Genomic DNA, 57,551 nt, shown 5'->3' with positions numbered 1-57,551 from the left:
TTGCCGGCGGGTCTCCCGTCACCGGCCGTGCGTCGTTGCCACTCGTAGAACCCGTCGGCGGGAATCAGGCAGCGCCGGCGGGCGAGCGCCGACCGGTAGGCGGGTTTGGTCTCGATTCCCTCGGCACGGGCGTTGATCATCCGGTTGCCGGCGGAAGGGTTCTTCGCCCACGACGGAACCAGCCCCCACTTGAATGTTCCGAGCGCGCGGTGCTCCCGACGGATCGCGACCGCGTAAACCGGCAGGGTCGGAGCGACGTTGTACCGGGCGGGCAGTGGGTCGGTCCTGATCTCCTCGACCTGGAAGATCTTGGCCAGGTCTTCCATCGTCGTGCTCGACGTGTAGCGACCGCACACGACTATCTCCTCGCGAACAGCGCGATGCAGTCGCGGCTGCTCGCGGTCAGGTAGTGCGACGTCGAGGGAACCATGTTCGTGAGTAGTTTCTTCACGGTCAGGTCCGACGGCGGGAGGCCGGCGGGCGGCGGCGAGTAGGTGAAGAAGTCGACCCACGCGCTGTTGATGTCGAGCTCCATCGCGCGCACCGCGCCCGCCCGGGCGAGAAGATCGGCGAGCATGTGCGTGCTCAGATCCGGACCGGCCGCGTAGACAAGGGCACCGTTGGCGGTTTCGCCGACCCCCGATCGCCACACCATGACTTTGTTGCCGACGGTCCATCCCCACTGCGCGGAGCTGCCGACATCGAGTCCCTGGACCGGCGACCCGCCGTCGACGATCAGTTCGAGGTTCTGCCTCACGTAAACCACGTCGGGAGTCAGCGTCGCATCGCGCCCCCACGCCCCGACGTGAGGCACCCCTTCAGCCGTGATCCAAAGCGCTGCAGCACCCGTGCGCAGCGGCCGGGCGTAGCGGCCGGAGTCGTAGTACCCGCCGCGCGCGTCCTGCATCCGGAAGCCGGAGTTGAATGCGGCGAGAAGGCTGGGCCGCACCGAGTCGGGGATGGGCAGTTGATGAGCCCAACCCGCCCCGCCCGGTTCGACCGCGCCGGCGTACCCAACCGCGCTCACCAGCTTGGGATCTATCCACGCCACCGCCGAAACCAGGCTGGTGTAGACCGAGTCGGGGCGCATGTAGGTGGCGTACATCGCGGGGACCCCGTCCACCGGCAGCCCTATCGGTTGCCAGGTGCCCTCGCCAGGCAGGGGGCTGGCCACGAACGGGCGCAAAACCGCCGGCGCCGGAAGGGCGACTACCCGCGGAACGGTCACCGGCGGCACGACGGACGGTGTTGAAGCGCTGCTCCCGTTGACCTGCGCTCGCAGCTGGCGGCTCGGTAGCCCGCCTTTCTTCGGCCGGTGGTGGGAGTACCAGAAGTTCTCCACGTCGTTGACAAGCCACCGAAAATGGTGGGTCCGGAGCCACTCGACCGACCGGACGCTGAGGGCGTCGGTCCCGGGCCCGGTCAGCGCGCAGGCGTAGGAGTAACCGACGGGCGCCAGCAGTCCCAGCACGACAACGAGCACGGCCACCTTGATGATCCGGCGCCGCCGGAGGTTGGGGGTGGCAGCCGCTTCGCCGGTCGGTTGCCCGATCGGTTGCTCGGTCGGTTGTTCCGTCTCTCGGCCGGTACTCGGGTCGGTGATCATCGGGAAGGTTTACGGAAGGAGTGGACGCTACCGCGTTCGGGCATAAATCCGGTTTCGTGCCGTCGAAAGCGGTTGGCGGGGGTGAAGGACGGGTAACGGTCCGGCAAACCTCCGGTGGCAGTAAACTCTGGGCGGCTCCGAGCCCTCACCATGGCCGTCATTTACCCCGCTCCGAGCGCCGGCCAACGCGGTCGCGCCTGGTGGCAGGAGCATGCGGTGGCGTTAGCCCCTGCCGCCGTCGCGCTCCTGCTAGCCACAGCCGTCTGGCTGTTGGGCTGGCGCGGGGTCGATCAGGCGGCCCAGCTGTACAGGGTGACCCTGTTCAAGACACACGGGCTCCTGTTGTGGGACAGCGGCTGGTACGGCGGGAACTTCCCGCTCAGCTACAGCCTCCTCTTCCCCGCTTTCGCCAGCCGGATCGGGATCCAGGCGACGGCTCTCGTCTCGGCGGCGGTGGCGACCTGGGCGTTCGACCGGGTGATCCGGGGCTACTTCGGGTCGCGGCCCATCGGAACCTGGTACTTCGCCTTCTCGACGGTCCTGCCGGTGATGATCGGGCAGCTCCCCTTCCTCGCCGGCGAGGCAGCCGGCCTATCTGCGCTGGTCGCACTGCAAAAAGGTCGTCGCCGGACGGCACTCGCGCTCGGGGTCCTGGCGGCGCTCTTCTCCCCCCTGGCCGCTGCGTTCCTCGCCATGGCGTGTGCCGCGTGGGCGCTGAAGGCCAGCGGCCGGCGAGGCTGGACGATCGCCACCGGGGCAGCGGGGCTGGTCGTGATCGTCGTGACCGGGCTGATCTTCCCAGGCGACGGTCCTTTCCCGTTCCCCTGGCAGGGACTGGTCGTGACCGAGTTGCTGTGCCTGACCGCGCTGACCCCCCTCGTGCGGACCACCCCCGCAGTGAGGGTGGGGGCGTTTCTGTACGCGGCGGCTTCCCTTTTTTCCTTCATATTTCCTAACCCCTTGGGCGGCAATGCGCCGCGACTCGCCGGAGCGATCGGAGTCCCGCTCCTCGCCTGCTTCCTCACCGCCAACGGTCCCGCGGTCGAGCGGCTGAGCGGGTCGGTCATCGTCGAGCGGTTCATGTCGGGCCGGCGGATCGAGATCCCCAACAGGTTGCGGATACTCGGGCTGGCCCTCATCGTTCCGTTCGTCGTGTGGCAGTGGGCCCCGAGCCAGAAGATCGTGACGTCTCAGTCGACGGCGCCCGCGACCACGTCGGCGTTCTACCAACCGCTGCTCCACCAGCTGTCGCTGTTCGCGGACGACCCGATCCGGGTCGAGATACCGCCCACCCTCGAGCACTGGGAGTCGGCGTACGTCGCTCCCTACGTCTCGCTCGCCCGCGGCTGGGAACGGCAGCTCGACGTCGGCGACAACCCCCTCTTCTACGCCGCCGGAGCGTTGACTGCGGCGACCTACACCGACTGGCTCGACGACGAAGGGGTCCAGTACGTGGCGCTGCCGGCCGCCCCGCTCGACTACGCCGCAAAAGCGGAAGGAAAGCTCCTCGCCTCCGGGCAGGTGAGCGTCCTCCACCTCGTTTGGGAGAACCCTCAGTGGAAGCTCTGGCGGGTGGACGGAAGCCCCGGCCTGGCCACCGGCAGCGGGGAGCTCACCTCCTTGACGCCTGACCATTTCAGCGTCGACGCGACCGCACCCGGCCTGATCACGGTGCGGGTTCGCTACACCGCCTTCTGGTCGATCGCCTCGGGAACCGGATGCGTGGGGCCAGCGCCGGATGGGTGGACCTCCGTGGAGGCCTACCAGCCCGGATTGATCCAGCTGTCTGCGGTGTTCAGGTCCGCTTCCCGGACCACGTGCGCGCCCGTGGTATCCGGCGGCTAGCTCCTGACCATCGGAGGGCGGTCCGGTTCCGAGTCCGAGGGCTGACCCTGAGCTGGGGAGGCCGCCGGAGTCGCCGGCGCCACGGGACCCGCGTACAGCGGCATCCACATCGTGAACACGGCTCCCCCGCCGTCCGCATCAGATATGTCGATCGTCCCGCCGAAGGCCCGGCAAAGGTCGGCGACGATCGCCAGGCCCAGGCCGAAACCGCCGTGCACCCGGTCTCGCGCCTCGTCCAGGCGCACGAATCGTTCGAAGATCCGGCCGCGGTCGGTGACGGGAACGCCGGGCCCGTCGTCCGACACCCTGAGAACAGCGGAACCGCCGTGGCTCGTGACCCTCACTTCGACAAGCGAGGCGGCGTAGCGGCAGGCGTTGTCGACGAGGTTCCCTATGATCCGCTCGAGGTAGACCGCAGGAACCTCGACCGGGGTCGGGTGGGTGACCGCGACTACCGACACGCCGTCGCAGCGGCCGCCGACCTCGGCGACCACCTGATCGGCCACGGCTGCGAGATCGGTGGGCACGGTACTCGGGTCGACAGACGCAAGGTGGCCCTCGTCGGAACGGGCGAGCATCAGCAGAGACTCGACGAGATGTCCCATCCGCTCGTCCTGAGCCAAAACCTCACCGGCGACCCGTGGCCACTCGGTCCGGTCCGGATGGTGCAGTGCGACCTCGATCTCCGTGCGGATGTTGGCGATCGGCGAGCGCAGCTCGTGCGACGCGTCGGATAGGAACCTTCGCTCCCGGAGGGTTGACGCCTCCAGGCGATCGAGCATCGAGTTGAGGGTCCGGGCAAGCCGGCCAACCTCGTCGTCGGTCGGTGGCTCCGCCACCCGATGGGCACCGGAGACAGCGGCCACGTCGGCCACCTCCCTCCGGAGCGCCTCGATGGGACGCAGCGCCCTTCCGACGATCATCCAGCAGATGACCGCCAGAACCAGCAACAGGGCAGGCAGGCCGAACTCGAGGAGGCGCTGGACGTAGAGCAGGCTGTTGTCGTACTGGTCGAGCGAGGTGACCACCACTACGTTGTCGTGGGTCGACCCGAAACTGACGGGCACCTCGACCACGTGGACGTCCCTGGCCTGGCCGGCGAGGATGTAGTCGTTGGTTTGTACCTGAGGGTCGCCTGGAATCCATAGCGGCGGCTCCCGCCGCAATTCCCGGCTTGCGGCGACGACCTTGCCCGAGTGGAGAACCTGCACCAATCCGGACTCCAGAGACTGGGAGGGCGGCAGCTGTATCGGCGGGACCAATTCGGGATTCATCGCGGTGACCACCCGGGCCTGCTCATTCGCGGTTGTGACCAGGATGTGCTGGCGTTCGTGCGCGAAAGTCGCCTCGACGATCGCAGCCGAGACACCGAGCGCGCAGCCGACGGCCAGAACCGCGCTCAGGGTCACCCGTACGCGAAGCCCGTCGAACGCGTGCCGAACCGCGGAGAAAACCGCTCGCGTTCGCCGGATCATGCCGCCCCTTGAGCGGCCCCGCACAGGCGGTACCCGTAGCTCCGGACCGTCTCGATGTGCGATTGCTCGCCGGGCCGGTCGAGCTTGCGGCGCAGGTAACCCACGTACACCTCGACGACGTTCGGGTCGCGCTCTGCCGAAGGATCCCAGACGTGGTCGAGAAGCTCGTTCTTGGAAACCGTCTCCCCGGGGCGGTGCATCAGGTACGTGAGCAGAGCGAACTCGCGGGGTGTGAGGGTCACCTCCTCGTCCGCACGCCAGCACCGGTGGTCCCGGGAGTCGAGCCTCAGGTCGCCGTGGACGAGAACCGCTCCTTGCGGTGCCCCTCCCCGCCTGATCAGGGCCCGCAACCGGGCGAGCAGCACCGGATAGGAAAAAGGCTTCGAAAGGAAGTCGTCCGCCCCGGTATCCAAGGCTTCGGTCTGATCGAACTCTCCCTGTTTGGCGGTGAGCATCAGGACCGGCACTCGCTCTCCGGCGTCGCGCAGCGCCTTTGTCACCGCATAGCCGTTGAGCTTCGGCAGCATCAGGTCCAGGACGACCGCGTCGTAGGGATGCTGACGGGCGCGCGCCAGGCCGTCCTCGCCGTCCAAAGCGACGTCGACGGCGTAGCCCTCGGCTTCTAGACCCCGCGCGAGCGAGTTGGCCATGGACAACTCGTCCTCCACTATCAGGATCCTCACAGGAAATAGTCTGCCCCTCCAGGGCGGGGAGGATGCGTCAGGATGGGTGCATGGCGAAGAACGTCCTCGGCGGTGAGCTCGAACCGTGCAACTACGACCCGTTGACCGGCTTCTACCGTGACGGGTGCTGCAACACCGGCGCCGACGATCTTGGCGTTCACGTGGTCTGCGCGAAGGTCACGCCTGAGTTCCTCGAGTACAGCAAGACCGTCGGCAACGACCTGAGCAGTCCCCAACCCGGCTTCGCCGGCCTCCAAGCCGGAGACCAGTGGTGCCTGTGCGCAGCCCGCTGGAAGGAGGCCTTCGACGCCGGCGTGGCGCCCGACGTCGTCCTCGAATCGACCCACATCCGGGCGCTGGAATGGGTGGACCTGGAGGACCTCCGGCGCCACGCGACTACATAACCCGGCCGGGGCTCGAGACCTCCTACCTCCCCCGCCAGAGCCGCCACGGCTAGCCTTTGGGGGTCCCTCCCGAGTTCACCGGCTTGAAGGCGGCGCCCCAGGCGTGACCACGATTCAAGAAGTCCTGGTAGTCAGGCCATCCGAGCGCGCCTCCAGCAGGCTCCGTGCGGTCGAGACCGACCGCGTCCTGGTCGGCGCCCTCGTGGTCTTCGCTCTCGCATTGCGGGTGCCGTTCATCGGCCGGTCGTACTGGATCGACGAGGGCATCAGCATCGGGATCTCGTCTCACCACGTCACCCAGATCCCCGCCCTGCTGACACGTGACGGCTCGCCTCCGCTCTTCTACGTCCTGCTGCACTTTTGGATGATCGGGTTCGGCCGGTCGGAGATCGCCACCCATCTGCTGCCGCTCACGTTCTCGCTTCTTTCGATCCCACTGGCGTACTGGTCCGGCAAGGAGCTGTTTGGCCGGCGCGGGGGGAGGTGGGCGGCCGTCCTGATGGCGACCAACCCGTTTCTGGAGTGGTACTCGACCGAGACCAGGATGTATCCGATCGTCATCGTCTTGTCGATCGTCGGGATCACCTTCGCGGTGCGTGCGGTACGCGACCGAGACGCTCGCGACGCTGTCGCGGCGGTAGCTGCCTACGCGCTCCTTCTCTACACACACAACTGGGGCATCTACCTCACCCTGGTCACCGTCGGCGTCCTCGCCGGGCTGGCGTGGTACCAGGGGAACCGCCGGCTGGCCGCCCAGGTGTGCGCGGCGGGTGCAGCCGCGTTCGCACTGTGGCTTCCATGGCTGCCGTTCTTCCTCGACCAGGCGAGCAGCACGGCGGCCCCGTGGGCGGTCCGTCCGAACATCGGGAACTTCTTCGCGGATCAGGGATCGGCGCTGGGCGGAACGCTGAACTTCGCGGTCGCTCCGTTCCTCGCGTACGGAGCTTGGCGCACCCACAAGCTCCGACCGGCTGCGGAGTCGCAACTCGCCGGGCTTCTGTGCGGGATCGGGCTGGTTACCGGGGTGGTGGGTTTTCTGGGGGCGCAGATCGAGCCGTCCTGGACGGTTCGGTACCTGGCAGTGATAGTCGCGCCGATCCTGCTGGCCGCTGCCGGCGCGCTCAGCTCGAGCCAAACCGGGCGCGTCGTTCTCGGATCGACTTGTGCCGTGCTGGCCGGGTGGAGCGCGATCGGAGCGCTCCTGCCAAACCCGAGCTTCCCGTTCGCCAAGAGCAACGTCGGCTCGGTAGCCGGCGCATCCAGACCGGAGCTCGCACCCGGCGACCTGGTGGTCGTGACCCAAACGGAGCAACTCGCAGTGCTTGCGTACTACCTCCCGAAAGGTCTGATATATGCGACCCCCACTGGTTTGGTGACCGACCCTACGGTCGTCGACTGGCGCAACATCGTGCCGCGCCTGGAGCGCGCCGACCCGTGCATGACCGTCGGGCCCTTGATCGCCGCACTTCCGGTCGGCGCCCACGTCCTGGAGGTGAACCCGGTACGCAAGCTCGGCGCGAGAGGATCGGCTTGGCAGAAGGCGGTCACGTCGCAGGTGGCGTCGGTTGACCGTCTTCTCGCCACGGATCCGACTCTCGTGGCGATCGGGTCATACGCCGAGCATGAATCCCCCCGGCCGTACAGCCCCGTCGTCGGCGAAGTGTTCCGCAAGACGGCAGGGGTCGGGCCGTGCGCCGGCGCCTGACCTGAGTCGGAGGCACTTCTGCGGCCGCTCCCGGAGCGGGCCGGCAAGGCCCGCCTGAACGCCCTCTGTACGCCGATTGAACAAACGGAAACGCCGACCAATCGAAAACGCCGCCCCGCTCGTATCATTGGTTGTGCCGCGAATCGGGCTGCCAGCGGATCGCATGAGCGACGAGGCCCTCCTCGCCGGGTTGGCCGGCGGGGGCCCCGAAGTCGGCCTGGCGTTCGTCAGGCGCTTCCAAAGGCACATCTTCGGTGTTGCCTTGGCCGTGCTCGGTGAAGCATCCCTGGCCGAAGACGTCGCCCAACAGACGTTCGTGCGTGCGTGGCGGGCAGCCCCGGGATTCGACTCGACCCGAGGGTCGGTCCGGACCTGGCTCACAACGATCGCCCACAACCTCGCCGTGGACGCCGCCCGGGGGCGCAAGTCGACTCCTCTCGACCCGTCGGACCTCGTCCGGCTCATGGGTCCCGGATTCGACGAGCCCGAGCAGCTATCGATGCGCAAAGAGTCGGCTGCCGAGCTTCGACAAGCGATCGGGTCGCTACCCGCAGAGCAGGCCCGGGCGGTGGTGATGGCCGGCGTCTACGGCTTCACCGCGCAGCAGGTCGCCGACGCCGAGGACATTCCGCTGGGGACCGCGAAAACCCGCATCCGCTCCGCGATGCACAAGCTTCGCTCAGCGCTCGATCCAGGGGTACTGCACCATGGCTGAGCCACACACACCCAGCAACGAGGGTCACGTGATTGACCTCGCTCCGGAGCTCGCCCTCGGGATACTCCCCGAAGCCGAGGCGGAATCCGCACGGATGCACCTGCGGTCCTGCCCGCAGTGCGCGGCCGAAGTCGCATCCCTGACCCCCGTCGCCGACCGCCTGCTCGAGCTCGTGCCGGGCACCGAACCGCCTCTTGGTTTCGACCGGCGGGTTCTCGCGAGCGCGTCCCACTCGGGCATCCGGCGTTTGCTCTTCCCGATCAACTCGCGCCGGTTTGCGGTTCTCTCCGCCGCCGCGGCTGTCGCACTGGTCTTCGGAGCCATCGGGTGGATGGCTGGTCAGACCACGACTCACCATCACGTCCAAACCCAAGCGGACCTGATCTCAGCCGGCCACGCGGTCGGAGAGGTCGAAACCTACGGTCATCCGTCATGGCTTACCGTCAGTGTGAACGGCGTCAACACGACCGGCCGGGTCACCTGCGAGGTCATCCACGCCGATGGCACCGTGACGACGATGGGCTCGTTCGACCTGGTGAAGGGAAGCGGGACGTGGAGCACGCCGGATCCCTCGGGATTGACGGGGGTCACCGAGGCCCGGCTGGTCGATTCCAGCGGCCACGTTCTCGCCGTAGCCCGGCTGTAGTCGCCGCATTCACGCCGGCATCCTGAAAAAAACTCGGCAGACGCGTTCGCGGTTACAGCGCGAACCGGCATCCGCCGTGGCGAGTCGCCAGCCCGCTACTGTCGGCGCCGAACCGCCGTAGCGCCAGACATCTCCCGAAGGGAGTTTCCGAGATGACAGCAGCGGCAGTCCCCTATGAAAGCGGCGGGTATCCGCTAGGTCTCGACGTAAGCAGCCCCGAAACCGTTGAGAGGTGGCGTCCTCTCGTCAACTGGCTGCTGGTAGTACCGCACCAGATCTGGTTGTACCTGCTGATGATCGGCGCAGAGATCGTCGCCTTCCTCGGGTGGTTCGCCATCCTGTTCACCGGCCGAATGCCCGACAGCTGGACTGACTACATCGCGGGAGTGCTCCGCTACCAGTGGCGGATCACTTGCTACCTGTACGCGTGGACCGTGGAGTATCCGAGCTTCAGCCCGGTTCCCGGTCACGTTGATCCGGGCGATTACCCGGCTGCTTTGTGGTCGGCGCGCGCAGTTGAACGGAACCGCCTGACGACGTTCTTCCGGGGACTCTTGGTCATCCCGCATTTCATCGTCCTCTCCCTTTTCGGGATCATCGCCTTCCTCGCTCTTGCCGTCGCGTGGTTCGCGGTCCTGTTCACCGGGCGCTGGCCGGAGGGGTTGCGAAGCTTCGCCATTGGTTACTTCCGTTGGGCGTTCCGGGTGAATGGGTACTTCTACCTTTTGACCGACGCCTACCCGCCCTTCGACACCGCGCCCTGAGCCGTATTGACCGACACACCACCTCCTCCTCCGCCCCCGAAACCTGGGCCGTCTACGGGCCCGTCTTGGGACGACCCATGGGACCGGCCCGGCAACGAGGAGCACAACACCGGCTTACCGGCGTCGACCCCCTACCCCCCCGACGAGTGGGGCGAAAGCTCGCCGGCCGGGCAATCCGCACCACCTCCACAACCGGATGGTTGGAACGCGCCGCGCGGTCAGCAGTGGGGGCAGACCAGTCAGCAATGGGGCACTCAACAATGGGGCAGTCAACAGGGCGCCGGTCAGCAATGGGCCCGCCCCGGGTTCGCTCCACCCGATCCGGCGGCGGTCAGCGGACCCCCGTGGCCGAGGCTGGTCGCGGTCGGGCATTACGTGCCGCCGCGAATGATCCGATGGCCGGTAGTCGTCGGCTTTCTGGGGTTCGCTGCCTGGATCGGCATCCTTGTCGCATTCTCGGGTTCGACGACTATTTCCCAGCGCGCCTGGCTCGCCGATCACTCCGCGACGATCAACACGATCAAGCAGGATCAGCTCGCCCTGAACGCGGACAATCCCGCCCAGGGCGGGTCGGCCAGCAAGTGGCTTGCCGACTGGCAGACCCTGCACAGCGACGTGGCCGCCGCGTCTTCCCTTCCGAACCCCGGGGGATCCGCCACCGCCCCGTGGCGCGAAATGATCAACGACTTCTACAACGGCTCGACAGAGATCCTGCAGGCGGTCCAGTCGAAAAACCAGACGCTGCTGACCCAAGCCGAGCGCGACGTCGCAGCGGGCTATCAGGCTGCCGGCGAGTTTGACCGCTCGATGGGGCTCAGATCTTCGTGAGCCAACAGTTCGGTTAAGGGTTTCAACCGGCCTTCAGCGCCTCGCCGAACAGGTCGTCGAGTGATCGCGCGATCGCGGACATCGCCAGTTCATCGGCTTCGAGCGGGTGGGCGTCAGCAGACTCGGACAAGCTGCCGAGCATCGTCACCGACACGAGATCGCGCTCTACCGCGCCACCGTCGGTGCCCTCAGGCAACGACACCGCGTCCCCCCACTTCATCACCACCCGGAAGCTACCGGGGTGCCCCACCTTCGGCTCGAGGTGAGCTTCTGCAATCACCCGCGGAGGAATCCGTCCGATGGTCGCTCGCTGCCACCCACGCATCTTTTCGACATCAAGGTTGGGAACGTTGACGTTCACAACGACCGGCGCCGGCGGCAGATCAACGACGAGAGCCCCGACTACTGCCGAAGCGACTGCGGCCGCTCCCTCCCAGCATTGATCGCGCAGCATTTCGTCCCATCCCTGACCTTCGATCCCGAACCCGTGAACCGCCTGGCTGATCGCCACACCCGTCATGCCGCCGGACCTCGCCGTGAGGGCCGCGCCGACGGTCCCCGAGTGATATACCGAACGGCCCACGTTGACTCCTGGGTTGATGCCCGAGACGACCAGGTCGAACGGGGGCCCGAACGCACCGAGACGAGCGAACATCACGCAGAGCGCCGGCGGGCCGCTGACCGCCCAAACCTGGTCGAGCCCCTCCAGGGTCATCTGATGCACCTCCGGGTGCATGTTGTGCAGCGCGCCGAGCGCGGCGCTGGCGCCGGAGTACTCGTCGTCGGGCGCCACGACGGTCACGTCGCCGAACCTGCGCATCGCGATCGCGAGCGTTCTGAGACCGTCGGAATGAATGCCGTCGTCGTTGGTGACCAGGATTCGCACCCCCCAGGTGTTACCACGCGCAGCGCCCTAGGCTCGGCAACCGTGCTGTACACGTGGGGATTCGAGCGAGTTGGCGTGGTGGCGAGCGACCTCTACTTCCAGGATCCTGACCCTGCGCCCGGCCAAGAAGGCGCCGAGCGAGGTGTCCGGCTGGAGGTGAGATTCCTCGAGCGGCCGCCGCTAACCGGGTCGATATACGCAGCCCAGCCGATCGTCATCGACCGCCCGATCTGGCGTGCCGACCTGTTGGAGACCGTCGACGGGACACCCGGAAGCCACGACCGCACCCATCACCATCCGAGCTTTCGCGGATGGGAGCCCGGGCAGCGTCAGTTCGAACCCGAGTTGAGCGCCGATCCGGTCGGCTGGCTGACCGAAAGACTGCGCGACCTTCCGTCGCTTCTCGCCGGCGCAGACATAAGCGCCGAGGAGGTGGGACCAACCGACGCGGTCGACCTCGCCCGAGCGGCGGCGGAGATAGCCGCGACGGTCGCGTCGCTGCTGTCGCGCGTGCACAACGGAGAGTTGGCCGAGCCGCCGGGGGCGCCGGCCGATGACCAGGGCGGCGCCGGCGCTCGGGTCGGGTGGCTCTAGCCGTTCAGGCGGTCGCCGGGGGGGCCGCCGATCGCTTTGGGTCGGATGGGCTCGCTTTTGGGAGTGACTTCGCGCTTCGGGAGTGGAACTGCGCGACTTCATGTCAAATTCCACGCCCGGACGCGAAGTTCCACGCCCGATCAGGCGCCCTGGTCTGCTCTCCGAGCTAGGAGCGAAAGCCCTCGTCGACCGGCTGATCCGCCGGCGAGTGACCATCGATAATCGAACCGGGCGCGTTCGTCGACCCGTGCACGGTGATCGGCACGATCGCGGCCTGCTCCGCACGGATCACGTGCATCACCGCGTTGATCAGAGCCAGATGGGTGAACGCCTGAGGGAAGTTCCCCAGGTGCCGCCCGGTGTGCGGATCGAGTTCCTCGGAGTACAGCTCGAGCGGGCTCGAGTATGAAAGCAGCCGCTCGCACAACCGCACCGCCCGTTCGACCTCACCGATCTCCACAAGCGCAGACACAAGCCAGAACGAACAGATCGTGAACGTGCCCTCGGCACCTTCGAGACCGTCGTCCGTCTCCTCGGTCTTGTAGCGCAACACCAGACCCTCGTATGTCAACTCATCGGCGATGGCCAGAACCGTCTTCTTGATCCGTTCGTCCTCGGGTGGAAGAAAACGCAGCAGCGGCATCAACAGCACGGACGCGTCGAGCGACTTCGACCCGTACGCCTGTACGAAGACGCCTCTCTCGTCTAGTCCCTTGTCGCAGATGTCCTCGTGTATCTGGTCTGCCAGGGCCTGCCATTTCTCCGCGTACACACCCTCGTCGAACATGCGGGCGAGGCGGGCGCCTCGGTCGAGAGCGACCCAGCACATGAATTTGCTCGATACGAAATGCTGAGGTTCACCGCGCACCTCCCAGATTCCCCGGTCGGGTTCCTCCCAGTGTGTCGCAGCTTCCTCAACCTGCCGTTTGAAGAGAGGCCACATCGATTCCTGCAGCTGGGCACGGGAACGGGCGTGGAGCAGCACCGAGTCGAGCATGGCTCCCCAGACGTCGTGCTGCTTCTGCTTGTACGCCGCGTTGCCGATCCGCACCGGCCACGCGCCCTCGTAACCGGACAAATGCGGAAGCGTCTGCTCCTCCAATTCCTTCTCTTCACCCACGCCGTACATCACCTGCAGAGATTGGGCGTCGACCAGGGAGTCGGCAATGAAGTAGAAGAAGTCGTCTGCCTCTCGGTCGAAGCCGAGGGTGTAGAGGCCCCACAGCGCGAATGTCGAGTCACGCACCCACGCGTACCGGTAGTCCCAGTTGCGCTCGCCGTGAGGGGTCTCCGGCAGGCTTGTCGTCGGCGCGGCCAGCAGGGCGCCGCTCGGCGCGTAGGTCAGCCCCTTCAACGTGAGCGCGCTCCGCTGCAGGTAACTGCGCCACCTGTGGTCGGGGAAATCGCCCTGAGTGATCCACTGACGCCAATGTTCGGCCGTTCTGGCCATCCGTTCCGCGGCCTCGTCGAAGGTCATTGGCGGCGGGAGCGGCGACCACGAGAGCGCCACGAAATGGGTCTCGCCTTCGACCATACGGGTCCGTGCGTTGAGGCCGCGACGCTCGATTCCGGGCCGAAGATCGGTGGTGAGCCGCAAGGTCACCCCGACGCCCGCGCCGGTGGCGACGAGATGACCGTAGTCGTCGCCCTCGTAACTCCATTCCGGCTCGACCCGCCCGTAGTCGAAGATCGGATCGCATGTCATCGACAGGTCTACCGAGCCGCTCACGCATTTCACTGATCGAAGGAGGCAGTGCTCGGCGTCGTAGTCGGTCGGTGAACGTCGGTGGGTCTTGGAGCGCTCAGTCAGGTTGTGCCAAGGCCCCATGCACAGAGCGTCCCGCACGATCACCCAACCGGTTCGCGTCTGCCAGGTGGTCTCCAGCATCAAGCTTCCCGGCAGGTACCGCCGCGCTGCCGGCACCATCTCGTCGTAAGGACCGAGCCGGAACGATCCTGCGCTGCGATCGAGGATCGCGGAGAAAATGGACGGAGAGTCTGGCCTGGGCACGCACATCCACTCGACGGCACCGCTGGGGGCGATCAGGCAGTTGCTCTCGCAGTCAGACAGGAACGCGTAATCCGCGATCGGCGGGAAGGGACTCGCTCCGGTAGGCCACGACCGCTCAGTGGCAAACGAACCCGTACTTGCATCGGGGAGTGATCGGTCTACGCCGTTCATGTCGTCACATGCTAAACCGGGCTGCCCAGCCAGCGACCGGGCTTCCGGTTTATCTACGATTCAGACGAATAGAAAGATCTGGTCAGGCGCGGGCTGGAGCCAGGCGGTGCAGCGCAAGGCCGCCCTCGAACGGCCGTCCACCGAACGCAGGCGGAGCCATGTAGCCGGTGTCTCCCAACGGCTTGTGCGTCTCGGAGACGAGCGGGCCGATCTTCTGAGCGATGGGGGTCAACGCGTCCAGATCGAACCCGTACACCCGGGCCGCGTTGCCGGCGAGCAGCTTCCGGCATCTCTCGACCGGCTGATCGTGAAGCGCCCACCGGATCAGCTCACGCGAGTGCGGTGCGGTGCCCTCCTCATGCGGATAGTCGCTGCCCCACATGAAGTGATCCTCGCCGAGCATCTCGACCATGCTGACTTCGTAGGGTGCCATCGCGCTAGCACCGAAGTAGCAGTTCCGCCTCACGTAGTCGGTCGGACTGAGGGTCAGCTCGTCGACCGACGAACCGCCGAAGATTCCATAGGTGCGGTTACCCGCGGATGACTTCATGCTCGGAACCATCGCGTCGAGCGTGGCGAGCTGCATGCGCAAGAACATCGTTCCCTGCTCGGTCGGAACGTAGCGAAGTCGCGGGTAGCGCTCGAACACGCCGGCGAGGATCAGGTGAGGAAGTGTCCGCTGGGTCCAGCTCGCCATCTCTGTGATCAGTACAGGGTTAGAGGCTGGCTGGTCCATCGGCATCTCGGGACTTCCCGTCCCTCCGTGCTGCACGACGCTGATATCGAGATCCTGGCAGCCCGCCCACAGCGGCTCATAACGGGTGTGGAACAGCGGCTGCACCAGAGGATCACCGGGCGAAACCGCGGGGATGAGCACCCCGCCGAAGCAGCCTTGCTCCACGCCCCAGCGGATCTCCTCTAGGGCCAAGTCGATGTCGTGGGGGAACATCTGGATCAGGCCGCGCCGGCGCCCCGGGGTCAAAGAGCAGAAGTCGACCTGCCACCGGTTGTGGGCCTTGACGCCCTCCCAGCGGAGCTCGAACTCCTCCCGGCTGCGCGGCAGCTTGATGGTGATGTTCGGCACGGTGGGAAAAAACGGCGGAACCGTGTTCGGAAAGAGGATCTCGGCGGAGACGCCATCGGCGTCGACCTCGGCCAGGCGGAACTCGCTGTCCCAGTTGCGCTTCGCGGTCGCGATCGCCAGGTCGTCGAACGGGCTTACGTAGGTCTCCGCCCACCGGTCGAACTCGTCGTGAAGCCGGGACGGCAGGTACGGCTTGTAGTCGTGCAGCTCTGCGCCGGCGTGGGTGTCGGCGGAGATCACCACATAGCGGTCGATTGTGTCCCAGGTCGCGCCCATCGAGGCTCCCTCCCTACTCTTCAAGGCCAAACCTACGTCTTTGTTTGACTGAAGTCAAATACTTGCTGTCACATGGATTAGGCACATGCATCGGGCGCGTGCATCGTGCACCTGGTCAGGCGGTCACCCGGGCCGAGGCGCCGGCGCTCACGTCGAGGACCGCACCGGTGATGTGAGCCGCTCCAGGGCCGGCGAGGAACATCACGGCCGCCGAGATCTCTGCCGGGTCGAGGAGGGCCTGTGGCTGGACGTGGAGCATCCCGAGGAACTTCTCAGCGTCCTCCATGGTGGGGCTGTCGAGGTCCGGCCGGACCTTGCGAATCAACGCCTCGTTGCGGACCATCGGCGTGTCAACCGTGCCCGGCGCGACGGCGTTGACGGTGATCCCGAATTGGGCGAGATCCTGCGCTGCCGACTTCACCAGGCCGATCACACCCCACTTCGAGGCCGTGTATGCACCCATGCCACCTGTCGTCCCGCGGCCCATCATCGAGGAGATGGCGATGATCCGCCCGTACCTATTCCTGATCATCACCGGCGCGGCGGCGCGCAGCGAATTGAACACACCGGTCAGGTTGACCGCTATCACGTCCTTCCACTGCTCCGCGCCGGCGACCTGAATCGGGGCGCCGCCGGTCACTCCTGCATTGGCGATCAGCACGTCCAGCCGCCCGAGCTCGTCCACGGTCCGCGCGACTGCCGCCTCCGTCTCCGAGAGACTGCTGACGTCGGCGGTGATGGCCAGACAACGACCCCCCTCCTTTTCCACCAGGCGAGCTGTCTCATCCATGTCGGAGGGCGACGAGAGCCGGTAGTCGATGGTGGCCAGATCCCGGCAGAGGTCGAGAATGGCTACGTCCGCCCCCTCCCTGGCAAAGCTGAACGCATGGCTGCGACCCTGGCCGCGCGCTCCTCCGGTAATGAGGACGACCTGACCATCAAACTGACGTCCGGCAAACTGACGTCCGGCGGCAAACTGTCCCATCCTCGGGAATCTACGGCCCGAAGGAGTCCGCGAACGCGGGCGCATGCCACCAGCCGGAACCCAACAGCCGGGGCTTTAGCGGTGCGAGGTTGTCGTCAACTCTCTCCAATCGCCCTCGCCGAGTTCGATGTCGAACTTCTTCGCCGCCGCCACGATCCGGTTCCAGGCTCGGTCGCGCTGCGCGTCGGTGACCCCTTCGACCTGGTTGAAGCGGGCGACAGCGTTGCGTACGTGGGCGGCGTCGGTCAGGGGTTCCTTCCGTTCGTCGGGAAACGCGAAGTCGGTGTCATCAAGGCGATTCTCGTCGTGGGTGCTCATACCGGGTGCCATCTTGGGGATCTTCTTGCCCTCGGCCCTGGCGCTCTGAACTTTTCGGGCCTTCTCAAGGTTCCGTCGAGCCGCTTGCTTCTGCCGTTCCGTAGCCATGCCGCGCGGTTACCCGCTGCGCGCCCCACCGAAACGGCGCGCTACGGCATCGGCTCCGGCTCCGGTACCGGTTCGGGGTCTGGCCACGGTTCTGGCGGCGGCTTGGTCGGTGGCATCGGGTCCGGCTCAGGGAACGGGTTCACCGGCGGGTCGTCGGGCCGTGGAATAGGCGGAACAACGTCCATGCGTTCCATGGCCGAGCAGCTACCCAGGTAACGGCCGGGCAACCCAGGGGAGAGCCTCAGGCGTCTTCGGCGAACCTGGAGGGGTCCACGTTGAGCAGGCCTCCGTTCACGACGGCGACACTCACCGGCCGGCCCAGCTCACGCAGGCGGTTGCATCCGTCCTCGCCGATCGCGGCGTATGCGGCGGTGCTCAGAAGGTCGGTATGGTCCTCGACCCTTTGCCGTAGTTCAGCTCCGGCCTCGGTGAACCCAATTTCGGAATCGCCCGGCTCGATGAGCCCGCGGGACCTGAGCCGGTCAATACCCGCGGCCCACGCCTCGTCGGTCCAGGCGCGGCTGGGGCGAAGGAACCTGACGTCCACCTCGCCGGCCGCCGCGTGGGTGATCAACGCCTCGACCGGGTCAAGCTCCGCCTCCAGAAGCGAAGCGATGTGCCCGTCACCCCGGTACTCGCGCAGCAGAGTTTGCGCGTGCCACAAGACGAGATGCGGTTCGTCCGGCCACGCAAGGGATGCGTGGGCAGCGAACAGGGGCCTGCCCTGCGGCATCGTCGACGCCGCCTCTGCAGCCGTGCGGGCCAGATCCGCAGCCTCGCGAAGCCCTTTTGACTCGAGCAGTTCGGCGCCCAGTCCTCGGCGCAGAGCGGCATCAGCCGCCTCGAGCCGCGATTCCAGGATCTCCGAGGTTCGGGCAAGTTCCCACGCCGCCGGTATCGCGCGCCGCACCAGGTCCGGAGAGAAGTTGAAGAAGGTGGCGATGACTACTTCGGCCGGGACCGGTCCCATCGCCGCGGCCCGAGACGCGAAGTACCCCATCCGGTTGCCCTTCAGGCCGATCTTCTCGTAGCGCTCCCCCGCTTCGGGAACGAAGTAGATCATGCCGTGGACCGGTTCCAACGTGCGCCACGTCTTCCTCGCGAGGGTCGGGTTCATTCGCAGGACGTTAACCGCAAGGATGCCCCGCTCGCGGCGCCGCGACTACAGGACGCGCCAGCGGCCCGTAAAGTCTGCGTCTTGCTCCGACGGGTGTTCCTGCTTGGGTTCCTGACCACGATCGTCGTAATCGTCGCCCTGGCCGTCGGGGCGGACATCGCGGCGCGCGTAATCGCCGAGCATCAGATCGCAAGCCGGGCAAAGTCGTCCACCGGTGCGCAGAACACCTCGTCCAGCATCAACTCATTTCCGTTCCTCTACGACCTCCTCGTAGACGGGGACGCACGAAGTGTCGCAGTCGATCTGCGTGGTGTCCCGATCGGTCCCTTGACCGTCGATCGAGTAGACGTCCATGTCCGCGATGTTCACATCGACAAGTCGAAGCTTCTGTACCACCACAAGGTTCGGGTCACCTCCATCTCGTCCGCCACCGCCAGCTTGATCATCACCGCCTCGGACATCACTTCGGCTACCGGAATCCCGGTCACCATCGCGGGGAACACGGTGACAGCGAGCGTTGCCGGAGTTCCCATCCCGGTGTCGGTGACGGTGACCGGAAGCGACTCGCTCAGCTTCAACGTCGTGGGGCACCGGGTGTTGTCCTTCAACCTCGCCAGGAGCCCGGTCGTGCCGATTTGCCCGATGCAGCTGACGACCCGGCAGTCGGCGCTTCAGCTGTCCTGCACGGTTTCGCCCGTGCCTGCCTCTCTGATCGCGGCGCTTTCGTCGCGGTCGTGACCCCGCCATCCTGAAATATCCCGGCCGGGCGGTAGCGTTCACGAGCGTATGGGTTCCGAGGAGCTGCTTGACCTTCCCCCCGACGAGTTGCTGAGGACGGCCATGGCCGTACGCGACGCGGCGCACGGGAGCCGGGTCACCTATTCGCCAAAAGTGTTCATCCCGCTGACCATGCTGTGCCGGGACCGATGCGGATACTGCACGTTCGCCAAGGCACCAGCTCGGATCGAGTCGCCCTACCTCACGTCTGAGCAGGTCTTGGATATCGCCAGGCGAGGTGCGGAAGCCGGCTGCCACGAGGCCCTCTTCACCCTCGGCGAGCGCCCCGAGGATAGGCACCCGGTGGCGCGCGGCTGGCTGGACGAAAACGGTTACCGCTCGACCATCGACTACCTCGAAGCGATGTGCCGCCTGGTGATCGAAGAGACCGGGCTGCTGCCCCACGCCAACGCCGGCGCCCTTTTTCCGGAGGAGCTCGCCCAGCTTCGAGCGGTCACGGCCAGCCAGGGAATGATGGTCGAGTCGCTGCGACCCGACCTGGACGCCCACAAGGGCTCACCCGACAAGGAGCCCGACCGCCGGCTGGCCACCCTCGATGCCGCGGGCAAGCTGCGCATTCCGTTCACGACGGGGATCCTCGTCGGCATCGGCGAGGACCGGGCCGACCGCGTCGCCGCACTCGAAGCGATCGCCGCCAGCCATGCCCGCCACGGGCACGTGCAGGAGGTCATCGTCCAGAACTTCCTCCCGAAGCGCGGGACCGCTATGCACCGAGCCCCAGCGTGCTCACAAGAGGATTTCGTCGACGCCATCGCGCTCGCCCGCCTCATACTTCCTCCCGACATACACCTCCAGGCGCCGCCGAACCTGTCCGACGATTTCGCCGTTCTACTCGACGCGGGAATCGACGACTGGGGTGGCGTGTCCCCCATCACCGCCGATCACGTCAACCCTGAAAGGCCGTGGCCGGCGCTGGACCTGCTCCGCGACGCAACCGAGTCACGAGGCCTCGCACTCGTGCCGCGGTTGACCATCTATCCCGAGTACGCGTCGAAGCCCGAGGCGTGGCTGGACGATCAGATGCGGTTCCCGGTTCTGGACCGCAGCGACGCGGAAGGACTCGCGCGAGACGATCCCGGCTCGGCGTTCCCGCAGAAGGTGGGCGAGTACAAGAACGTGGGGGACGGAGCAGAGGTAGTTCTAGTCGGCCGGCGATCCACGCAGTGGTACTCCGGCGCGGACGTCGATCCGCCTGTTTTGCTTCCGGGTAGGCCTCGCGCGTCCGGAGCGGTTTCGGATGTGCTGGCCGGCGTTCGGGCCGGAGAGGAGCCGGATGTCGAGGAACTGGTTGCCTTGTTCAGCGCGCGAGGTCCGGAGGTATCGGCTGTCGCAGAGCTTGCAGATGATCTCCGCCGCGACTCGGTCGGAGACGTCGTCACGTGGGTCCGCAACCGCAACATCAACTACACCAACGTTTGCACGTTCAAGTGCCGTTTCTGCGGATTCTCCAAGGGTCCTTTGTCGCTCAATCTGAGGGGAACCCCCTACCTGCTCACCCTCGACGACATCGCACAGAGAGCGGCCGAAGCGTGGGAGTTGGGCGCGACCGAGGTTTGTCTGCAGGGCGGGATCCATCCCGACTTCGACGGGGACTATTACATCGACGTCACCAAGGCGGTGAAGGCGGCCGCTCCTTCGATTCACGTGCACGGGTTTACGGCGCTCGAAGTGACCGAGGGTGCTCGGCGGTTGCGTGAGCCGCTCGCGGAATACTTGACGCGTTTGATGGACGCGGGGCTTCGAACGCTGCCGGGTACCGCGGCCGAGATCCTCGACGACGAAGTACGGGCGGTTCTCTGTCCCGACAAGATCACCACGGACGAGTGGCTGGAGGCGCACCGCACCGCACACTCGGTCGGTTTGCGGTCGAACATCACGATCATGTTCGGTTCGATCGAGAGTCCGGTCCACTGGGCTCGTCACATCGTCAGGACGAGGGAGCTCCAAAAGGAAACGGGCGGGTTCACCGAGTTCGTCGGGCTCCCGTTCGTCCACATGGCCGCGCCGATATACCTGCAGCGTAAGGCCAGACGAGGCCCGACCTGGCGCGAAGTGGTTCTCATGCACGCTGTCGCGCGCATCGCGTACCACGGATTGATCGACAACATCCAGGCTTCCTGGGTCAAACTCGGCCCCGACGGAGCCCGCCAGTTGCTCATGGCCGGCGTCAACGACCTCGGCGGGACCCTCATGAACGAGAACATCTCGCGCGCTGCGGGCGCGAGCCATGGGCAGGGCATGGACGAACAAGGCTTTCGCGAGATCGTCGAACCGCTCGGCAGAACCCTCGAGGAGAGGACGACGGTCTACGGTCGGGTCGCTCCGGCCTAGACGGACGGGGGGTTCGGGGGCGGACGTACCCGGCCGAAGATCATCTCCTGGTTGAAGACGGCAAGAAGACGTCCGGCCGTGTCATGCGCGGTCCCGGCATACAGGCCGCGCGCTCCGCCGGCCTTGAGCGGCCACATCCAAAGCAGGATCCACTCGTCGACGCGAGCGGGATGATGGAACCACATCGCATGGTCGATGCTCGGCCCGCCGCGGGGAAACTGCTCCAACTCGCCGTCCGCGAATCCTGAACCGATGTCGGACAGGTATGCGAGCGCGCAAGCATGGAGCACCGGATCGTCCGGGAGTCGCACCGTCGATTTTGCCCAGACCCTCGCAGGGAGCGGATAGTCCTCCGGGCCGTACGGCCGCACCGGCGGGTAAGGACGAAACTCGAACGCCGACGCGAACATCGACACAAGTGCGCGCTCGGCCGGAAGATCGTCCGGATCGGCGGCGGGGGGAAGGGGCTGCGAGAAGTCAGGGCTTTCTTCGTGAATGTGGAACGAGGCGAGCGCGCTGAAGATGACCTTGCCCTCCTGCACGGCGCTCACATGCCTGGCGGAAAAAGACCTCCCGTCGCGGTCGCGATCCACCTTGAGGATCACCGGATGCTGCCACTGACCGGGGCGGAGGAAGTATCCGTGGAACGAGTTGGGCATCCTCCCTTCGGGCACCGTGAGCGAAGCCGCTCGCAAGGCCTGCCCGGCGACCTGCCCGCCGAAGAGCGCCGGGCGGGCGGGAGCGGTCTTCTCGTTCAAACCGCGGAAGAGATCGGCGTCGATCCGTTCGAGATCGAACAGCTCGTTGAGATCGCCCGCGACGGGAGCGCCAGGCTGGTCAGAACTCATTGACCCGACGGGAAACGAGGCGACCTCCGCTCCTGCAGCGCTGCCAAGCCCTCGGCCACGTCCGGCCCCATGAACGTGAGCATTTCGTAGGCGGCCGACTGTTCGAAGATCGGTCCCGCCTGCTTGACCCAGTTGTTGAGCGCCTTCTTGGTGAACCGCAACGCCAGCTGCGATCCTTCTGCGAGCGTCGACGCCACGGCCATCGCCTTGGGCAAGACCTGGTCGCTCGGCACGCACATACTCACCATTCCGATGCGTTCGGCCTCGGCGCCGGTAAGCATCTCCCCCGTCAGAAGGTAGTAACGCGCCTTGGCCATGCCGGCCAGAAGCGGCCAGATGATGGCCGCGTGATCTCCGGCGGCGACACCGAGCTTTACGTGGCCGTCCCCGAGAACCGCGTCCTCGGCGCAGATCGAGATGTCCGCGGTCAGCGCGACCACCAGGCCGGCGCCGACCGCGGCGCCGTTGATCGCAGACACGATCGGCTTCGAGCAGTTCAGGACGTTGTAGACCATGTCGGCCATCTCGGTAAGCATCTCGGTGACCCTCTCGTAATTACCGACCATGCGGCCGATCATCCCGTAGTCCCCTCCAGCCGAGAACGCCTTCCCTGCACCGGTGATCACCGCGACCCGCGTGTCGGAGTCGGCGTCGACATCCAGCCATACCTTCGCCAGCTCGGTGTGAAGCGTTTCGTCGGTTGCGTTGTACTTTTCCGGGCGGTTGATGGTGATCTGGAGGATCCCGCGGTCGTGCCGCTCGAACGCGAGCTGCTGGAAGCTAGAGAAGTCCATCCGGCAACTCTAGGATCACCCATGTGAGCCACACCGTTGACAAACCAGCGGGTGACGCCCGGGAGAGCACCGTCGACACGGGGCTCCTCGGAGACGCGGGGCGGATCCTGAATCAGGCCGTGGCCCTCCGGCGGCGCATCCACTCGCATCCCGAGACGGGGCTGGAGCTCCCGCGCACCCAGGAACTGATTCTCGAGGAGCTCGACTCGATGGGGGTCGGCGCTACCACGGGACATACCCTTTCGTCGGTGGTCAGCGTGATCGAGGGTGACCAGCCGGGCCCGACGACGCTGCTACGAGCGGACATGGACGCTCTCGAAATGCCCGAGGACACCGACCTACCGTTCGCTTCGGAAGTTGACGGGAAGATGCACGCGTGCGGCCACGACGCGCACGTAGCGATGCTCCTCGGGGCGACAAGGGTTCTGCACGACCACCGCAAAGACCTTCGCGGCAAGGTCATCCTGATGTTTCAGCCAGGCGAGGAGGGCCACGGCGGCGCCAAGGTCATGCTCGACGAGGGACTGCTCACCGCCAACGGAAAGGTTGACCGAGCTTTCGCGATCCACATCTCGTCGATCGTCCCGAGCGGGTTCGTCACCTGCCGGCCCGGCACGATCCTGGCCTCGTCGGACGAGTTCCGGATCACGGTCACCGGCGCGGGCGGCCACGCCTCGATGCCGCATGACGCGTGCGACCCGGTCCCGGTCGCGTGCGAGATCGTGACCGCGCTCCAAGCGATGGTCACCCGGCGCGTGCCTGCCTTCGACCCTGCGGTCGTGACGGTGACCAAGGTCCAGGCCGGTACCGCTTTCAACGTCATCCCCGAGATCGTGGAATGCGAAGGGACGGTTCGAGCGGTGTCCGAGGGGACGAGAACTCTCGCAATCGGCTTGATCAAACAGGTTGCGGAGAACGTCGCCGCCGCGCACGGTTGCCGAGCGACCGTCGAGATGGTCGAGCTCAACTACCCGGTCACGGTCAACGACCGCGAAGCCGCCGAACGAACCCTTTCTGTGGCCCGGGGACTAATCGGCGACAGGGCGGTGCCGATGCCCAGTCCGGCGATGGGAGCGGAGGACTTCTCGTATCTCCTACAGGCCGTGCCGGGAGCGATGGCGATCCTCGGCGCCTGGCCGCCGGGGGTCGAGCGGCCCGCGCCGAACCACTCCAACCGGATGGTCATCGATGAGCCGGCGATGGCGACCGGTATTGCGCTGTACGCGGCAATGGCTCTGACATGACCCCGGATGGGGCCCCAAAGCCCATCCTCCTCCAGAGCGTGGGGACCCCAACCCCACGCCTGGCCGTCGCACGGGCCTGGCCCGCTTAGCCGGCGTCAACAGTTGTTGACAGCCGGTTCATCGTGTCGATGTACTCCTCGATGATGTCGTAGATCAGGTCCTTGCTGGGTCGGACGTTGTTCATCCGGCTGACCACCTGGCCGACCGGCATGCCCGTCAGTTCCCGATTGCCGGAACGCTGAATTCTGCGCATGGCGTAGTTGTTCAGAATGAACTGAAGCGGCATCGGCAGCGTGCCGGGCGACTCGGGCGCCTCCCAGGCCTCGGTCCAGGCGGTGCGGAGCTGACGGGCTGGCTTTCCGGTGAGGGCGCGCGACCGGACCGTGTCGCTCGAGGTTGCTGCGAGGAGTTTGTCGAGAGCGATGTCGCTGGTGTTTGCCTCGGTGACTGTCAGCCAGATCGAGCCGGTCCACACGCCCTGGGCGCCGAGGGCCATCGCCGCGGCCATCTGCCGGCCCGTGGCGATGCCTCCAGCGGCCAGAACGGGCACGGGCGCGACCGCGTCGACGACGTCAGGGACGAGAACCATGCTCGCCACTTCTCCGGTGTGACCGCCCGCTTCGTACCCCTGGGCGATGATGATGTCCACGCCTTTCTGAACGTCCCGGACCGCCTGCTCGACGCGGCCTATGAGGGCGGCGACCTTGACTCCCTGGTCGTGAGCGCGGTCGATGGCTTCCTTCGGAGGGGGTCCGAGCGCGCTGGCCAGCAGGGAGATCGGGTGGGCCAGCGCAACGTCGATCAGCGGCGTTCCCGTCGCCTCGGTCCAACCGAGCACTCCCGAGCTGAGCGGGTCACCGGCGGAACCTGAGTCCTGCTCCTCCGGCAGGGGCGGGACTCCGTGGTCGGCGAGGATCTTCTCGACGTAATCCCAGTGCGCCTGGCTGATCATTCCCCGCAGCTGATCGGCAAGCTGGCGTTCGTCGTGCAGGCCGGCCTCCCGGTCGGCGCTCTTGACCGGCATGACCACGTCGACCCCGTACGGCTTGCCCCCGCAGTGCTCGTCGATCCACGACAGCTCGATCTCCAGCTGCTCCGGCGAGAACGCGAGCGCGCCAAGAACGCCCATCCCGCCTGCCCGGCTGACCGCCGCGGCCACGTCGCGGCAATGGGTGAACGCGAAGATCGGGAACTCGATCCCGAGCATCTCGCAAATCTCGGTCTTCACCGGCTCCTCCCAAAATTAGAACGCGTTATAGAGGATAACACTGGCTCGCTCGGACGGGCGAGGAGTCGGAGACGCGAGTGCTACGCCCCGGCCGCGGGCAGCTCGACGCCGGCTTCCACCCCCAGATAGGCCGCCTTCACCCGTTCGTCGGCCTGGACCTGGCCGGGGCTTCCCACCGCAAGTATTGAACCGAAATCCAGGACATGAATCGTCGAGCAGACCGACATGACCAGATCTATGTCGTGCTCCACGAGAAGGACGCCGAGACCCTCGGACGCAAGATCGCGAAGGAGCCGACCGAAGTCCTCGGACTCCGACTCGTCCAAACCGGACGACGGTTCGTCGAGAAGAAGAAGCCTGGGTTGCGTCGCCAAAGCTCGTCCGAGCTCAACGAGCCGGGCGAGCCCGGTCGGAAGAGAGTCGACTTGCTCGTCGGCGACGTTGCGAATGCCCACCCGTTCGAGGATCTGCTCGGCTACTTCCTTCGGGTCATAGCGCGTCCGCGTCCAGGAGCGGTGCACCTCGGCGGCGACGAGGATGTTGTCACGTGCGGTGAGGGAACCGAACACTTCCAGGCGTTGAAATGTCCGTGCGATACCGAGACGGGCGCGCTGGTAGGCCCGCCTGGTCCCGATGTCCTGGCCGCCGAGCAGGACCTGCCCCCGGTCGGCCTCCTGTAGGCCACAAATGACGTTGAAGAGCGTGGTCTTGCCCGCGCCGTTGGGTCCGATCAGGCCGGTGACGGTGCCCTCCTCGGCTGCAAGGCTCACGCCCTGCAACGCCTTGACGCCGCCGAAGTGCACGTCGACGTCTCTGACCTCCAGAAGCGTCACTGGAACATCGCGTCTTGCTCGAGCGGGCGGCAGATCCCGCACGCCTTGAGCCCATCGGCCTCCGTCACCGTTCTGACACCGTCCTTGCCCACGACGGCGACGCAGTTCGGCCGGTGCATCATCGATCCGTTCGCGGTCGCAACCAGACCGGTCGCGACCGGGGTTCGGACATCCGCGACGGCTGCCCCATTAGACGGAGTCAGTCCGGCGCGGATCGCCGCAGTGAGCTCCTCGATGCTTTCCCGCAAAAGAGTCAGGTTCTCACGATCGACGTCGCTTCGCGCGCGGTTCTCTTTGACCATCACCGCCTGCCAGTGCCCGAAATAGAGGAAGCCGCCCAGGAAGATCAGTCCCAGACCGGTCAGGCCTCCGGAGACGAGGTAGGGGATCTGGCCCGCCACCAGGACGGTTCTCGACGTCCCGATCCACGCCACGAGGATGCACGCAAGCCCGGCGAGAACAAGCGCCGCGCCCACCGCGAACAGCCACTGCTCGCCGTTCAGGCGGAACCTGCCAGCCCGCCCGAGCACCTTGAGCAGCCGGGCCTCGCGCTCCCTCGGTGCTTCGGTTGCTATCGCAGTCATGGAGAACTCCCTCCACCGTCTCTGAGGCGTCTTGGATTCGGGCATCCCGCGGCACCGGCAGCGGTCGATGACGCCATCAGAGCGGGCACCCTGGTCAGACCGACCGCCCCCAGCAACCCCGCCAATGCAATGAGAATGATCCATCCCACACCGAGGCCACCCGGTAGCGACGCCGAAGCAAGGGTGGCGGTGGGCGGGTTCACCTGCGACCGGGTCGGGGGCGCGATCTGAGGCTGCGAGCTGAGCGCCGGCGTGGCGTTCGTCGGCAACGAGAGCTGCGGTGCCGCGGCCGTTCCGGTGTCAGGCGAGGTAGCCGGTGTTGCTGCTGGGGTGAATGAGCCTGTGTTGTCAGAGCTCGCGTTCGCACTCGAAAGACCGCCCTGGAAGGCGCTCGATGCGGCTGTCATCGACACCGCGGCACCGCCGACGCTCGCAGTAAAGCTGTTGTGACTCGAATCGCCCGGCGGCGCCCAGTAGAAGAGAAGGGAGGAAGCGTCGAAATAGTCGACCTGGCCGATGGTCACCTTCGACGGAACGGTCGAGTAGATCTGCATACCGGCCTGCTGAAGCGCCGAGTTCACCGCATCTTGTACCGGGGGCGCAGCGGGGCTTCCGGGTTGGCCTAGGTGCACTCCTGACCCGTCGACATAGGCGCTTTGACCAGCGATGGTCATGTTGTGGATAAGAGTGGATCCGGTCATTTGGGGTTGCGCTCCGTTGTCGGAAGTCCCCTGCGCGCTAGAGGTAAGCGAACCGATCGTGATCAGACCACCGTCGATGCTGATTCCTGACGCCGCCGACTGGGCGGTCGCCGTCAGAGCTCCGGTCGAGGAGTCGAAGTGAATCGTGCTCGCCGACGTCGAAGCTCCAACCGTCCCGGCGGCCCCGAGCCCGCCGCCGCCGAGAGACGAGTTCGCCGCGGCGTACTGGTCGCCCGGTACCGGCGGCTGCACCGTGGCGGACATCGTGGTGCCGGTGGGCGCGCTCGTGTTCTGCTGGGTCTGGGGTGTCCCACTCGTCGCTTCGGCGCGGACCGGGTCGTTGAGTGCTGTAAGGCTGCTGTTGCCGGTCAGTACCTCGACGAGTGTTCCCGCGTTGCCCGCCGCAGCGCCTGGCCAGACGACCGACGCGAGTGCATGCTGCCCTGCAGGATCCAGTGAGGCGAAGCTGTAACCCCAGTCGCCTTCGCCTTCCGGGTGGAAGGTGGCGTTCGGCTCGTCCTCGGTTATCTGCAGGATCGGTGCCTGGACGCTCACCAGGTAGCTGAGCACCGCTGAACCGGCCCCAGGGCTCGTTTGACCGAACGCGGGCCCTCCGGCACCGATGAAACCGGCAGCACCGACGGCGAGCGCCCCTGCGATCGATGCGGTCGCAAGTCTGCGCAGCTTCGCCGCGGGAGCGATCCGCCTGACGTGATGGGTCATCCGGCCACCCCCAGGTATGCCTCGGTCAAGGCTCCCGCGACGTCGGCAGGCTCGCCGAACACCTCGATCCGTCCTTGCCGCATGACTGCGGCGTAGTCCGCCACCTTCATGGCGGCCGCCGCGAACTGCTCGACGAGAAGTATCGCTATGCCCGATCGTGCAAGGTCGGCGACCTTCTCGTAGAGCTCGGACACGATTATGGGTGCCAAGCCCATCGAGATTTCGTCCAGGAGCAGCAATGCAGGCTCGGACACGAACGCTCTGCACATCGACAGCATTTGCCGCTCTCCGCCCGACAAGGTGCCGGCGAGCTGGTTGCTCCTCTCGGCCAGCCTTGGGAACGTCGTGTACGCGGAATGCTCGATCCAGTCCATAGTGGCCGTGCCGGCGTGGCTGAACACCCTGAGGTTCTCCCGAACCGTCAGGTTCGGGAACGTGCCGCGGCCTTCGGGGATGCTGCATACCCCCGCCTTGGCGAACACGTACGGGGCGACTCCGTTCACGTGGAGCCCGGACACGTGGACGCACCCGGCAGTCGGCCTTACGAATCCGGAAGCGACGTTGAGGAGCGTCGTCTTGCCCGCGCCGTTGGGGCCCATCAACGCGAGCACAGAGCCCCGGGGAACGGTCAGGTTCACTCCGTGAAGGACCTCGACGCGTCCGTAGCCGGCGCGAAGGCCGATGACCTCGAGGGCTGGCTCGGCCGGGTCGGAATCTGTCGGTCGCCCGACGTCGGTCTCCCGGTCGATGTCGCGACGGTCAGGGTGGGTGAGGTCAGTCGAAGACAAGTCGTCCCTCCCCTGCCTCGGGCATCTCGGCGACACTCGCCGGCCGGCGTGCGCCCAGTAACCGTATGCGGTCCCAGGCGATGCCTATCTGGCCGGCGAATCCTCCGGGGTTGAGCCCCACGAAGACGGCGCCGACGCCGACAAGCAGAAGCTGGAACTCCGGGATATGAACGTACTTGGCGATTTCGGGCGAGAAGGCGTAGAACATCGCCGCGGCGAACGCCCCGCCAACGGTGTTGATGCCTGCGAGGGTGATCAGCAACAGAAGCAAAAGGCTGACGAGCCCGATAAAGTCGCTTGGCCCAACCTCTTTCTGCCAGCCCCCGTAGAGAGCACCGCCGATGCCGGCGATCGCCGCTGCGAGCGTGAAGACCGCGAGCTTGGTCGCGGTCAGGTTCATGCCGATCGCGGCAGACGCCGCCTCGCTGTCGTTCAGCGCGGCCAGGCGCCGCCCGAACGACCCGCGTTTGAGTGCAAGGACACCGACAGCTAGCGCCGCGAAGATCACCGAGACCTCGATGAGGAAACCTTTTTGGGACTTCTGCCATACCCGGCCGACATCGAGGATGCCACCGTAACCGAGGACCTTGTTGAAGAAGAGCGAGTCCATCGCGTACGCGAAGGAGAGAGTCGCGAGTGCGAGGTAGAGGCCGCGCAACCGAAGTGCCACGAAAGCGAGAAGCGCGCCCACCGATGCCGGTAACGCCGCGGCGGCGAGCAGCCCGAACACCGAATCTCCACCGAAGACATTTCCCATGGCGAAGGCGCCGAACCCGGCCAGCGTCATCTGGCAGAGCGAAACCTGACCGCCGTAGCCAGTAAGGAGAACCAGCGAGAGCAGGACCACGCCAACAACTACGCCCTCTCCGTAGTTGAGAAGAGATCCGGCCGAAAGCACGTTGGACAGGACGATCGTCACGCCGACGAAGCCGACGCCCAGGGCAATCGACGGCCAGAGACCCATGTCAGTCCGCTTCCGGGTAGCAGCTGGCCGTGCGGTCTGGAGGCGGTCCTGGCGCAATAGGAGCAACGCCAGGAACAGAACGATCATGGGGAGGACAGGATTCAGGTTCGACAGCAGAGTGGGGGGCAGGTATCCCACCGCGTACGACTGGATGAGGCCCAGAAGCATCGCGCCGGCGACGGTCAGGGGGAGGCTTTTCATCCGGCCGACGACGGCGGCGGCGTACCCCGTAATGACCAGGAACGTGAGGTTGAACTGGTCAAGATATTGAAGCGGGGCGATGAGGATCCCGGCGAGAGCCGCCAGGGATGCTCCGAGTGCCCAGCTGAGCTGCGCGCTTCTCACCGGGTTGGCGCCGGCGCGGGCGGTGAGGTCCTTGTCGTCGACCACTGCGCGCATGGTGAGGCCTACCCGCGTCCGGTTGAAGACGAACCAAGCCACCGCGACGAAGATGGATGCGGCGAAGACAAAGAGCTCGAAGTAGGTGACCGCGACGCCGAACAGGTGCACTGTTCCGGTTCCGAGGAGATCGGGCAGACGGCGGGTCACCTGCGTCGACCAAAGCGCGTCCGCCGCGCCAAGGATGCCGAGCAGGAGCCCGAGTGTCACCACGAGGCTGAGACCCAAGGAAGCTCCGTAAAGAGGTCGGATGGCGATCCTCTCGACGAGCAAGCCTCCAAAGGGCGCGATCACGAACAGCACGAGCAACAAAGACAGAACCATAGGAACGTGCCAGGCGACTGCGAGCTGCCAGTAAGTGAAGGTCATGAACATGCCCATCGCCCCTTGGGCGAAGTTGAACACGCCGGACGTCACATAGGTCACAACCAGACCCGATGCCGCGAGTGAATACAGACACCCGTAAACCAAGCCCTCTATGCCGAAGGTGAAGATCTGGTTCATCGCGATCAGCCTGCGAAGTAGCCGTCGCAGCGGAAGCCGGTCGGTGGGTCGTCCATCTTCACGTACTGGCCGCCTTGGATCTGGAACAGGTTGTAGCAGTTGGACGGTTTCTTAGCGCTGATGTTCGCGGTGGTCGTCATGCCGTTGTCGTTGTAAGTGGAGGTCGCTGCCAGCGCCGCGAGCACCGCCTTCTGAGTCAAGTGCGGACCGACCTGCTGGAGGATGTGGACGAACAAAGCAGCGTTCGCCCACGAGTAGGTGGAGAACAGATCGGGCTGGAAGCCGGGAAATGCGGTATGCATCCAGTGCAAGTAGGTGGCGACTTCAGGGACGGTGGGGTCGTTGAGGAAAGCCGCGGTCGCCAGATATTCGTACTGGCCTTGGGTCGCAGACGCTCCTCCTCCGTTCTGGATGTATCCGCCCGAATAGCAGACGACGCAGACCCATACCTCCGGCTTGTATCCCTGCTGCGCTGCTTCCTGAGAGAAGATGGCCGCGTCCGGGGCGTTCACCGACGAGAGAATGACCATCTTGATGTTCTGCGACTTCATCCGGAGAACGTCGGCGCTGAAGTTGGACTGGGCCGGGGGGAAGTCGTCTTCGTACTGGATCTGATAGCCGATGGTCTGGATCGCAGCCTTCAGATGCTGCCAGGCCGCGACCGCGGCCGCCTGGTTACCGACGATCGTTCCAACCGACGTGATCGCGTCCGGGTACTTCTGTTTCAGATACAGGTACGGCCCCAGATAGAACTGCTGGTCGTAGGGCGCCATCGAATATGCATTCGGAAGACCGGCCATCTGCGGATTCAGGTACGTCTGCACCATCGGCACGTTGGAATGGCCGGACATGATCTGGGCGCCGCAGTTGTCGTCGAGTGACCAGCTGCCCACGAAACCGAAGACGCCGCCGACCAGGTTCTGGTAGTCAGCCTCGTTCTGGCTGCATTGAAGCCCGTCATCGGAAGTGACCAGCTTGAGCTGCCGCCCGTAGACGCCGCCCTGGCTGTTCACGTAGTTGAAGTACGCCTGAGTCCCGTACGGACCGCCCTGGAACAGGCCGGGGACCGGTCCGCCCAGGTCGGAGATATTGCCCACTGTGATGCTCGTCGCGGTCACCCCAACGTCGGTCGCCCCACCGTTTCCTCCCGCTGGCGCCGCACTTCCCGCGCCGCCCGCCCCACCGGCGTTGGCCGCGGAGCCCACCGCGAGCCCGGGCCCGCCCGATCCCCCCGGGCCGGAAGAACCGAGAGTCGTCGATGGGCCGGCGGTGACGGAGCCGTTCTCGCCGGAGGCGGTGCCATTTGCGGACAGCCCTCCGGAGCCGCCGCCGAATCCAGACTGACCGCCACCCTTCCCGAGCGCGGCGTCCATCGCTGAGCGCTCCTGGGCGTTGGGGACCCTGAGGCCGCACCCCGCAAGGCCGAGGCCGGCGACGACGGCTGCGGCAACGAGCACCCGCCCAGCCTTCGCGCGTGAACCGGCGGCCGCGAGCAACCCGGCGGCCCGCCGGTCGTTACGTGCATCCCAAGGCTTCGGCATGGAGTCCCCCCGGACGGTTAGCGATGCCAATTGCCGCGAGGACGCGGCCAAAACGTCCTTTTGGTCTCTTTGGTCTCTTCTTCGCTACTCGCTACAAACCTCCTTTTCCACCCCCGGGTGCCGCTCAGCGGAACAATCCCGAGGTTGTGCCAGCGGAAACGCGATGGTATGAATCAGAACGCGTTCCAGCTACGTCTGGGGAGGGATCCAATGGCCGATGTGCGCACGACCGAACTCATGGCGGAGATCAACCTGCTCGACCGGGATCGCTTCACCGAAGGCATCCCGCATGAATGGTTCACCCACCTGCGTGCGAACGCTCCGATCTTCCGCCACCCCGAGCCGGCTGGCCCCGGCTTCTGGGTCTTCACCAAGTACGACGACGTCGTCGCCATCGGCAGGGATGCCAAGCACTTCTCGTCGGAACAGGCCCGCGGGGGCGTGGTCGGGCTCGAGGAACCAGAGGTCGAAGCGGAGTGGGTAGGCGAGGGCGGGAACCTGATGCTGACAATGGATCCGCCGGCCCACACCCGGTACCGCCGGCTGGTCAACCGTGGGTTCACCCCGAAGATGATCGGGATGTTGGAGCCTCACATCCGGGATATGACGGCAAGGATTGTGGAGGACGCGATAAAGCGTGGTGAGGTCGACTTCGTCGTCGACGTTGCCTCGGAGCTTCCCCTGCAGGTGATCGCGGAGCTGATGGGGGTACCGCTCGAAGAACGGCACAAGGTCTTCGACTGGTCGAACCGGATGATCGGCAGCGAGGACCCTGAGTACGCCGTCTCCCAGGAGAAGGTTCAAGAGGCCCAGATCGAGATGTTCATGTACGCGCAGCAGCTCGCCGACCGGCGCCGGGAGGAGCCGCGCGAAGACATCATCACCAAGCTCCTGTCGGCGGACGTCGATGGCGACCAACTCAGCGCGCTGGACTTCAACCTCTTCTTCCTGCTGCTTGCGGTCGCGGGAAACGAGACCACCCGCAACGCCATCTCCCATGGGATGAACGCTTTCCTTGAAAATCCGGAGCAGTACGCGCTGCTCCAAGCCAAGCCGGAGCTGATCGACACAGCGGTCGAGGAGATCCTCCGTTGGGCATCCCCGGTGATGTACTTCAGGCGGAACGTGACCGCCGACCTCGACTACAAGGGACACCAGCTGAAAGCGGGCGAGAAGGTTGGCATCTGGTACGTGTCCGCCAATAGAGACGAGGACGTGTTCTCCGATCCGTTCTCCTTCGACATCGCCAGGCAGCCCAACGATCACATCGCTTTCGGAGGCGGAGGTCCCCACCACTGCCTCGGGGCGAATCTGGCCCGGATGGAAATCAAGCTCCTGTTCGAGGAGCTGACATCAAGGGTCCGGTCGGTAGAGGCCGTCGGTACACCGTCGCGGCTGCGGTCGAACTTCATCGGCGGCATCAAGCACCTGCCGGTGAGTCTGGTCGCCGCCTGACACGATGATGAGCGAGGCGACCGCCCTCGAAGACACCACGCTGACAGCGGTCGACGGCTCGCCATTGTCGCCGAAGTCCGTTGCGCGCCGCCAACGGATAGTCGAGACCGCGATCGAGCTCGGGACCGAGGGCGGCTACGACGCCGTTCACATGAGAGAGGTAGCCGAGCGCTCCGATGTCGCGCTGGCGACCGTGTACCGATACTTCGAGTCGAAGGACCACCTGATATCTGCGGCGATCTCCGAGTGGACGGCACAGCTCGAGGCGAGGCTCGCCCGGGTGCCTGCACGCGGTGACTCTCCCGAGGAGAGGCTCGTCGACGTCCTCCGCAGAGCATCCCGGGCGATCGAACGACGCCCGTTGCTCGCAGAGGCGCTCGTCCGCGCCCTGAGCAGCCCCGACCCGGGTGTCGCGGCCGCAGCCGCGAAGGTGCGCGGCCAGATCAAGTCGATATCCGCACCGATTCTCGACGACCTGTCCCCCGATCAGCTCGAAGGAGTCATCGCGGTCCTAAGCCACGTGTGGAACTCGGCGTTGATGATCTGGGCCAACGGCCAGGCGCCGATCTCGAGCGTCGGGAATGAGTTGGAACGGGCGGCCAGGCTGCTCCTCGGCGGCGAAGTCAGCCGAGGATGACCTCGGCGATGGTCCGCATGTCCTCGAGGTTCTGAGGACCGACGACCAGCGTGGTGACACCGGCTTCCTCCCATGTCTGAAGCTCGTCCCTGATCTGCTCCTTGGTTCCGACCAGGGAGATGTCAGCCACCATCTGGAGAGGCACCGCGGCGATCGCCTCATGGCGCTTGCCTTCGAAGAAGAGATCCTGGATCTGGTCGGCTTCCTTCTCGTAGCCCATCCGACCGAACACGTTCTTGTGGAAGTTCATCTCCTTGGCCCCCATGCCCCCGATGTAGAACCCGAGTATGGGCTTCATCGACTCGAGCACCTTGTCGCGCTCGTCGGTCACCACCACCGAGCAATTGCTCGCGATCTCGAATTCTTCGGGCTTGCGGCGCGCTCCAGGCCGGGCGAAACCCTCGCCCAGCCAGGACCGGTACATGTCGCCGACTTTCGGGGAGTAGTAGATCGGCAGCCAGCCGTCGCCGATCTCAGCCGTCAATGCGACGTTCTTCGGACCCTCAGCCCCAAGGAGGATCGGTACGTCCGGACGAAGCGGGTGGGTGATGGGCTTGAGCGGCTTGCCCAGACCCAAGGATCCGGGGCCGGCGTAAGGAAGCGGGAAATGCGGCCCGGGGCTGCTGACCGGCGCTTCCCTCGCCAGCACCTGGCGGATTATGTCGACGTACTCCCGAGTACGCGCGAGAGGTTTGGAAAAAGGCTGCCCGTACCACCCCTCGACCACCTGAGGGCCCGACAACCCGAGTCCAAGTGTCAAGCGGCCCCCCGACAGGTGATCGATGGTCAGAGCGTGCATGGCGGTGGACGTCGGCGTCCGCGCCGATATCTGAACGATCGACGTCCCGAGCCGGATCCTCGAGGTAGACGCACCCCACCACGCCAGGGGGCTGAACGCGTCGGAACCCCAAGCCTCCGCTGTGAAAACGATGTCGAAGCCCAGCTTCTCCGCCTCGATAACCCGCTCCAGCGCGTTGGATGGGGGTTGTGCCTGCCAGTAACCGAGCTGCAAGCCGAGCTTCATGCGGCACACCATAGTGACCCGCGGGCTACCTTGCCCCTAGAACTAGAATGTGTTCTGATTTTAGGGTGACCGAGCTAAGAACCACTGAAACCAAGCTCGAGTTCCCCTACAGCCGGACTCTCGGGCCAGTGATGGGACCTTTCCTTTTGGGACTTCGGAAGGGGAAGCTTCTGGGAATCAAGTCGTCGGATGGGCGGGTGCTTGTCCCGCCGGTCGAGTACGACCCTGATACCGGGGACGCTTTGGGTCCCGACTTGGTGCCCGTGGGACCCGGGGGAACCGTCGAAGCTTGGACCTGGGTCGACGACCCGAGCCCGAAGCACCCGATTCAGCGCCCATTTGCGTTTGCGCTTGTGAAACCGGACGGCGCCGATACGGCTCTCGCGTCACCGGTTGATGCGGGATCGATCGATGCGATGGCGACGGGCATGCGGGTTCAAGCCCGTTTCAGCGAAGAGCCTCACGGCCTGATCACCGACCTGTCATGGGAGCCTGCCAAGTCATGAGCGACACCAAGACTTCCGCCGAAGGCGCGCCCAAGGAGGACCTGGTGATGGAGCATCTCGTCTCCCTCACCTACCACGAGCGCCTCACCCCGAATCTGAACCGGTTCGTCGACAACCTTCTCGAGGCCAGGATCATCGGGCACAAATGCCCAAGCTGCGGGCGGGTCTACGTCCCTGGAAAGGGCTACTGCCCGCTCTGCGTCGTCGCCACTGGCGACGAGGACGAGGTGGAGATCGTCGATCGGGGCACGGTCACCGGATTCACGATCATCACGCCCGTCGCCTACTACGGGCAGAAGGCGACCGAGCCGTTCGTGTACGCGTCGGTCCTCCTCGACGGTGCGGACACTCCGCTCGGCGGCCAGGACATCGTCGGCATCCCCCACGAGGAGATCCGCATGGGTTTGAGGGTGAAGGCGGTGTGGAAGCCGCGCGAGGAGCGGACCGCGGAGGGCATCTCCAATCGCGGTTGGGGGGGCATCGCGGGCGTCGTGGAAGCATTCGAGCCAACGGGTGAACCGGACGCCACCGAAGCCGTTTACAAGGAGCACATCTTCTGATGCCGGGTTCAGACATCGCCATCGTCGGTTACGCCCAAACGCCGTCTGTTCGCGACGCAGACGAAAGCGAGGTGCAGCTTCTCGTCCCCACTGTCACGGCCGCCATCTCGATGGCCGGCATCGACCGTCGGGAGATCGGGTTCACCTGCGCAGGCAGCTGCGACTACCTGACCGGCGGACCCTTCGCGTTCGTCTCCAATCTCGAAGCCGCTGGTGCTTGGCCACCCATCTCCGAGTCCCACGTGGAAGCCGACGGTGCCTGGGCCATGTACGAGGCCTGGCTGCGGTTGCTCGAAGGCGACATAGACGTCGCACTCGCGTTCGGATCCGGCAAGTCGTCTCCCTCGAACCCGGCCGAGGTGTGGGCGCAGCAACTCGATCCGTACTACCTCTCCCCGCTCGGACTCGACCCGGTCTCGCTGGCCGGCATCCAGGCGCGAGCCGTCCTCGACGCGGGCAAGGCGACCGAGCGGGATTTCGCCGAGGTAGTGGCTACGAGCCGTCACAACGCCAAGTCCAACCCGAACGCCCAGCTGTCCGGCGACGTCGACGTGGACAAGCTGCTCGCAGAGCCCTACTACCGCGCTCCCCTGCGCAAGCATGACCTGCCGCCGATCTCGGACGGGGCGGTTGCAGTAGTCCTGGCCCGCGCCGATCGCGCCCGACAGCTTGCCGAAAGGCCGGCGTGGATAACGGGTATCGACCACCGGATCGAACCGCATCTCCCGGGACTGCGTGACATCACGTCGTCGACGTCAACGACCCTCGCCGCACGGAAGGCGGGATACGACGGAGGACCGCTAGATGTTGTCGAGGTGTCCTCCACGTTCAGCCCGCAAGAGATCGTGATCCGCGACGCTCTCGGCCTCGATGCGGGGTCCAACATCAACCCATCGGGCGGTCCGCTCGCCGGCAACCCGGTGATGGCCGTCGGGCTGGTCCGCATCGTCGAAGCGGCCGCGAGAATCATGAACGGCTCCGCGCGCAGGGCCCTCGCCCACGCCACCGGGGGGCCCTTGCTGCAACACAATCTGGTCTGTGTCCTGGAGGGAAAGTGATGGCGGAACGTTGCGCGGTAATCGGGATCGGTCAGACCAACTTCAAGAAGCGCCGCGACGACGTATCGATAGCCGGCCTATTGCGGGAGGCGATCGACCGGGCCCTCGCCGACGCCGAGCTCAGCCTGAAGGACATCGACGCGGTCGTAATCGGCAAGGCTCCCGACGCCTTCGAAGGCATCGTCATGCCGGAGCTGTTCCTCGCCGCCGCGATCGGCGCGACGGGGAAGCCGCTGCTCAGGGTCCACACAGCCGGCTCGGTCGGCGGATCGACGTTCATCGTCGGCGCCCACCACGTCATCACCGGCATACACGGCACCGTCCTGGCGGTGTCGTGGGAGAAGCAGTCCGAGGGCAACGCCCAGTGGGGCCTTGCGGGCGGACGATCCGGCGGCATCGGCGCCGGCGGCGCGTTCGCGCCGTGGATGCGCGCGTATATCTACGAGTCGGGTGCCCCGGAGTACATCGGCTGGATGGTCGCGGTGAAGGACCGGCGTAATGCGGCGAAGAATCCCTACGCCCACCTGAAGATGCCCGACCTCACCCTCGAACAGGTCAAGGAATCACCGATGCTCTGGGACCCGATCCGGTTCCAGGAGTCGTGCCCCTCATCCGACGGAGCGTGCGCGGTCATCCTGACCAACGAGGCAGGCGCACGGCGCGCCCCCCGAAAGCCGGCGTGGATACACGCGCTGTCGGTGCGAAGCGAGCTCGGGCAGTTTCCGGGCCGCAATCCGGTCCGCCCTCAGGCAGGTGTCGAGTGCGCGCACGACGTCTACCGCCAAGCCGGCATCACCGACCCGCGCAGCCAGATCGACATGGCCGAGCTCTACGTTCCGTTCAGCTGGTACGAGCCGATGTGGCTCGAGGGCCACGACATCGCTGGCCCCGGCGAGGGCTGGAAGATGGTCGACAGCGGAGACACCGACCTCGGGGGTTCGTTCCCCGTCAACCCGTCAGGCGGGGTCCTGTCGACCAACGCGATCGGCGCGTCCGGCATGGTCCGCTTCGCCGAGGCGGCTCTGCAGGTCCGTGGTCTCGCCGGCGAGCACCAGGTCGACAACGTGCGCACGGCACTTGCGCAGGCTTACGGCGGGGCGGCGCAGTACTTCGCCATGGGAGTGCTGAGGGACCAACCGCCGAACTAGAGCTGCGAAACTGCTCAGCCGGGAACCCCGGCTGCGGAGAAACGCAGGCTCACGAGCTCGAACGGACGAAGCCTGAGCAGGACAGCCGAACCGCCGGCGCCGGACCCGCCGGCGCCCCGCTCACCAGCGGACTCGACCCGCCTCTCGTTGTGTTCCAGGAGATCCGTCCGCCAAACAGGCCCGTGCGGCAGGTTCAACCTGATCTGAACCGGGCCTCTGGATCCGTGTACCTCGCAGATGCGAACGATGATCCCGTTGCCGTCGTCGGCCCACTTCACCGCCTCGACGCTCACGCCGCGACGATCGGTCTCTACCAGCCGGCCGTCGCCGTCGGCCGCGCCTCGGCGCAGCGTCAAGGGCAGGTTGAACCACTCGGCCTCCTCGACGACGCCCGCGTCGCGAAGATCGCCGGCGTGAGGGAGCAAGGCGTAGCCAAAACGGTGTGTCCCGCGATCGGCGCGAGGGTCCGGGTAGCCGGGCGCGCGCAACAGGGATAGCCGCATCACGTTTCCGCGAATGTCGTAGCCGTACTTGGAGTCGTTGATCAGTGCGACTCCGTACCCGGGCTCGCTCAGATCTGCCCAGCGGTGGGCGCAGACCTCGAAGCGCGCCGCGTCCCAGCTGGTGTTCTCGACAGTGGCCCGCTCTATGTGCCCGTGCTGGATCTCGTAGGTGGCGCGGTTGGAACGGACCGCGACAGGGAACGCGACCTTCAGAAAACGATGGTTCTCGTGCCAGTCGACTTCGGTGTGGAACTCCACCCGCCGTGATCCTGCGACGAGGCTCATCGTCTGGGAGATGGTCGAATCTCCGAACCGCCTGACCACCCGCACCGCGCCGCGCAAAGGTCCGAGTTCGACGACTTCGACGCTCTCGGTGCACGTGAGATCGGTCTTGCTCTCCAAATAATCGCGGTCAACATCCCACGCGTCGAAGGCTCGGGGGTGATCCTCGTGGATCTGGAAAACGTTCCCGCGCTCCCCCTCCTCAAGGACCTCGCGCTCCGCTTTCCGGTCCCATATCGAGGTGAGCAACCCATAGGAGTCCCAGGTCACGCGGAGGAATGCGTTTTCGATCCATCCGTCACCGGCTCGTGCCCGACCGAAGCCGCTCTTGGCCAGGACATCGGAAACGTCGTCTGCCGCCGCTGGGTTGACGGCCGCCCAGCCGCATCCCGGGACACGCGCGACCGCCGCTGTGCCGTCGCAGTCGACAAGTTCGACACGATCGTACGAAGACGGGTTGAACCCCACCCAACCGTCGCTCGTAGGGACGATCTGCCGGTGCGCCTCCTCGATAACCTCACCGGTCACGCGGTTCAGTTCGGCGTAGTCCGCCCTCGCATCTTCGTACACCCAGGCGATGCTCGATCCGGGGATGATGTCGTGGAACTGGTTGAACAGCAGGAGCTTCCACGCAAGCTCCAGCTCCTCGTCGCGATGGACGCCCGCCGCGACCGACCACATTTCGGCTGCGCGGAGCGCTTCCTCGCCCCGGCGGTTGCCGACCTTGACATCGGCATGCGTGGTCAACGTTCCGCGATGAGCCTCCAGGTAGAGCTCCCCCACCCAGGTCGCCAGATGCGAGGTATCGACGGAATCCTGAAAGTCGGCAACGCTTCCGATCGAGACCCTGGGAAGACCTTCGAGGTCGCCCGTCCGGGCGGCCCGTTGCAGCATCGTCGCCGTCGGGCCACCCCCTCCGTCTCCGTACCCGAACGGATACAGGCTGGAGTCGAAACGCTGGCGGTCAAGATCGTTGTCGCGGCTGGCCAGGAGCTCCCGGACGGTGAACTCGCCGTTGTAGGTGTTCGCCGGGGGGAAGTGAGCCAGTATCCGGGTGCCGTCGTGTCCCTCCCACCAGAAGGTCGAATGTGGGAACCGATTCGTGTCGTTCCAGCTCATCTTCTGGGTGATGATCGCCGACATGCCAGCCTGGCTCGCTATCTGTGGCAAAGCGGCGCTGTACCCGAAGACGTCCGGGATCCACAGTTCGTGGCTCTCCACCTCGAACTCATCGCGGAAGAACCGCTTTCCGAAGACCAGCTGGCGGACCAATGATTCGCCGGACGGAACGTTTGAGTCCGATTCGACCCACATACCGCCGACCGGCTCCCACCGTCCCTTACCCACCTGATCCTTGATCTGTGCGTAGATCTCGGGGTAGCCGTCCTTCATCCATTTGTACTGCGCCGCTTGGCTGCAGACGAAATGGTGCTCGGGATACCGCTCGAGCAGCCTCAGCTGGTTGGAGAACGTCCTGGCGCATTTCCGCTTGGTCTCCCGGACCGGCCAGAGCCACGCAGAGTCGATGTGCGCATGACCGACCGCAACAACCCGGTGCGAGCAAGAAGAGCGCTCTGACGACGCCGGCAGCAGCGCGTCACGTGCCCCCCCGACCGACCCGGCGACGTCGTCCGGATCGAGCTCCGAACACGCGCGGACCAGCGCGGCGAGCACCTCCTCCCTGCGGGCGACGGGTACAGCGTCCGCCTTCGCCAGCTGCAACAGAACCCCCATGTCGGTATGGAGAGCCTCGACGTTCCGGTCGGCGTCCGCCACGTCTGCTTCCTGAAGCACGTAAAGGGGCGGCCCGCCGTAGTCCGGGCCCATCTCCGACCAGTCCTTGAGATCCCAGCGCGGGATCGGGTTCGCCGCAGCCTCGACGTACAGCAGCACTTCGCCGCCCTTTGTCCGGTTTGCAAGGACGATCTCGCGGTGACGGTGATGGACGCCCTGGAACGGCCGGCCCTCCTCGTCGTGGACGAGGCCCTCGGCGCTGAACCCGACGACTTCGCTGCCCCCGAGATGGATCAGCGCCACCGGGTTCTCCCAACCAGATGGAACCGACGCCCGAAAACGGAACCACGTCGTGTCCCACATCCCGCCCCACCGGTCCCCCACGTTGAAAGGAGCGAACCCTCGTCGAAGGGCCTCGCTCACGGCGATGGGCTCGGAATGGAGGTGTAGGGCCGCGACTTCCATCGGCGTGCGCCTCGCATAAATCGCCGGCGCCACCACGTCACGCCGGATGCGCTCGACCGCGGTGACATCCACCGCGAGAGAAGCTACTCGGACCGGTAGGTGAACAGCATCAATTGAGTCGCGTACGCGACCAGCTCGCCGTCCTCGTCCCAGAGCGTGCTCTCGGCCGAAGCCCAACCGTCTCCAGCCCAGCGGGCTCGATCGTGCGCCAGCATCCAGGTGGTCCTAAGCGGAGAGAAGTAGTGGAAGGTGAGGTCAGCGCTCGGCGCGAACCATTGAGGGCCTTCGCGGCCGATCCGCTCGCCCACGCAGCCCGGCATGCGGTCAGCCAGAGTGAAGACGCCGAGAGGGTCGATCGAGCCATCTTCGAGGATGGGCGGGTCGTCGAACCGCAGCCAGGTGGCGACGTCAGAAGTGTCGGGCTCGTATTCCTCCCACGGTGCATGCCCGAGCGCCGCCCGCCCCTCGACCTTGTCCCAGAATGGGGTCGGCTCGAACGTCTCGACCCCGGGAGGCGGCGGATCGCGATACGAAGGGCAGTCGAGCGGCGGCGGGACTTTCGGTGGTTCGACGTCGACGAAATGGGGACCAGGCCGTCGCCCGCCGAAGACCGCTACGACGGTCGCGCCGGTCGCTGCTCCCTCATTGCGGATCGTCGCTGACAGTTGGGTCGCCGACCGGCCGCGGCGCAGGACCGTCACGTCGATTTCCAGGTTCCCGGCAGAAACCTGGCCGGCGAACACGGTGGTGCAGGTGCGGAGCAGCTGCGACGGATCGTGTACCTCTAGCCCCGCCGCGCGCAACGCGAACGACGCGATGATTCCACCCTGAGGCAGCGGCATCAGGTCCCAGCTGTGATCGAGAGTCGCCCGGTACCTGTTGTCGCTCAGGCGCTCGACCTGGATGTCGTGGGCGAAGGTCCCCATCGCCCCGAGGTTGCCCTGCGTGCTCCCTGGCGGTCAAACGGGTTTCGCGTTACGCGTCGACTATCACCGTGACCGGGCCGTCGTTGATCAGCGAAAGCGCCATGTCGGCACCGAACCGCCCGGTCGCCACCTCGGCTCCGAGCGATCGGAGCGACTCGACCACGCGCGAGACCAGCGGCTCGGCCTCCGGCGGTGGCGCTGCCGCGACGAACGACGGACGCCGACCTTTGCTCGTGTCCGCGTAGAGAGTGAACTGGCTGACCACGAGCAGAGGCAGACCGAGTTCGGAAGCCGAACGGTTCATCAAACCCTGTTCGTCTTCGAAGATGCGCAGGTTCCACAGTTTGGAAGCGAGCTTGTCGGCCGCCGTCTCACCGTCCCCGTGGGCGACTCCGACCAGTACGCAAAGTCCCGGGCCGATCGAGCCGACGACGTTGCCCTCGACGTCGACCGACGCCGAGGCGACTCGTTGCACGACTGCTCGCATGTTCGCAATGGGTAATCAGCGAAGCCCGGCGAACAGATCCTCTTCCGGAACGGGAGCCTTCGTACGATTCAGAACCCGGACGAACGCCTCGCGCGTCATTATCTCGCCGAAAGCCTTTCGGCCCATTCGAAGGAAAAAGATGTTGTCGGACTGGCTGGAATGCGCCTCGAGCGATTCGTACTTCTGGTCAACCGCTGATCCGACCTCCACGACCGTGGTCACTTCGTCGTCCGGTGTCCCCCACTCCTCCGGACCGGATGACTGATCTTCCGCCGGAACGGCGGCGTCCTCCGCGCGCACCTCCGGCGTCGGAAAATCGATACCGAGCTCGGTCAACCTCTGCGCGAGTTCGCCGAACCAGCTCTTCGGAACTGCCGTGAAGTAAAGCTTCTGCGGAATGCCGCTGGATTCGATGGCTTCCATCGTTATCCGGTGCGCCTGAATGTGGTCGGGGTGACCATAGAAGCCCTTAGAGTCGTACGTGACCACCACTTGAGGTTGGTAGTGCTCGAAGAGTTTGGCGAGCCGGGCTGCCGCGTCCGCAACCGGGGTCCGCCAGAACGAACCGGGTGCGTCGTTCTGCGGCCAGCCCATCATTCCGCTGTCCGTGTACCCCAGCATCTCAAGATGCTTGATTCCCAGCGCGTCACAGCTGCGCTCGAGCTCGAGGCGCCGGAGTGCTGCAACCTCTGACGGATCGTGCCCGGGCTCGCCCGGCTTTACCCCACCCGGACCGTCTCCCGCGGAGCCGTCGGTGCAGGTGACCAAGACCGTCCGAATCCCCTCGCTTCCGTAGAGCGCGAGGATCCCGCCGGTGCTGATCGCCTCGTCGTCTGGATGGGCGTGCACGACCATAAGGGTTAGGGGCGCCATGGGTTCAGCCTACGAACTAACTACGCGGTAGCGACGGGGCTGCGCCTCGCCGCCCGGGCAACGAGACTCTGATAGCGAGCCCCGAGCAAACGCTCCATTCCCTCGATGGCGTAGGCGTCAGCGCCGATAAGGATCCGTGGGCGTTTGCGATCCATGCCCCGCAGGATGGTTCTCGCGGCTTTTTCCGGGCTGGTGCGCGCGATGCGATCGAAGTCGGCGGCCATCTTCTGCTTCTCCTCCTCGTTCAGCCGCGAGGCTCGGCCGCTCCGAGCGATGTTTGTGCGAATCCCCCCGGGATGGACGCAGCACACTGTCACCGGCTTTCGCTCCATCAGCATCTCCTCGCGAAGGGCCTCGGTGAATCCCCTGACCGCGAACTTCGCCGCGTTGTACGCGCTCTGGCTGGGCACACCGATGAACCCGAAGATGCTCGAGATGTTCACCAAATAGCCGTCGCCCGACGAGATCAGATGAGGCAGGAACGCCTTGCTCCCGTGCACAACGCCCCAGAAATTGATGCCCATCAGCCAGTCGAAGTCTTCCCATTTGATCTCTTCTACTGTCGCGGTGACTGACACCCCCGCATTGTTGAAAACCATGTCGACCCGACCGAACTCCGAGACGACTTCGCCCGCATGCGACAGGAACGCTTCGCGGTCGGCAACGTCGAGGTGGAATCCCCGGACCTTGCCGGTCCCTTTGGCCGCCCCCTCGCAACGGTTGACCGTATCGGCCAGGTCTACATCGTTGACGTCCGACAGCGCGAGGTTGGCACCGCGACCGGCGAGCTCGAGGGCGAGAGCCCGCCCGATCCCCGATGCAGCACCGGTGACGACCGCTGTGGCCCCCTGATAGCCGGGCGAATTTCCTTGTTCCATGGGCAGGGATGCTACGACGGATCGGGAGGGAGCCGCCTAACGGGGGACCTTGGACCAGGGCAGGTCTTTGTCCACCCTGATATCGCCGGCGAGGCCCAGAACCCGCTCTCCGAGGATGTTCCGCTGGATCTCCGAGGTTCCGCCTTCGATCGAGTTCGCGCGGGAACGCAGGAACATCTTGCGCGATGCTCCCGAAGACCCGACCAGGCCGAGGCTTTCCGCCCGCTTCATCTCGAAGTCGTATCCGACCATGCCGGCGGGGCCGAGCATGTTGACGCACAGCTCGTAGATACGTTTGTTCACCTCGGCGAACATGAGCTTGGCTATCGACCCTTCCGGACCCGGATTACCCGCTTTTCGGTTGTGCGAGGCGCGGATGTTGGTCAGCCGAAGGGCTTCGGCTTCGATCCAGAGCCTGATCAGGAGATCCTTGGTGGCGGCGTCGCGGCCGGCTCCGTTCCCGTCGTGCCAGACGCGAATGGCTTCGGCGATTGGGCCAGTCCCTCGCTCGGGAGCTCCTCCCCCTCCGCCGATGGTGGTCCGTTCGTTCATCAGCGTGGTCATGGCGACCCGCCACCCCTCGCCTACTTCGCCGATTCGGTCCGAGTCGGGGACGCGAACTTCGGTGAGGTAGACCTCGTTGAATTCGGCTTCACCGGTGATCTGCCGGAGCGGACGAACCTCCACCCCGGGGGCGTGCATGTTCAACCCGAAGTAGGTGAGCCCCTTGTGCTTGGGGGCATCGGGATCGGTTCGGGCGACGAGCATCCCCCTGTCGGCGGTGTGGGCGAGCGTGTTCCACACCTTCTGCCCGGTCACGACCCACTCGTCGCCGTCGCGGACCGCCCTGCAAGCGAGGCCCGCAAGATCCGACCCGGCTCCCGGCTCGCTGAACAGCTGGCACCAGGCGTCCTCACCGGTGAACATCCGCCGCAGAAACCGGTCCTTCAACGACTCGCTGCCATGGGTCACTACGACCGGTCCAGCCATCGCCAGACCGAAGAAGTGACGGCTGCCCGCCGACTTTGCGCCGGCAGCGTGCAGGCGCTCGTCGACCCGTCGCTGGAGGCTGGGAACAATCCCTAGCCCGCCCCGGCCCTCGGGAAAATGCACCCACGCCAGTCCTAGGTCGTACTGCAGCGCCCTGAACTCCTCCTGAGGCACTGTCGCCGGGTCAGCCTTGGAAAGAAGCTTGTCCATCCGGTCGTCTAGCAGGGCGGCGGGGTCGGTCATGCACGCATTCTGCACCAGCGCCCGTTCAGGGAGCGAAGCGCATGGGGTTCCCTGGTCTGGCTCAGCGGTGCTCGGCATGGCGGGTCGACGGCCGCGGCAATAAGGTCGCAGCCGGGTCTGCCCCAACAGGCCGCCCCGGGGAGAGAGAGGAAGGCCCATGCCCGCGAACCCGCTCAACACCGACGACTTCGGCGGAGAGCTGTACGACCTGTCGATCTCAGAGAAGGCCCGCCCGCTGCTGCAGAGGGTGAAGAGGTTCGTCGTGGAAGAGGTCGAGCCCATGTCGGAGAAGTACTTCGCGCTCGGCGAGGGCCACGCCGACCGGTGGAGCTTCGCGCCCGGGCAGCTGGACCTGCTCGAGGCGACCAAGAACAAGGCGAAGGCGGAAGGCCTGTGGAACTTCTTCCTCCCGAACGCCGACACCGGCGAAGGCCTCGCCAACCTCGACTACGCGTACATCGCCTTCGAGCTCGGAAAGTCCCCGCTCGCGTCGGAGTGTCTCAACTGCTCGGCTCCGGACACAGGAAACATGGAGGTGCTGGAGAGGGTCGGTACACCCGCGCAGAAAAAGGAATGGCTCGAACCGCTGCTCGCTGGTGAGATCCGGTCGGCCTACGCGATGACCGAGCCGGAGCTTGCTTCATCGGACGCCCGCAACATCTCCTGCACCGCGGTGCTGGACGGCGAGGAGTGGGTTATCAACGGGGAGAAGTACTACATCTCCGGGGCCGGAGACCCCCGCTGCAAGATCATGATCGTGATGGTGCGCACCAATCCTGACGCCGCGCCCCATCTACAGCAGTCCCAGATCCTGGTGCCCATGGACACTCCCGGCGTCGAGGTAGTGGAACCGATGCTGGTGTTCGGGCACGACGACGCCCCTCACGGGCACATGCACTTGCGCTTCACAGATGTCCACGTCCCCAAGGAGAATATCCTCCTCGGGGAGGGCAGAGGATTCGAGATCTCCCAGTTGCGCCTCGGTCCGGGCAGGATTCATCACTGCATGCGGTCCGTAGGCGCCGCAGAGAAGGCCCTGAGGCTCATGGTGGAGCGGGGCCTATCCAGGGAGGCGTTCGGCAAGCCAATAATCGCCCTGGGGAAGAACACGGAATGGGTGTCGCGCGCCCGGATAGAGATCGAGGCGATGCGTCTCATGGTTCTCAAGGCTGCAAAGGCGATGGATCTCATGGGCAACGCCGACGCGAGGGTGTGGGTTAGCGCGGTGAAGGCAATGGTGCCAGAACGGGTGTGCCAGATCATCGATCAGGCAATCCAGATCCACGGTGCGACGGGAGTTTCGCAGTGGACGCCACTCGCCGACATGTACACGGCCCAGAGAACACTCCGTCTGGCGGACGGTCCCGACGAGGTGCATCACATGGTCGTCGGACGCGCCGAAATAGCGAGATACCAGAGGCAGAGGTAACTGGAGGCGTCCGGCGGAGGTGGCGACCTTCCACGACCGGGCAGAGGCAGGACGTCTTCTGGCCGAACGCCTCTCGCACCTGCGCGGCCAGCCGGTCGTAGTTCTCGGCCTCCCACGGGGTGGGGTCCCCGTCGCAGCCGAGATCGCCCGAGCACTCGAGGCCCCCCTCGACGTCATCCTGGTGCGAAAGCTGGGGGTGCCCTACCAACCCGAGCTGGCCATGGGGGCCATCGGCGAGGACGGCGTGAGGGTCGAAAACGAAGACGTCATCCGCCACGCTGCGGTATCCAGGGACCAGCTCGCGGCCGTGGAGGACAGCGAACGCGAGGAGCTGCAGAGAAGGGCGAGGGTCCTGCGCGACGGGCGACCGCGTATTCCGCTCGAAGGCAGGGTCGCCGTGATCGTCGACGACGGCATCGCGACTGGTTCGACGGCGCTTGCCGCCAGCCTGGTCGCCCGCGCCGAAGGGGCCTCGCGTGTCGTGGTTGCGGCGCCGGTCGCTCCGCTGGGCTGGGAGCAGCGCTTTACCAGTGCCGCGGACGAAACCGTCAGCGTTCTGTCGCCCCGCACCTTCGCGGCGATCGGACAGTTCTACGACGACTTCAGCCAGTTGAACGACGAAGAGGTGATCCGCTCGCTTGCGGCGTCGTCGCCTGCATTGACATACACCAGCTACCTTGCCCTGGATCAGATTCTCTCTGCGCAGCATCTTCGTTCCGACGAACACGACGAGATGCTGTTCATCATCATTCACCAGGTCTACGAGCTGTGGTTCAAGGAACTGCTGCACGAGCTGAGACATCTCCAAATCGAACTCGAGGCCGGCAACACCGCTCATTCGCTGCACACGCTTCGAAGGATGCTCACCATCCTGAAAGTCGCGGTAGCGCAGATAGACGTCTTGGAGACGATGACCCCGCGGGAGTTCACCGGTTTTCGCGGGCGACTTGAGGCTTCGAGCGGATTCCAATCGGCGCAGTTCCGGGAACTCGAAGCCCTGCTCGGTCGCCGGGACCAACACGTGCTCGAGGCCTACGACAACGACCCCAAGGCGTCAGCGCGGATCAGCGAAGCAATGAAGGTGCCCGCGCTGTTCGATTCATTTCTGCGCTTCCTTTCACTGCAGGGATATCTCGTTCCTTCCCGGTTGCTGGACCGAGATTTCACCGAAGCATGGGTAACTTCCAAAGAGATCCAAGCGGTCCTGCTCCAGGTGTACCGCGACGACGGAGAACCCGCCCAAGTCGCCGAACGACTGGTCGACTTCGACGAGGGACTTCAGGAGTGGAGGTACCGTCACGTGAAGATGGTCGAACGGACCATCGGCGACAAATCCGGGACTGGTGGGTCGCCGGGGGCGGCCTATCTTCGATCGACCCTCTTCCGGCCCGCGTTCCCTGACCTCTGGGAGGTTCGCAGCGCGCTCTAGAGGTGGCGCGTCGTACCTGTCGGCCGGGGGCGGCTCATAGATCCCGGGGCCGGTTCACGTATCGCCTTTCGGACGGAGAGTAGAACCAGCCTCCCCCCGCCTTGGTTCCGCCATCGACCGGGACGTTGTGGCCGGTGACGAAAGACGACAGGTCCGAGGCGAGGAACAGAGCTGCTCTCGCCTGGTCTTCTGGCCATCCAAGACGTCCGACCGGCGCCCACGATGGCCACAGACGCTCAGCGTCCTCCCAGCCGGTGAGATAGTCCACCTGTGGGGTCTGGGTGAGGTCGGGGCCTATCCCGTTGACCCGGATTCCGTATCGCCCTACTTGGACCGCGAGGCAGGTGGTGAAGTGGGCCACCGCGGCCTTCATCGCCCCGTAGACCGGATCGCTCGGATAACCCCGCATTCCTTCGACGGAGTGCACGTTGACGATGACACCACGGTTCTGATCGATCATCGGGTTGATGAACGCCCTGGTCACGGCGATCACATGAAGGAGGTTCATGTCGTACATGGAGGTCCACGACGACAGGGAGGACTGGCGGAAAGGCACCAACGGCCGGTAATCGCCGACGTTGTTGACCAGGACATCGATCCGGCCGTGGGCCTGCAGCACCGCCTGCGCGAGCTGGTCCACGCCGCGTTCTGTGGTGACATCCACGACATGCGCCCTGGCGGTTCCGCCCGACGCCTCCACTTCACGAACCTTCTGCGAAGCCCTGTCGGGGTCAATCTCGGCGATTTCGACGAGCGCACCGTGCTGGGCGAACAGGCTCGCGATGGATCCTCCGATTCCCTCCCCGCCACCCGTTACGACGGCGACGCGTCCGTCCAGCAGGCGGGCCCAATCTTCGATAGGAGGGACGTTCCCGGGTTCCTGTCGTTGATATGGCACGAGCGGCGACAATACAAACAGCTCATCGGCGTTCGCGTAATGTCGGGGTCCGAACCACGCTCGGTCAACTCTTCGGGGGGTGTGATGCACGATCTCGTCGTACGCGGGGGAACTGTCGTCGATGGGACCGGCGCCCCTCCACGGACAGCGGATGTAGCTGTCGACGGTGGGTTGATCACCTGCGTCGGCAGGGTCGATGAGCCGGCCACGACGGAGATCGATGCGGATGGAGCCCTGGTTACTCCGGGGTTCGTCGACGTTCACACGCACTACGACGGGCAGGTGACGTGGGATCCGTGGCTGACCCCAACCGGCTGGCACGGTGTCACGACGGTGGTGATGGGAAACTGTGGGGTGGGTTTCGCTCCATGCCATCCTGACCGGCGGGACTGGCTCATCGGACTCATGGAAGGCGTGGAGGACATCCCGGGTGCGGCCCTCTCTACCGGGATCAAATGGGCTTGGGAGAGCTTTCCCGAGTACCTGGACGCACTTGACGGGCTGCCAAAGGCGCTGGACGTCGGAACCCAAGTACCGCACGGCGCCGTTCGCGCCTATGTGATGGGGCAACGAGGCGCGCACAACGAGCCCGCGACCGGCGAGGACGTCCAGGCGATGGCGGCCCTGGTCAGGGAGGGGATCAGCGCCGGCGCATTGGGGTTTTCGACGAGCCGGACTCTGGCGCACCGGGCCATCGACGGAGAGCCGGTGCCGGGGACATTCGCTGCCGAGGACGAGCTGTTCGGCATCGGTCGCGTGCTGGGAGAGTTGGGTGCCGGCGTGTTCGAGTTGGCGGCGGCCGGGGCACTGGGCGAGGATCTCGCCGCGCCCGAGCGCGAGGTCGCCTGGATGCGTCGCTTGGCGGCTGAGACCGGTCGCCCGATCTCGTTTGCTCTCAACCAGAACAACAACGACCCGGACCAGTGGCGCAAGCTGCTAGATATGGCGGCAGAGGCTCTCGCCGCCGGCGTGCCGATCCGGCCGCAAGTGACCGCCCGGACGGTCTCCATTCTCCTCGGCTTCCAGACGTTCCACCCGTTCGCGTTCACCCCAACATGGGGCGCCTCCGGTATCGGGCTGCTTCCCTGGAAGGACCAGGTCGACAGGCTGAGAGCCAGCCCCGAGCTCAAGGCGCGCCTGGTCGAGGACGCCAGAGGCCTCGACGGGAACGCACTCGTCATGGGATTCATGTCGGCGGAACGGACATATCTCCTTGGCGATCCACCGAACTACGAGCCGGGCCCCGCGGACAGCGTGGCGGGAATCGCCGCGGCACGAGGTCTAGACAAGTGGCAGACCTTCCTGGATCTGTTGATGGAAGACGAGGGGCGGCAGCTCCTGAATTCGCCCGTGCTCAACTACAGCGACGGGAACCTCGAAGCGACGCGAGAGATGCTCGTTCATCCGGCCACCGTGTATGGGCTGAGCGACGGCGGCGCCCACGCGGGCCAGACCTGCGACGCGTCGACCACGACTTTCATGCTGAGCTTCTGGGCGAGGGATCGCCGGGATGGGCGCTTGCCTGTTGAGGAGGCGGTTCGGCAGATCACGTCGGCCACCGCGGATCTGTACGGACTGTCGGACCGAGGCAGGCTCGTTCCCGGGTGCGTCGCCGATGTCAACGTGATCGACGCCGCCAAGATCGGTATGCGCCGGCCGGAAGTCGCTGCCGACCTACCCGGCGGCGCCACCCGGCTGGTGCAGCGCTCGGAAGGCTACGAGTGGAGCGTGAAAGCCGGAGAGGTGATCTTCAAGTCGGGAGAGGCAACCGGAGCGCTGCCCGGCAGACTCTTGCGCGGCGCGCGCTAGATCCTCTAATCCGTGGGCTGTTGGCGAAACCGCGGTCGACGGCGCTGTACGAGCGCCTCTACACCCTCGCGGAAGTCGTCGCTACCCACCATTCGCAGCAGTCGGTCGTTGGCATCCCTATCCGCATCGAGAAGCGAGCGTTCGAGGTCCAGGGCCAGCTGCTGTTTGGTTGCTCGAAGCGAGCTCGGGGCGCACTCGGCGATCAAGGCTCGGGCGTAGGCGACCGCGCCCGGCAGGACCTCGTGGGACGGCAGGCTTCGGTGGGCCAGCCCGATGTCGGAGGCTTCGTTTCCCCGGAGAATACGGCTCGAGATGAGCAGCTCGGTTGCCCGGGATAGCCCGATGAGACGGGGCAGGATCCAGGAGATCCCGCACTCGGCCGGCAACCCCAACCTAGGAGCCGCCGCGGTCAGCTTGGCCTCGAACGCCACGAACCGGACGTCGGCGAAACACATGATCACGAACCCGATACCGGCCGCCGATCCGTTCACAGCTGCGATCACCGGCTTGTTCAAGGCGCGAAGGAACCCGAACCGGGTTTGGGAAGATGGATCGTCGGGGTTGCCGGGCTGAGCCGGAGGAACCTCGATGCCCGACTGGTAAGAACCGGCTTCGCTGTGCATTTCCAATGCCCGCGAATCTGCGCCCACGCAGAAGTGCCGGCCCGCCCCAGTGACGACGATCACCCCTACATCGGGATCGCTGTCGGCTTCGGCGATAAGGGCTCTGAACTCTGATTCCATTCGCCCGGTCCAGGCGTTCCCCCGGTGCGGGCGATTGAGGGTTACGACGGCAACACCCTCGTCGGTGGACAGGAGGACCGGCGGCACCCCGGTAGAACCCAGAGACACGAGAGCATCCTGACATCTGGGCAGTTGTCGTGTCTGGATACAGTTCGACCGCCGGAGTCATGGCATGCTGAGTTCATGCATATCGGCGACATCGGGGTGGTGCTGGCAGTCGACGGTTCGGCTCGCATGGCCCCTTCTGAGGCATCGATGTGATGGCAAGCCCCTACTTCCCCGCTGCGACTGCGCAGGACAGATTCCGGATTGCGTGGCAGACCCGAGTTGAGAGCGACTACATCTTCAACTTCTGGACCGCGCTCGGCTGGACCGTCCTCACCTTCGGCATCTACGGCTTCTACGTCTTCTACCAGTTGATGCGCCGAATGCGGGACCACAATCTGCGACGAATCGAACTCCTGGACGCCGCGATTACCTTGGCTTGGGACGAAGCCGAGCGCCAAGGCCTCCAGCCGGAGCTGACACCATCATTCCAGCGTGCATCCATGCACCTCGCGTCGATGAGGAACCTCGCCACCCAGTTCCGAGATCCGGTCATTTGGTTGCTGCTCTCCGTCGTCGCCGGCGGCATCGTTCACGTCGTCGCCTTCATCCTCCTCGACCAGGATCTGGTGAGCCACGACCAGGCCGAAGTTGGGATCGAGTACGAACTCGCCCTCATATATGGGCGCCTGGGGAGACAGCTCGCGTTCCCTGTCGCTGACCGGGTAAAGGGACAGCACAATTACGCCGGACGGGTTGTGGCGACCGTGTTCAGCCTCGGGATCTATTTCCTGTGGTGGTTCCACGACATCATGGAGGAGGGCAACCGGCACTTCTATACGAACTGGTCCCAAGAGGACGCCCTCGCCGCCGCAGTCCAAACTTTCGCCTAAATCACGGGCCGAGAGGTGACCCAGATCGGACGCGTCCTTCTCCTGGCGCCGATGACGTCAGAGCTACGGCCGTTGGTCCGTATCAGCCGATCCCGCCGCGCCGATCACGAAGGCTTTCGATCCTTCACCGGTCGGGTCGGCGACCTGGATGTGGTGATAGTCAGGCTCGGTGTCGGCCCGGCGGTGGCGAGGGCGGTCACCGGTAGGGCGTTATCCGCCTTTCCGGCCGATCACGTGATCGTCTCTGGAATCGCCGGGGGGCTTGATCCCGACCTCCGGGTTGGAAGCGTCGTCGTGCCCGAATCGGTGGTGGATCTGGCGTCGGGAGAGAAGTTCAGATCACACCCATTGCAAGGCATCGTGCGCAAAGGGACCGTTGGAGTTGCAGATCACCTGATCACTGACACGGCACGATTATCGAAGCTCGTGGCGGAGGGCATCGTGGCGCTCGAGATGGAATCGTCCGGCGTCGCTGAAGCTTGCCAGGAGGCCCGAGTCCCTTGGACGACTATCCGGGTGATCGGCGACCGCCCCGACGAGGGACTCACCGACGCCACCGTGATGTCCTTCCTTCGGCCGGACGGAACGGTCGACTCGCCTGCCGCCATCCGGCACCTGCTCACCCACCCGCAGCGGATTCCCGGTTTGCTGCGGCTCGGGCGTGACTCGGCGAACGCTGCAGCGAAGGCCGCCCGGTTCACGCTGGAGACCCTGGGACGTACCTGCTGAGCTCAGCTCGCGCCGGCAGTCAGGGGAAAACGAACCCCGGTCAACTCTTCGGAGACGTCCCAGAGCCGGCGGGCAACCTCCATGTCCTTCGCCGCGGACGAACGTCCGACCAGCTTCGGAGCACCGAATTGCTCCATCAAACCTCGAGGCCCTGCGTAGCTGTTGCCCGGGATGTCCGCAACCGCGGCATAGATAGTCGGCAGTGCGCCGTTCGTCGCGCTCTGCGCGAACAAACGGTTGGACACCGCCATCCCCAGATCCGTGAGTCGTTGCCCGCTGTGAGACTGAAGGTTCGTGGCCGCGTAACCCGGATGGGCAGCCGTTGCCAGGACCGTTGACCCGGCTTCGACCAGGCGGCGCTGCAGCTCGGCTGTGAACAGCAGGTTGGCGAGCTTGGATTGCCCATAGGCACGCCATGGCCGGTAGCGCTTGCGTTCCCAGTTGAGGTCCTCGAGGTCGATCCTGCCGAACCTGTGTACGTAGGAGGAGACGGTCACGACCCGGCCGGTGATGCGATCGAGAAGCAGGTTGGTTAGCGCGAAGTGGCCAAGGTGGTTGGTGCCAAACTGCATTTCGAAGCCTTCGGGGGTGCGCGAAAAGGGCGGCACCATCACGCCGGCGTTGTTCACCAGCACAGAGATTTCGCCGTCCCACGCTGCTGCGAACTCGCGAACGGAGGCGAGGCTGGCGAGATCGAGGACCCGAACCTCTACGTTGCCCGTCATCGTGTCGGCTGCAACCCGGCCCTTGTCGGGGTTGCGTACTGCCAGCACGACGCGAGCCCCAGCGCCAGAGAAAGCGTGAGCGGCAGCAAGTCCGATGCCGCTGTTCGCGCCCGTAACGATCACGGTACGACCTGCCATGTCGGGAAGGTCGGCTGTGGTGAACTTCGTCATCGGGGTCCTCCTGATGGGCCGATTGGTACCCGACCCTATTGGATCGCCTCGGATCTTCGCCTTCTCTTCGGCGAGTATCAGATCGGACTCGTCTAGTGTCGTTGCCGTTGTCTGGACCATCGGATCGAGAGCGCCCAGCGTGAACCTCCGGCATGAGGAGGAGCACCAGCGGTTCCTGGGCTTCCCGACGTCCCTGTGGCGTTCTTCGCGACGAGCCCGCGCCGAACGAGCGATGACTGAACCGGAAAGATCTTCGCCGCGTTTCGAGGGCAAGGTTGCATTGATCACTGGCGCCGGGTCCGGGATCGGTCGCGCAGTAACTCTGCGGCTCGCTTCGGAAGGTGCCTCGGTGTTCGCCGTCGACATCGACCCCGCAGGGTTGGAAGGGACTGCCAAGCAGTTGTCCTCCGGGATAGTCACCCATCAGGCCGACGTTTCAGAACGCATAGCTTGCCGTGAAGCGGTCGACGAGTGCGTACGAGCTCTGGGCCGCCTCGACGTGCTCGGAAACATTGCCGGCATAAGCAGGGCCGAGCACTTTACCGACGTCACCGAATCGCAGTATCGCCACATGATGGGCGTGAACCTCGACGGCCCGTTCTTTCTTAGCCAGGCCGCCATCCCCCATCTCCTGGCGACGCGCGGAAACATCGTCAACGTCGCCTCGAACGCAGGCTTGATGGGGCAGGCATACACCGCGGTCTACTGCATCACCAAAGGGGGCGTCGTTCAGTTGACACGCTCGCTCGCGATGGAGTTCGTCAAAACCGATATCCGCGTCAACGCCATCGCCCCCGCAGGAGTCGACACTCCCTTGGTCCACAACTTTCAGATACCTCCCGACGCGGACTTCTCGCTCATGGCTCCCTACGCCGGCTTCCGGGACCAAGCGCGCGCCGAGGAAGTCGCCGCGTTGTTCAGCTTCGTCGCTTCTGACGAGGCGCGCTCGATCCACGGGGCGGTGCTTTCAATCGACAACGGGGTAACGGCCGGCTGAAGGGTGGAGCTACTCTCCCCAACCGATGCGACACCACTTCCGCCCCCGGCAGGCCGGGCACCTCACCCAGTGGGGGTAGCGCCCGAGCGGCCACCAGGCAGAACCTGTAGCGAAACGCGTCGCCAGATCGGCCAGCGAGACCCGCGACCGGACTTTGCAGTCCGAGCACTCGAGGACCACGGTCCCAGGACGACGCGGCGATGTCGAGAACAACGCTGCTCTGCCTTCGTTGAGAGGACCTGGACCGAGTCGATCTTGGGGACCCGGCTCACTGAACAGCGCCCGCTTCCCGGTCGGGTCGGACCGGCGGTCCGTCACCGTAAACGCTCCTCGATTGCCCCAGCCAAGGCGCGGTAGGCACCCGCGGCCGGCGAGTGGGGAGCATGGTCGAGCACGGAACTACCGCCGGCGGGGGCCTCCGCCACACGCACAGACTTGGGGACCGGCGGCTCGAACACTTCAAGGCCGTAAGCGTCAATGACCGACGCCAGGGTCTCCTTCGCCAAGCGAGTCCTCCCGTCGAACATCGTTGCGACCACCCCTGCAACCTTGAGACCGGGGTTGGTGAACGATCGAACGTCGTCGACCGTCTCCAGCAGCTGACCGACGCCCCTGTGGGACAGGGTCTCGCACTGGAGCGGGATGAGAACCTGGTCCGCGGCGGTCAGCCCATCAATGGTGAGGATCCCCAGCGACGGCGGGCAGTCGATAAGGACGGTGTCGTAGCTGCGCTTCAACGGCTCCAGGGCTCGTGCCAGCGCATACTCGCGTCCTGTCTTTGACAGCAGGTAGATCTCGGCGCCCGCGAGGTCGATCGTCGACGGCAGGACGCACACGTCACCCACCTTGGTCACGATCTCTTCTACTGGCTGCCGATTTACCAAGACACCGTGAAGTGAGCCCGGCAGGTCCTCGGCGCGCAAGCCGAGCGAATAAGTCAGGCAGGCCTGCGGGTCGAGGTCGACGAGCAGCACCTGACGGCCACGCTCAGCCAGCGCCGCCCCGAGCGAGTGAACGGTCGTCGTCTTGCCGACGCCGCCCTTCTGGTTAGCAACGGCCAGTACGAATGACATCCGTCAGATGATAGGTCCTCTCGCCGCCCCCTCCCGCCGGGCCCTACTGCCTCCATCCGTGGCCAAAAAAGGCGCCCTCAGGACGGGCGTGGGCGTGGTAGTGGTCCGGGATCTTTCGCATTTTGTCATCGACGTAGTGCCCGACGGTCAGCTGCTCCGCTGCTACTAGGGCGAGCCGCTCGTGCATGTGAGACAGCACCTCAGGAGGGGGTGTCCTCGCGTGACGGCGCCAGACGACCATCGGTACGTAACAGATCTCGCAGTCCGCGATCCAGCAGATGTCGTCTTCGTAGAACCACTCCGTGACGCGAGCTGCCTGGCAGAGTTCACAGCTGCCCTC

General features: G+C 65.6%; 54 protein-coding genes (1 of these 54 running past the window's edge). 23 read left to right on the top strand and 31 right to left on the bottom strand.

The window, feature by feature from the left end; all coding sequences use genetic code 11:
* Positions 1-356, bottom strand: partial view of an SOS response-associated peptidase gene (locus tag VFZ97_15005; GenBank protein HEX6394743.1) — the 5' portion only. 349 nt of this gene lie to the left of the window's left edge; 356 of the gene's 705 nt are visible here — the first part of the coding sequence; the start codon lies at positions 354-356; its stop codon lies beyond the left edge, outside the window.
* Positions 357-358: 2 nt separating this feature from the next.
* On the bottom strand, positions 359-1,606 hold the full coding sequence (locus VFZ97_15000) for a hypothetical protein (protein ID HEX6394742.1): 1,248 nt from the start codon (positions 1,604-1,606) through the stop codon (positions 359-361).
* Between the two features lie 216 nt (positions 1,607-1,822).
* Between VFZ97_15000 and VFZ97_14995 the strand changes: the two genes are divergently transcribed.
* Positions 1,823-3,451, top strand: a complete 1,629-nt coding sequence (locus tag VFZ97_14995; GenBank protein ID HEX6394741.1) for a hypothetical protein — start codon at positions 1,823-1,825, stop codon at positions 3,449-3,451.
* Here VFZ97_14995 and VFZ97_14990 read toward each other — a convergent pair.
* Together VFZ97_14990 and VFZ97_14985 are read right to left on the bottom strand one after the other, a co-directional pair.
* A complete protein-coding gene (locus tag VFZ97_14990; protein ID HEX6394740.1) occupies positions 3,448-4,926 on the bottom strand; it encodes a HAMP domain-containing sensor histidine kinase in 1,479 nt (492 codons plus the stop codon). The genes VFZ97_14995 and VFZ97_14990 overlap by 4 nt on opposite strands.
* Complete coding sequence (locus VFZ97_14985; protein ID HEX6394739.1) at positions 4,923-5,609, bottom strand: response regulator transcription factor; 687 nt, start codon at positions 5,607-5,609, stop codon at positions 4,923-4,925. Before VFZ97_14985 ends, VFZ97_14990 begins: the two co-directional genes overlap by 4 nt.
* A gap of 50 nt (positions 5,610-5,659) precedes the next feature.
* Here VFZ97_14985 and VFZ97_14980 point away from each other — a divergent pair, with 50 nt between their 5' ends.
* The 6 genes from VFZ97_14980 (at position 5,660) to VFZ97_14955 (ending at position 10,671) form a co-directional block, all read left to right on the top strand.
* The gene (locus VFZ97_14980; GenBank protein ID HEX6394738.1) at positions 5,660-6,013 is read left to right on the top strand and encodes a DUF2237 domain-containing protein; all 354 of its coding nucleotides are present in this window, start codon (positions 5,660-5,662) and stop codon (positions 6,011-6,013) included.
* A 103-nt stretch (positions 6,014-6,116) separates the two neighbouring features.
* The gene (locus VFZ97_14975; GenBank protein HEX6394737.1) at positions 6,117-7,718 is read left to right on the top strand and encodes a glycosyltransferase family 39 protein; all 1,602 of its coding nucleotides are present in this window, start codon (positions 6,117-6,119) and stop codon (positions 7,716-7,718) included.
* A 163-nt stretch (positions 7,719-7,881) separates the two neighbouring features.
* A complete protein-coding gene (locus VFZ97_14970; protein ID HEX6394736.1) occupies positions 7,882-8,433 on the top strand; it encodes a sigma-70 family RNA polymerase sigma factor in 552 nt (183 codons plus the stop codon).
* Positions 8,426-9,079 carry a hypothetical protein gene (locus VFZ97_14965; protein ID HEX6394735.1) on the top strand — a complete coding sequence of 218 codons (654 nt, stop codon included), beginning with the start codon at positions 8,426-8,428 and terminating at the stop codon, positions 9,077-9,079. The genes VFZ97_14970 and VFZ97_14965 overlap by 8 nt, the downstream gene beginning before the upstream one ends.
* 152 nt (positions 9,080-9,231) lie before the next feature.
* Positions 9,232-9,843, top strand: coding sequence for a DUF4389 domain-containing protein (locus VFZ97_14960; GenBank protein HEX6394734.1), 612 nt, complete (start codon positions 9,232-9,234; stop codon positions 9,841-9,843).
* A gap of 6 nt (positions 9,844-9,849) precedes the next feature.
* Positions 9,850-10,671 carry a hypothetical protein gene (locus VFZ97_14955; GenBank protein ID HEX6394733.1) on the top strand — a complete coding sequence of 274 codons (822 nt, stop codon included), beginning with the start codon at positions 9,850-9,852 and terminating at the stop codon, positions 10,669-10,671.
* A 22-nt stretch (positions 10,672-10,693) separates the two neighbouring features.
* Here VFZ97_14955 and surE read toward each other — a convergent pair whose 3' ends face one another.
* Positions 10,694-11,557 carry a 5'/3'-nucleotidase SurE gene (gene surE, locus VFZ97_14950; GenBank protein ID HEX6394732.1) on the bottom strand — a complete coding sequence of 288 codons (864 nt, stop codon included), beginning with the start codon at positions 11,555-11,557 and terminating at the stop codon, positions 10,694-10,696.
* A gap of 42 nt (positions 11,558-11,599) precedes the next feature.
* Between surE and VFZ97_14945 the strand changes: the two genes are divergently transcribed.
* Entirely contained in the window at positions 11,600-12,151 is a 552-nt protein-coding gene (locus tag VFZ97_14945; protein ID HEX6394731.1) for a hypothetical protein, read from the top strand.
* Between the two features lie 166 nt (positions 12,152-12,317).
* Here VFZ97_14945 and VFZ97_14940 read toward each other — a convergent pair whose 3' ends face one another.
* From VFZ97_14940 to VFZ97_14920, 5 genes are all read right to left on the bottom strand, one after another.
* Positions 12,318-14,333 carry a glycoside hydrolase family 15 protein gene (locus VFZ97_14940; GenBank protein ID HEX6394730.1) on the bottom strand — a complete coding sequence of 672 codons (2,016 nt, stop codon included), beginning with the start codon at positions 14,331-14,333 and terminating at the stop codon, positions 12,318-12,320.
* A gap of 82 nt (positions 14,334-14,415) precedes the next feature.
* On the bottom strand, positions 14,416-15,717 hold the full coding sequence (locus VFZ97_14935) for an amidohydrolase family protein (GenBank protein HEX6394729.1): 1,302 nt from the start codon (positions 15,715-15,717) through the stop codon (positions 14,416-14,418).
* A gap of 91 nt (positions 15,718-15,808) precedes the next feature.
* Positions 15,809-16,678, bottom strand: coding sequence for a mycofactocin-coupled SDR family oxidoreductase (locus VFZ97_14930; protein HEX6394728.1), 870 nt, complete (start codon positions 16,676-16,678; stop codon positions 15,809-15,811).
* Positions 16,679-16,753: 75 nt separating this feature from the next.
* On the bottom strand, positions 16,754-17,104 hold the full coding sequence (locus tag VFZ97_14925) for a DUF6582 domain-containing protein (protein ID HEX6394727.1): 351 nt from the start codon (positions 17,102-17,104) through the stop codon (positions 16,754-16,756).
* A gap of 241 nt (positions 17,105-17,345) precedes the next feature.
* Positions 17,346-18,221: a hypothetical protein gene (locus VFZ97_14920; GenBank protein HEX6394726.1), complete on the bottom strand. Its 876-nt coding sequence runs from the start codon at positions 18,219-18,221 to the stop codon at positions 17,346-17,348.
* A gap of 81 nt (positions 18,222-18,302) precedes the next feature.
* Here VFZ97_14920 and VFZ97_14915 point away from each other — a divergent pair, with 81 nt between their 5' ends.
* Both VFZ97_14915 and VFZ97_14910 read left to right on the top strand, forming a co-directional pair.
* Positions 18,303-18,959: a DUF2993 domain-containing protein gene (locus tag VFZ97_14915; GenBank protein ID HEX6394725.1), complete on the top strand. Its 657-nt coding sequence runs from the start codon at positions 18,303-18,305 to the stop codon at positions 18,957-18,959.
* A gap of 48 nt (positions 18,960-19,007) precedes the next feature.
* Complete coding sequence (locus tag VFZ97_14910) at positions 19,008-21,350, top strand: bifunctional FO biosynthesis protein CofGH (protein ID HEX6394724.1); 2,343 nt, start codon at positions 19,008-19,010, stop codon at positions 21,348-21,350.
* Here the strand turns inward: VFZ97_14910 and VFZ97_14905 are convergent.
* On the bottom strand, positions 21,347-22,198 hold the full coding sequence (locus tag VFZ97_14905; GenBank protein HEX6394723.1) for an acyl-CoA thioesterase domain-containing protein: 852 nt from the start codon (positions 22,196-22,198) through the stop codon (positions 21,347-21,349). The genes VFZ97_14910 and VFZ97_14905 overlap by 4 nt on opposite strands.
* Complete coding sequence (locus tag VFZ97_14900; GenBank protein ID HEX6394722.1) at positions 22,195-22,992, bottom strand: enoyl-CoA hydratase/isomerase family protein; 798 nt, start codon at positions 22,990-22,992, stop codon at positions 22,195-22,197. Before VFZ97_14900 ends, VFZ97_14905 begins: the two co-directional genes overlap by 4 nt.
* A 23-nt stretch (positions 22,993-23,015) precedes the next feature.
* Here VFZ97_14900 and VFZ97_14895 point away from each other — a divergent pair, with 23 nt between their 5' ends.
* Positions 23,016-24,236 (top strand): M20 family metallopeptidase, encoded by a 1,221-nt coding sequence (locus VFZ97_14895; protein HEX6394721.1) that lies wholly within the window; start codon positions 23,016-23,018, stop codon positions 24,234-24,236.
* A gap of 85 nt (positions 24,237-24,321) precedes the next feature.
* On the opposite strand, the gene VFZ97_14890 is transcribed toward VFZ97_14895, so the two are convergent.
* From VFZ97_14890 to VFZ97_14860, 7 genes are all read right to left on the bottom strand, one after another.
* Entirely contained in the window at positions 24,322-25,464 is a 1,143-nt protein-coding gene (locus tag VFZ97_14890) for a nitronate monooxygenase family protein (GenBank protein ID HEX6394720.1), read from the bottom strand.
* 80 nt (positions 25,465-25,544) lie between these two features.
* A complete protein-coding gene (locus tag VFZ97_14885) occupies positions 25,545-26,297 on the bottom strand; it encodes an ABC transporter ATP-binding protein (GenBank protein ID HEX6394719.1) in 753 nt (250 codons plus the stop codon).
* Positions 26,294-26,881, bottom strand: a complete 588-nt coding sequence (locus VFZ97_14880; GenBank protein ID HEX6394718.1) for a hypothetical protein — start codon at positions 26,879-26,881, stop codon at positions 26,294-26,296. The genes VFZ97_14885 and VFZ97_14880 overlap by 4 nt, the downstream gene beginning before the upstream one ends.
* Positions 26,878-28,305, bottom strand: a complete 1,428-nt coding sequence (locus tag VFZ97_14875; GenBank protein HEX6394717.1) for a hypothetical protein — start codon at positions 28,303-28,305, stop codon at positions 26,878-26,880. The genes VFZ97_14880 and VFZ97_14875 overlap by 4 nt, the downstream gene beginning before the upstream one ends.
* Positions 28,302-29,093, bottom strand: coding sequence for an ABC transporter ATP-binding protein (locus tag VFZ97_14870; GenBank protein HEX6394716.1), 792 nt, complete (start codon positions 29,091-29,093; stop codon positions 28,302-28,304). The genes VFZ97_14875 and VFZ97_14870 overlap by 4 nt, the downstream gene beginning before the upstream one ends.
* On the bottom strand, positions 29,080-30,960 hold the full coding sequence (locus VFZ97_14865) for an ABC transporter permease (protein HEX6394715.1): 1,881 nt from the start codon (positions 30,958-30,960) through the stop codon (positions 29,080-29,082). The genes VFZ97_14870 and VFZ97_14865 overlap by 14 nt, the downstream gene beginning before the upstream one ends.
* 5 nt (positions 30,961-30,965) lie before the next feature.
* Positions 30,966-32,501: an ABC transporter substrate-binding protein gene (locus VFZ97_14860; GenBank protein ID HEX6394714.1), complete on the bottom strand. Its 1,536-nt coding sequence runs from the start codon at positions 32,499-32,501 to the stop codon at positions 30,966-30,968.
* A gap of 219 nt (positions 32,502-32,720) precedes the next feature.
* Between VFZ97_14860 and VFZ97_14855 the strand changes: the two genes are divergently transcribed.
* Both VFZ97_14855 and VFZ97_14850 read left to right on the top strand, forming a co-directional pair.
* Positions 32,721-33,956 (top strand): cytochrome P450, encoded by a 1,236-nt coding sequence (locus VFZ97_14855; protein ID HEX6394713.1) that lies wholly within the window; start codon positions 32,721-32,723, stop codon positions 33,954-33,956.
* Between the two features lie 7 nt (positions 33,957-33,963).
* Positions 33,964-34,593, top strand: a complete 630-nt coding sequence (locus tag VFZ97_14850) for a TetR family transcriptional regulator (GenBank protein ID HEX6394712.1) — start codon at positions 33,964-33,966, stop codon at positions 34,591-34,593.
* Here VFZ97_14850 and VFZ97_14845 read toward each other — a convergent pair.
* Positions 34,580-35,617, bottom strand: a complete 1,038-nt coding sequence (locus tag VFZ97_14845) for an LLM class F420-dependent oxidoreductase (GenBank protein ID HEX6394711.1) — start codon at positions 35,615-35,617, stop codon at positions 34,580-34,582. The two genes, VFZ97_14850 and VFZ97_14845, sit on opposite strands and share 14 nt — an antisense overlap.
* A gap of 65 nt (positions 35,618-35,682) precedes the next feature.
* Between VFZ97_14845 and VFZ97_14840 the strand changes: the two genes are divergently transcribed.
* Genes VFZ97_14840 through VFZ97_14825 form a run of 4 tightly spaced genes read left to right on the top strand, consistent with a single transcriptional unit; the run spans position 35,683 to position 38,889 of the window.
* Positions 35,683-36,123, top strand: a complete 441-nt coding sequence (locus VFZ97_14840; protein ID HEX6394710.1) for an OB-fold domain-containing protein — start codon at positions 35,683-35,685, stop codon at positions 36,121-36,123.
* On the top strand, positions 36,120-36,683 hold the full coding sequence (locus VFZ97_14835; GenBank protein HEX6394709.1) for a Zn-ribbon domain-containing OB-fold protein: 564 nt from the start codon (positions 36,120-36,122) through the stop codon (positions 36,681-36,683). Before VFZ97_14840 ends, VFZ97_14835 begins: the two co-directional genes overlap by 4 nt.
* Positions 36,683-37,741 (top strand): lipid-transfer protein, encoded by a 1,059-nt coding sequence (locus tag VFZ97_14830; protein HEX6394708.1) that lies wholly within the window; start codon positions 36,683-36,685, stop codon positions 37,739-37,741. Before VFZ97_14835 ends, VFZ97_14830 begins: the two co-directional genes overlap by 1 nt.
* The gene (locus tag VFZ97_14825) at positions 37,741-38,889 is read left to right on the top strand and encodes a thiolase domain-containing protein (GenBank protein HEX6394707.1); all 1,149 of its coding nucleotides are present in this window, start codon (positions 37,741-37,743) and stop codon (positions 38,887-38,889) included. The genes VFZ97_14830 and VFZ97_14825 overlap by 1 nt, the downstream gene beginning before the upstream one ends.
* A gap of 14 nt (positions 38,890-38,903) precedes the next feature.
* Here the strand turns inward: VFZ97_14825 and VFZ97_14820 are convergent, their stop codons facing one another.
* Genes VFZ97_14820 through VFZ97_14795 form a run of 6 tightly spaced genes read right to left on the bottom strand, consistent with a single transcriptional unit; the run spans position 38,904 to position 46,270 of the window.
* The gene (locus tag VFZ97_14820) at positions 38,904-41,945 is read right to left on the bottom strand and encodes a glycoside hydrolase family 38 C-terminal domain-containing protein (protein HEX6394706.1); all 3,042 of its coding nucleotides are present in this window, start codon (positions 41,943-41,945) and stop codon (positions 38,904-38,906) included.
* A gap of 11 nt (positions 41,946-41,956) precedes the next feature.
* The gene (locus VFZ97_14815) at positions 41,957-42,799 is read right to left on the bottom strand and encodes a thioesterase family protein (GenBank protein ID HEX6394705.1); all 843 of its coding nucleotides are present in this window, start codon (positions 42,797-42,799) and stop codon (positions 41,957-41,959) included.
* Between the two features lie 49 nt (positions 42,800-42,848).
* Positions 42,849-43,286 (bottom strand): D-aminoacyl-tRNA deacylase, encoded by a 438-nt coding sequence (gene dtd, locus VFZ97_14810; GenBank protein HEX6394704.1) that lies wholly within the window; start codon positions 43,284-43,286, stop codon positions 42,849-42,851.
* A 15-nt stretch (positions 43,287-43,301) separates the two neighbouring features.
* Positions 43,302-44,159, bottom strand: a complete 858-nt coding sequence (locus VFZ97_14805) for a PIG-L family deacetylase (GenBank protein ID HEX6394703.1) — start codon at positions 44,157-44,159, stop codon at positions 43,302-43,304.
* 20 nt (positions 44,160-44,179) lie between these two features.
* Positions 44,180-45,037: an SDR family NAD(P)-dependent oxidoreductase gene (locus VFZ97_14800; protein ID HEX6394702.1), complete on the bottom strand. Its 858-nt coding sequence runs from the start codon at positions 45,035-45,037 to the stop codon at positions 44,180-44,182.
* 36 nt (positions 45,038-45,073) lie between these two features.
* Positions 45,074-46,270: an acyl-CoA dehydrogenase family protein gene (locus tag VFZ97_14795; protein ID HEX6394701.1), complete on the bottom strand. Its 1,197-nt coding sequence runs from the start codon at positions 46,268-46,270 to the stop codon at positions 45,074-45,076.
* A gap of 157 nt (positions 46,271-46,427) precedes the next feature.
* Between VFZ97_14795 and VFZ97_14790 the strand changes: the two genes are divergently transcribed.
* A complete protein-coding gene (locus VFZ97_14790) occupies positions 46,428-47,699 on the top strand; it encodes an acyl-CoA dehydrogenase family protein (protein ID HEX6394700.1) in 1,272 nt (423 codons plus the stop codon).
* A 19-nt stretch (positions 47,700-47,718) separates the two neighbouring features.
* Positions 47,719-49,128, top strand: coding sequence for a tryptophan 2,3-dioxygenase family protein (locus tag VFZ97_14785; GenBank protein HEX6394699.1), 1,410 nt, complete (start codon positions 47,719-47,721; stop codon positions 49,126-49,128).
* Positions 49,129-49,162: 34 nt separating this feature from the next.
* Here the strand turns inward: VFZ97_14785 and VFZ97_14780 are convergent, their stop codons facing one another.
* Positions 49,163-50,026, bottom strand: coding sequence for an SDR family oxidoreductase (locus tag VFZ97_14780; GenBank protein HEX6394698.1), 864 nt, complete (start codon positions 50,024-50,026; stop codon positions 49,163-49,165).
* Positions 50,027-50,110: 84 nt separating this feature from the next.
* Here VFZ97_14780 and VFZ97_14775 point away from each other — a divergent pair, with 84 nt between their 5' ends.
* On the top strand, positions 50,111-51,835 hold the full coding sequence (locus tag VFZ97_14775) for an amidohydrolase family protein (protein ID HEX6394697.1): 1,725 nt from the start codon (positions 50,111-50,113) through the stop codon (positions 51,833-51,835).
* A gap of 5 nt (positions 51,836-51,840) precedes the next feature.
* Here the strand turns inward: VFZ97_14775 and VFZ97_14770 are convergent, their stop codons facing one another.
* Complete coding sequence (locus tag VFZ97_14770) at positions 51,841-52,686, bottom strand: enoyl-CoA hydratase-related protein (GenBank protein HEX6394696.1); 846 nt, start codon at positions 52,684-52,686, stop codon at positions 51,841-51,843.
* Between the two features lie 152 nt (positions 52,687-52,838).
* Here VFZ97_14770 and VFZ97_14765 point away from each other — a divergent pair, with 152 nt between their 5' ends.
* Positions 52,839-53,516, top strand: a complete 678-nt coding sequence (locus VFZ97_14765) for a hypothetical protein (GenBank protein ID HEX6394695.1) — start codon at positions 52,839-52,841, stop codon at positions 53,514-53,516.
* 15 nt (positions 53,517-53,531) lie between these two features.
* On the top strand, positions 53,532-54,245 hold the full coding sequence (locus VFZ97_14760; protein ID HEX6394694.1) for a hypothetical protein: 714 nt from the start codon (positions 53,532-53,534) through the stop codon (positions 54,243-54,245).
* 2 nt (positions 54,246-54,247) lie between these two features.
* On the opposite strand, the gene VFZ97_14755 is transcribed toward VFZ97_14760, so the two are convergent.
* A complete protein-coding gene (locus VFZ97_14755) occupies positions 54,248-55,141 on the bottom strand; it encodes an oxidoreductase (GenBank protein ID HEX6394693.1) in 894 nt (297 codons plus the stop codon).
* A gap of 232 nt (positions 55,142-55,373) precedes the next feature.
* Between VFZ97_14755 and VFZ97_14750 the strand changes: the two genes are divergently transcribed.
* Positions 55,374-56,138, top strand: a complete 765-nt coding sequence (locus VFZ97_14750; GenBank protein ID HEX6394692.1) for an SDR family oxidoreductase — start codon at positions 55,374-55,376, stop codon at positions 56,136-56,138.
* Positions 56,139-56,452: 314 nt separating this feature from the next.
* Here VFZ97_14750 and VFZ97_14745 read toward each other — a convergent pair whose 3' ends face one another.
* Together VFZ97_14745 and VFZ97_14740 are read right to left on the bottom strand one after the other, a co-directional pair.
* On the bottom strand, positions 56,453-57,211 hold the full coding sequence (locus VFZ97_14745; GenBank protein ID HEX6394691.1) for a ParA family protein: 759 nt from the start codon (positions 57,209-57,211) through the stop codon (positions 56,453-56,455).
* Between the two features lie 43 nt (positions 57,212-57,254).
* The coding region (locus VFZ97_14740) for a hypothetical protein (protein ID HEX6394690.1) at positions 57,255-57,551 on the bottom strand (297 nt) is incomplete at its 5' end.

This window comes from Acidimicrobiales bacterium (assembly GCA_036378675.1).
Lineage (GTDB): Bacteria > Actinomycetota > Acidimicrobiia > Acidimicrobiales > Palsa-688 > DASUWA01.
This window is presented reverse-complemented; position numbering and strand designations above follow the sequence as displayed.

Bases quoted from the DNA above. Each gene is read 5' to 3' on its own strand.
- VFZ97_14925 (HEX6394727.1), bottom strand. From the start codon at position 17,104: ATGGCTACGGAACGGCAGAAGCAAGCGGCTCGACGGAACCTTGAGAAG.
- VFZ97_14900 (HEX6394722.1), bottom strand. From the start codon at position 22,992: ATGGACTTCTCTAGCTTCCAGCAGCTCGCGTTCGAGCGGCACGACCGC.
- VFZ97_14815 (HEX6394705.1), bottom strand. From the start codon at position 42,799: ATGGGGACCTTCGCCCACGACATCCAGGTCGAGCGCCTGAGCGACAAC.
- VFZ97_14865 (HEX6394715.1), bottom strand. From the start codon at position 30,960: ATGAACCAGATCTTCACCTTCGGCATAGAGGGCTTGGTTTACGGGTGT.
- VFZ97_14800 (HEX6394702.1), bottom strand. From the start codon at position 45,037: ATGGAACAAGGAAATTCGCCCGGCTATCAGGGGGCCACAGCGGTCGTC.
- VFZ97_14795 (HEX6394701.1), bottom strand. From the start codon at position 46,270: ATGACCGACCCCGCCGCCCTGCTAGACGACCGGATGGACAAGCTTCTT.
- VFZ97_14850 (HEX6394712.1), top strand. From the start codon at position 33,964: ATGAGCGAGGCGACCGCCCTCGAAGACACCACGCTGACAGCGGTCGAC.
- VFZ97_14805 (HEX6394703.1), bottom strand. From the start codon at position 44,159: ATGGCGCCCCTAACCCTTATGGTCGTGCACGCCCATCCAGACGACGAG.
- VFZ97_14830 (HEX6394708.1), top strand. From the start codon at position 36,683: ATGCCGGGTTCAGACATCGCCATCGTCGGTTACGCCCAAACGCCGTCT.
- VFZ97_14845 (HEX6394711.1), bottom strand. From the start codon at position 35,617: ATGAAGCTCGGCTTGCAGCTCGGTTACTGGCAGGCACAACCCCCATCC.
- VFZ97_14875 (HEX6394717.1), bottom strand. From the start codon at position 28,305: ATGACCCATCACGTCAGGCGGATCGCTCCCGCGGCGAAGCTGCGCAGA.
- VFZ97_14910 (HEX6394724.1), top strand. From the start codon at position 19,008: ATGGGTTCCGAGGAGCTGCTTGACCTTCCCCCCGACGAGTTGCTGAGG.
- VFZ97_14960 (HEX6394734.1), top strand. From the start codon at position 9,232: ATGACAGCAGCGGCAGTCCCCTATGAAAGCGGCGGGTATCCGCTAGGT.
- VFZ97_14980 (HEX6394738.1), top strand. From the start codon at position 5,660: ATGGCGAAGAACGTCCTCGGCGGTGAGCTCGAACCGTGCAACTACGAC.
- VFZ97_14825 (HEX6394707.1), top strand. From the start codon at position 37,741: ATGGCGGAACGTTGCGCGGTAATCGGGATCGGTCAGACCAACTTCAAG.
- VFZ97_14970 (HEX6394736.1), top strand. From the start codon at position 7,882: ATGAGCGACGAGGCCCTCCTCGCCGGGTTGGCCGGCGGGGGCCCCGAA.
- VFZ97_14790 (HEX6394700.1), top strand. From the start codon at position 46,428: ATGCCCGCGAACCCGCTCAACACCGACGACTTCGGCGGAGAGCTGTAC.
- VFZ97_14965 (HEX6394735.1), top strand. From the start codon at position 8,426: ATGGCTGAGCCACACACACCCAGCAACGAGGGTCACGTGATTGACCTC.
- VFZ97_14765 (HEX6394695.1), top strand. From the start codon at position 52,839: ATGGCAAGCCCCTACTTCCCCGCTGCGACTGCGCAGGACAGATTCCGG.
- VFZ97_14745 (HEX6394691.1), bottom strand. From the start codon at position 57,211: ATGTCATTCGTACTGGCCGTTGCTAACCAGAAGGGCGGCGTCGGCAAG.
- VFZ97_14940 (HEX6394730.1), bottom strand. From the start codon at position 14,333: ATGAACGGCGTAGACCGATCACTCCCCGATGCAAGTACGGGTTCGTTT.
- dtd (HEX6394704.1), bottom strand. From the start codon at position 43,286: ATGCGAGCAGTCGTGCAACGAGTCGCCTCGGCGTCGGTCGACGTCGAG.
- VFZ97_15000 (HEX6394742.1), bottom strand. From the start codon at position 1,606: ATGATCACCGACCCGAGTACCGGCCGAGAGACGGAACAACCGACCGAG.
- VFZ97_14750 (HEX6394692.1), top strand. From the start codon at position 55,374: ATGACTGAACCGGAAAGATCTTCGCCGCGTTTCGAGGGCAAGGTTGCA.
- VFZ97_14930 (HEX6394728.1), bottom strand. From the start codon at position 16,678: ATGGGACAGTTTGCCGCCGGACGTCAGTTTGCCGGACGTCAGTTTGAT.
- VFZ97_14835 (HEX6394709.1), top strand. From the start codon at position 36,120: ATGAGCGACACCAAGACTTCCGCCGAAGGCGCGCCCAAGGAGGACCTG.
- VFZ97_14990 (HEX6394740.1), bottom strand. From the start codon at position 4,926: ATGATCCGGCGAACGCGAGCGGTTTTCTCCGCGGTTCGGCACGCGTTC.
- VFZ97_14775 (HEX6394697.1), top strand. From the start codon at position 50,111: ATGCACGATCTCGTCGTACGCGGGGGAACTGTCGTCGATGGGACCGGC.
- VFZ97_14880 (HEX6394718.1), bottom strand. From the start codon at position 26,881: ATGACTGCGATAGCAACCGAAGCACCGAGGGAGCGCGAGGCCCGGCTG.
- VFZ97_14755 (HEX6394693.1), bottom strand. From the start codon at position 55,141: ATGACGAAGTTCACCACAGCCGACCTTCCCGACATGGCAGGTCGTACC.
- VFZ97_14905 (HEX6394723.1), bottom strand. From the start codon at position 22,198: ATGAGTTCTGACCAGCCTGGCGCTCCCGTCGCGGGCGATCTCAACGAG.
- VFZ97_14920 (HEX6394726.1), bottom strand. From the start codon at position 18,221: ATGAACCCGACCCTCGCGAGGAAGACGTGGCGCACGTTGGAACCGGTC.
- VFZ97_14860 (HEX6394714.1), bottom strand. From the start codon at position 32,501: ATGCCGAAGCCTTGGGATGCACGTAACGACCGGCGGGCCGCCGGGTTG.